Genomic DNA, 57,671 nt, shown 5'->3' with positions numbered 1-57,671 from the left:
GTTGAATATTGGAATCTCCAGGTTTTCCCGGTAGAAAGCTGGCATGGGTAGCCAAGTGAACAATTTGGTATGGATAGTTTCGACGAGCATTACGCAACCTTTCCAAGGTAAATTGACTGTTAAGGCTATCAGTAACAGTTCGATCATCTGGCCATATACGCTTAATCATCTCTAGCTCTAAAGGGACAGCATTCAGCGGAGGATAGAGGTTAGAATCCTGAAATTCTGAAGCGCCCATTGCTAGAATGTCTGCCCTTTCTAGGTGCGAAGGTCGTAAATCTAGAGAGCTAAAATTAGGGATAATACCAATCTTATATTTTTCCGCTAAGAACTGGCCGCTTTCAGCATCATATAGGGCTGCTACAGGCAGTAATCCCAGCCCGTTTTCCATGACGAAAAGTAGTGTATTAACTTCTATGCCCTGATCCTTCAAAACTTCTTCTACAGGACGAATCAGTAAGCTATACAACTCAGCAGAATATCGAAGATAACTTTCAGAACGAGGATTTTGAATTTCACTCCATAGATTTCTTACTTCAAGAGCCAATTCATCTCGTGTAACCCTATTTCCTTGGCGAAGTCCAAAAAATTCCAAAATTTCAGCCAAGGGATTACTAGTTCTATCCTCAGAGTCTGAACTACCTCCATCTAGCTCAATGGTTTGTCTCTGAAATTCCTCGTCATCAATATTCACTTCAAAGCGAGTAATTGTTTCTATTTCAACCGTGGGACTTTGAGAGGTTTCAATGCTGATAAAGACACGATCGCCCTCGGAAGCAATGTATACAACCGCTGCACGAATGCTAGGCTCCTGCATTTCCAGACTATGGAGACTATACCGAATTAAACTAGGATCCACTACAGGATCCCGTAGCGGATCCTGTAGTGGATCCACTACGGATCGACGTACATCACTGCCGAAGTATTCCCGAAAAGCATCTCTCCTCCGTTCCTCTAGAACCCGGTTAGTGGGCACAAAAGGAGCGTTATTTGATCTCGCCTCACTATCTTCGACTTCAGGTCGAAACTGCAAATCAATTTCCAGGATGCTGGCACCGGGTTCAGGCACGAATGTACGGTAGTTTTCTAATTGCCGTCGAAGTTCCTCCCACTGAAGCTCTGGTGCTACCGGAGCTTCAGTTCCATCTTCTGTTGGCTGATCAGTCACAAGTCGATCAAAAAAGCTCTCGCTAGGAATTTGTAGGCGGAAGAGAGCCTTTTCAGTCTGGAACCGTTCATCTGAAGCCAGTCGCCGCAATCGGCGATCCAGCTCCTTGATATTGATGGGACGTTGTTTGATAATGTCATCCAAGTAAGCCGAGACATACCTGGCATAGGGTGTACCCTCAAAAGGACGACAGCTATTGGCTGCTCCTAAGGCGCAAACAGTTTGGATAAACCCTTCAACCACTGACACAACTAAGGTGCCATCGGGCTGAATCGTGACACTCTCAGCCCATGAGGTGAGGAACCCCTGTTGCAAGTAAATCAGGGTGATTTCATCTCGAATTGCTGCAAGTTCTGGACGGCGTACAGAGCGCCCCTGATACGAGGCTAGAACCCTATGTACTGCTTCCTCAAAACCAATTTCCTCCCCATGAGTTGAGCCGTACAAACTAGAGCCTTGAATGCAGTAACTCAAAACCACTTGGGCACCTGTCTCTGACCCTGACTGTGGTTCAAGTGCTTCACAGTCAGACCTTACATACCCTGATTGCTCCAATGCTGTAGCGGGCACTAGTCTTACCGTAGTAGCCAGGGCTGACTTATCCAGTAGGCGTGTGCCGCTCACGAGCACCAAAGCAATTAAAATTGATTTGGCAGAGGAGGAGTGGCGTTGAAAGCTATGTTTTGAGCTGGCGCTCACGTGGCGAGAGTTGTAGTTGCGTCCTGAATGCTTCATGGAATCACTCCTGAGATTAACAAAAGTTCAATAAAAACCTGTCGGAGAATAACAAAAGATCCCCTAACACCTCTGGCAAAGCAAAGAAAATCTGAATCTTACAGAGGAATGACTCACAAGCATAGATACTCATTATTTAAGGATTATATCTATAAGGAGGATGCTACTTTCCTGCGATCCCTCATCCGATTATCATGAATTCGCGATCAAAATGGTGCCTTGGGATGCATTTTCCTGCTTGTTTGGGCAGCTTGATGATTCTAGGCATGATGTTCACGTGTTTCTTGGTGGCTTCAAAAAACTTCTTGCACGGATGTATTGGTTGGCCGCAGAATATTGATAGGCATGTTGCTGTTGCGAACGTAGCACTTTTTCTATCCTTAAGATTGACTTTCTAAACGCCAAGTTTAGTTAAGCCCTAAGTTTTACCTAGGGTGGATCACTTGAATATCCACCAAGGTTTATCTACTTGTGCATCATGTTTGGGCAATTGCATCTTATGCCAAAGGTAACAATTTCTGGATCAGGGTAATGCCACAGGTCGCTAAAGCATCTATTTTGTTTTTGGGGTTGCTGCCTTTGTTGTCAGCAGAGTTGGCAATGGCAACTTTAGGTCTGTCATTGCCTATAAGCCTTGATCCTCGTTTGGCTCAAGCTACTAGCTGCACAGGAGTGGCCACCCTTATCGATGGAGCCCCGCTCAACGTTTCTGTACGGCAGGTTTCAGCCTGTGACGTTACAGGAGAGTTGATAGCAGATTTGGTCATCATACTGGCGCGCCGAGGTACCGATTCCCGGATTACGACCTCTCATCTTGCTGTCCTCCACAGTCTAATTACGCTGTTAGCAAGGGATCACGAAGATCCCTTGCTAAGGGCTGAGATTCCTACATTGCTGAACGCAGTCTTACCTCTCTTGGGTTCAGATCAGGCTGCGGTACGTCATGCTGCTGTGATCGCAGTAAGGTCACTGGCCGTATATGACATCCGTAGCGATGAGTCATCTACTGAACCCGGCAGGACCGAAGGCATTCTTACGGTAATTGAAGCGTTGTTAAGTCTGGCAAGCAGCACAGCGGACAATTCCCACTTGTCTCTGACTAGTTCACTTGCTGGATGGGAGGCGCTTAGGGACATCGGTTATAAATTGCAGGCCATGCCTGCTTTCACATCTGCTATGGCGACCCTCAATGCCAGTACCAGTGAGGGGATTATTGAGTTGCTGATGGACTCCTTGGAACACTCTCTTCGCACTGAGGAGGAACCCCTTAGTCGCCAAGAGGAGGAACCCCTTAGCCGCCAAGAGGAAGCCCTACGGGTTGCCCAAGTAGAAACGCTATCAGCGTTTCTGTTCATTAGCACAGCAGTCCAACCCGACAAGTATGTGCAACTTCTTAACCGGGTAGCGGCAAATCCTCAGGAAACCACCTTAGTACAGGCCGCAGCGATCGCTAGTCTAGAACGCTTAGGCTTTCATGGGACTTTTGGTGGCTCTGTGCAGCAGCAACTCCGCGAAATAGCAGAAGACACCGCAGAGCCTCTGCCCCATCGAGTCAGTGCATTAGAAATTGCCAGTCGTATCGCTGACTACCGCACCCAGCAGCTACCTCCGATCACGACCCCCTTGTCTCCTTTGCAGCTAGCGGTGACTCCTGATCCAACGGTAACTAATTCTATTTTCTACCAAAGCACTCCACCACCAGGCACTAGCTTCTCAACGTCTATGAATCTGTTGAGTCTATTGCAGAGCGGACTATCGAGCCAGATAGACATCCAGCAACGGGCAGAGATTGCTTTCGATCAGGTCTATAGACGTAATTTTCAGCAGATCTATCAGGCAATTGCTTATTTGTCTGGTTCCGGTGATCCTACTCTCCGAAAGAGAACCATAGAAGCTTTAGGGGCCGTGAGTTATCGCCAACTGCCTGAACCAAATGCAGAAACGGAAGCCGAGCCGCCTGAAGCAGTGATCGTCCGCTTTTTAGGCCACAATCTTCTCTGCTCTAGAGATGCAGAGATTCGACGGAGTGCAGCCTATGCTCTAGGGCAGCTTGCCCCTTATTGGCCAAATTTATTGGTGCAAACTAGGTTAAAGCCTTACTGGTATAACTCGCCAGCAGATACCATTTTTGAAAGAGAAGATCCTGGTCTTGACCAACTTTGCACGGGTAGCCCAGATGATGAAGCGGGAAAACAGATTAATGTACTCAGTGTTTTAGCATTATCTCTCAATGATTCTAACGAGCGAGTCATTGCTCTATCTGCCTATGGCTTGAGTCGTTATGGTGCTGCCCTTGAAAGTCGATATCAGCGATCGAACTCGAATGCTGCTTTGACAAGCTCAGCTCCGGCTCAGGAACCCACTAATGCTCTAGTTACGGAATTAAGAGTCTGTATGTTAGCGCTGCTTTCCCCGACACGACTAACAATCTGGCCCAATGGAGTAGACCTAGCTCCTCGTTATCAATTTTTGATCGAAGACTTTGATGACTACAGCAGTCAGTGTGCTTATGAATTGCCTGACAGGGGTAGCGATCGCTCGGCGATTGCATCAGCCTATGTTTTAGGGCAGGTGGGTATCAGCCAGAGTTCAGGGGTTGAGATCAACGAGGATGATATCAAGACCGTTCGCTATCTCTTAAGGGTTTTACAAGGACGTGATTTGCTGGCTGAACGGGCTCTGCAACCGCGCTTTCGGAGGCCATCAGTGGCGGAGCAGATAGCGCTTGCTAATCGATATCGTGAAGATGATGTCCGCGACAGTATTGTGCGCTATGTTTTGGGACGTATTCATCCCAGGCAGCAACGTCTCATTGATGAACTCATTGCTGCGGTCGAGTTTCCTGAGCGAGGTTCGGCTTATCCTGAGCAGCGGGAGCGAGACTGCGCCTACGAAGCCAATGCTGATAATCGGGATCGTATCTGCTTGCAAAATTCCACCACTCGGGCGGCTGTACTGGGTGCAGTAGAATTGATTGGAATATCGCCTCAGGCGTTGGAAACTAGCAACAATTCAGGGAGTCGATTGCGTCGCTTGTTGGTGCAAGATGCCCTGCCTACTTTGGCGCAACTAGCGACTACTAGCGTCGCTGAAAGTAGCAATAATACTGAAAGCAGCAGCAGTAATGATCCTAAAAGCAGCAATGATAACGAATCTATTAACGAAATTACTGCTGATATACAGCATGTGTTGGCAGGCTCCTTTGATTCGATTAACTCCTGTATTGGTGCAGCCTATGCTTTAGCAAATACTGAAATAAGGGATATATATGTTATTAATCAACTGCTGAACTATCTCTACATTTATCCACAGCCGCTTGTTAGAGAAAATCGAAGTTCTGAAGAAAATAGAAGTTATTTCGGTAACTTGTGTATCCCTCAAGTTACCGCACCTGACGCAACACCCTCAGAGCCGATTGTACCTTTGTTAGAGCAGTTGACGCTGTTGAGAACGGGGGCGATCGCTGCGCTTGGCCAAATTAAACCCCTGGCATCTGCAAATGGGTTACCTCAACCCCATGCTGAGCTTCCTAGGGTAGTTCGTTGCCTGGTCGATATTGCAAATGGAGAGCGATTCTTGCCACTGCTGATCGATGATATAAATATCCAGCCGAATGAGTATGAGAGCTGTCCCATCTTGCGACAAGGGGATGTTAATCGATTACCTGAAACTGTTCACGGTCAATCAGATCAGGCGACCGAGACATTTCAGGCCGTTCGATGGGGGTTAGAACCAAGGGAATATCAGCAAATGAAGCGGGCTATGCAGAATCCTGCCATCGAAGCTATCGGGGAGTTGGCGATCGCAGAAGCTCCGGAGCAGTACGATGCCCTCTGTGCCCTAGCATTTGATTCTCTAGGAACTCTATCTCAAAAGTGTGGTGATTCTCCTAGAATTCGTGATGTCTGGGTGGGTAATATTGCTAATCCAGCGCAAAGGGCTGATTTCATACAGCGGCGATCTCTGAAATTGCAATACATTGAAGCAACGGCTCAGAAGCTTTATGCTGATCTGCAACAAGATATTAGTGACGCAAAACTCCAGCCCAGTGATCTGGAAAATGATCCACGACAGCAAAAGCTGAATATCATTATTCACGAGTTCTTGGCACCGATGCTGAACCCTCCTCTAGATCCTGAGGAGGCAAATAACTCAACCAACTACTCCGTCACTTCTTTGAGTCGCTTTGAATCTGCGAGGGAATTTCGCAACCAGGTCTTGACCGTACTAACTAACTTGGAGCCTCAAGCCTTTTCAACCCTTGAACTCAGCGCTCGTCGCAATATTATTCGCAACTTAGGTTTCACCTCCGGTTCTGGGGTTTATGGAGAGTGTCTGTCTCCTGAAGCCAATCTCTTGACCCAAGAGCGTCTCTGCTTTGGTGCAATTCACCTCCTGACTTCAACATGGTCTCCCAACTTCAACTCCCGCATTGGTGAGTTTGCTAATGTGTCTAGATTTCTGCGAGAGCTAATCCAGCTACCGACTAATGCTCCCACCGCACGCACCAGCCCACTGATCCAAGCCAGTGCCATTCAAGCGATGGGATTCTTAGGAATTTACGATCGCAATCAAGATACTGCTATTTTATTTGATCAACTCAATGGAACTGATTCAAGGGTTGTGGCAGCGACAGTTGATGCTTTTGCAAGCTATACTCCTAGCTTGGTAATGCCTAGCATCCGCCAGCAGCTTAATAGCAACAATGAGCAGGTCGCCTTGCAGGCAATTGAACTGATCTGGCAACTTGGTCAAATAAATGAATCCAGTTGGCCCGGTGCTTTACAACAGTCAGAAATTGTCAACGACTTAGTCAATATTGCTAGTCAAACCACTATTTCGGCATTACTGCGATCGCGCACCATCTATATATTAGGTGAACTGCGTATTACTGATCGTCGCGTAGTTACTCTACTGACAAGTATCCTAACCTCTGGTGTACAAGGTCAATTTGATGATGGACTTGAGATTCAGGAAGCTGCCGCTTATGCCCTAGGGAGACTTGGACAGAGTAATCCAGAAATTGGAAGAGAGGCACTGCCACTGCTTTACAACTTGATCGTTTCTGTGGATGAACGTACTGTATTGGCTAAAGCTCCAGTTTTTGTGGCTGCTAGCTACGCGATCGCGCAAATTGGCCTTGATGAGTCAGTCTTGAGTGACAGCATTAATCGCCATGCAGTGACTACGCAGCTGATTGAGCTATACAATCGTCTACTGTCAGCTAGTTCTAATACCAACAACAGTGAAAGTGCAAGTCATTTAAATGATTTAGCTGCTCTCGCACTATATGTAATTGGTCAACGGCAATCTCCTGAAATCAACGTTGCTAACCTCTATGGAGCTAGCTTACGAGAGAACTTGCCAGTGAATGTGCGAGCAGTTGCGGCCTCCTATGCTAGCAGTATTCCTGTTTGGAACTCTTTGTTGGTGACCCAACTGGCGAACGCAACCCAGGACAGCAATGTTGCCCTACGCCTTAGTGCTATTCTCAGCCTGAGTGGGATATCGGAACGTAATATTCAAAATATACAGACTCAGGATCTTGAAATAATCAAGAATGCTCTCTCATCTGTTTTTTGGCAGGAAAATGAATATGCGGAATTGCGCCTAGCGGCAGGCAATGGATTATGTCGTCTTCTTCAACCATCTGCTTGGTCAGTTGAAGGTGATGAGAAATGTTTAATTGAGCAACTTACTCCAGATTTATTCACTGATGCTTTTAGAAATAGCCTAGAGAATCTTCAAGCATTACAAGACGCAAGTGGAAATTCAAATGCTCCTTATGCTCTCACGGGGTTTGGCAGTGCTGAAGGACTCGTTTCATTGCGTAGCGCTCGTTTAATTGCTGACTTAGATCAAAACTTGAGCACTATCATTCTCCTTTCCACTCTGGATGATCGAGTTTCAAACTCAGCCTCAAACGCCGCAGTCAGAGATATCAACAGCAGAAGAGGTCAAAGTCGGGGATGTCGCTTCCGACTTATTAGACGAATTCTTCAGTGCTCTTAAGCTCTTAAAAATAGATAAAGTGAACACCCAAACATATGAGTAAGCCAAAAGAAAAAAAGATTTGGGATTTAGTTGCCGATGGCAAACTAACAGGCGTTGAAAGTCCTCACCTTAGTAAAGAGGCGCTCATATCAGATGAAAGAGTAAACTTTTATAGAGAGGATTGGAGAGGGTTTAGTTTTGATAGTTTAGAGATAAGAGACGTAGACTTTTCAGGTTCAAAGCTTCAGGGCGCTAGCTTCAAAGACACACAATTATTCAATGTAAATATGAATGATTGTGAGACAGGTATTACCAATATAACATCAATATGGCTAAGAATTCTGGCTTTTTTTCTTGCTGCTGTCTCAGGAATGATTGGAACCTATTGCACGGCTTATTTTATTTTTATCGCTATTGACTCATTGAATCATGAACTAGGTTCACCGGCTGCAATAGTAATCATTGTGTGCTTCATTTTACTGCTGATATTTTCAATTTTCTGGTCTTTTATTTGGGGTTTGGGAAAACACTTCTTGGGTTTCCTATTATTTGTGGTTTTCGCAAATTTCTGCATCCAGATATTTTTTCCTGATGATTTAGCAAACTTTGCTGCGATTTCACTCATCAGTCTGTCTTGCTTTGTTGGTATTTTTTCGTCTTTTTTAATGCAATCTCAGGCTATTTATATAAACAGAGAAATAGTTGCATTTAAGGTCAGTAGAAACAAAAATGCTTTTGGGTTGATCATAGAGTTCGTCATATATGGATTTGCAGGTTTGGGTATTGTTTTTGGCTTTATCTTGGCTGGCGAAAGCGAGTACGAATCTTCCCTGACTCACTTGTTGACTTTTGCCCTCAGTATCGCATGGATTATTTCAGGGAGTTTTCTTGGTCTTGAAGCAAGGAAAGAAAAACAGCAAACGGCAAATTTTGTTGGAAGCGATTTTCTTGAATATGCGGATGAAGGAAAATTTTCCCCTCTTTTCCGAGGTGATTTGCATACGAAAGATAGTGGTTTTCTTGTAGATAAATTTTCTCAGTTTATTCAACAATTTAAAACTGCCAGAAGAAAAAGGCTAAAGCAGGAAAAATATGGGGCTGTTAGAGCAGTATTTGATGCAGTTATAGGCAATTTTAAAACCAGTTTTTTGAATTCCAGCCTTACAAATGTTACCTTTAGTAGAACGAAATTAGACAAGACCTTATTTCAACCTAGTAAAATAGAGGTCTTAATAGTTAGTGACAAAAATCGAGAGGATTTTAATGAGGTAGAAGAATCGGCTGTAGAATCAATAAAGGCTGCTGGAAATGATGGTCGCAACAATATTATAGTCATTGGAGATAACGCTGTTGTTACTACTACAGGTTCTACAAAGGGGAATGTTATGATTGATAGTGGAGGCAAACAAGTGTTTCAAAGAAATATTAGTGTTGGGAATATTAGTAATAGTGTTGTCAATATCGATGCTATTGCAAGCAACGTAGCTAATTCAATCAACAAAATTCCGGATGATGCAAATACCAATAGCGGAGAAGTTAAAGAACTGCTTAGACAGTTGCAAGAGCTGTTAATGGACGAACAAGATTTGTTGCCTCAGGAAGATAAGGTGGAGGCATTAGAACAGGTTGAGGTGCTTGCAGAGGTGGCGCAACAGCCTGAAGATGATAATCGTAAGAGACTGGCAAAAAGAGCCGTTAAGTTGATTAGGGGCACGATTGCGTCGGTAGAGCCAGCGACTCAATTCGTAGCTAATGTTGGCAAACTAGTGACAGAAATCTCTACTCTTTTGGGTTTGGTTAGCCTATAGTCGATAGCAGGTTTGATCGGGCACATCACACTTTTGTCATCCTGAGCGGAACGGAGTGTAGCGAAGGATCTCAGTCCTCGCGCCAGATCGGGATTCTGCACTTTGCTATCGCTACGTTGCTGTTGCAGAGCCGCTAACGCGAACAGAATGACATTTGCAAAACTGGAATGCACCCGTCCCAAACCCTGTTGCCATTCCTGGTTTCTGGGTGGTGGTGATTGCTCTTCTCCAGTCGTTTGCGCAGCCCCTAGGTTGGGGGCGGTTGAACTTGGGCTGCGGGGATCGCTGTTGCGGATAGGGGGTGGATTTTCCAGGGTGGAGGTGGGGCCGGTGGCCTGGGCGTAGGGTAGGGTAGGGAATCCCCTTGGAGCAGGGCGATTAAGTTACTTTCCAGGATGGTGGCGGGTTGTTCGCCAATGGCCATGGCGGCTGTATCTCCTGTGGCGGTGAGGTAAACAACCTGAGTTCGGGTTAAGCAGGTTCAACACACGACTTGGAAGGTTATGTCTTGAGAAGACCCAAGCTATTCAAGAGCGATTAAATTTCCCAGGCTGCTTGGAAGAAATCCCGTTCGCACACCATCGCATAGGTATAGGTCTCCCGCACCAAGGGAGTATCGGCACTGTAGGTGTCGATGAATTGCTCCAACTGCTGGGCCAGGGGTTCAAACTCATCGCTGCTGTAGGTGCGGACCCAGTCGCCATAAAGATGATCGGGAATGCCGCCCTGGGCCAGGGATTGACCGATAAAGGCATAGAGCCGCATACAGGGGGCCATCGCCACCGCCGTCACCCCAATGGGCTGACTCCAGGCGGTGGCTAGCAAAAAGTCGGTATAGCGCCGGGTTGCGCCGCCGGGAGCCACCGCCGTCAACGTCACCCCCCATTGCTCGGCATAGCTTTCGTGCAGGTGCAACTCTTGCAGCACGCCCCCCGCTAGGTCATGGAAAGTCTGGAACCCTTGCCAGTCTGGAGCCTTAGCGGCGGCAATGCTGTAGGCGCGGGCAAAGGCTTCTAGAAAAAAGGCATCCTGCCCCACGTAGTAGGCAAAATTTTCCTCCGGCAAAGTGCCCCCATAGAGGCTCTGGACAAAGGGACTGTGGAGGGAGGCCGTGGCCAGGGCCAGATTGGCTTGCCAAAGGGTGGTGGAAAGACTCATAGGTGTTCAGCAAGTGTCAATTCAGATTTGAAAGCTGCGTTCCCCCGGCTGCCCTCGAGCTGCTGGGGTTGGGACCGATTTTGCAACCGGGCAAAGAACGCCCCGGACCCGACCAGAATCAGCGTTGTCACCACAACGATCTGAAGCATGATGCTATAGCGCATGATCCTAAGCCAAATTAAAGTGTTCCATATGAACGTGGGTAACCGGCACCTCTAGGTCAAAGAGGGCAGCTTCGACCCCATCCATCATCACCGGAGCGGCACAGATAAAGTAATGGCGGCTACCCCGGTGGAGCGGAATATAGCGGGCCAGGAGCTGCTTATTGACGTAGCCGGTTTCTCCAGTCCAACCCTCATGAGGGTGGCGCGGCACGTAGATGATTGTTAAATCAATGTTGTCCTTGAGGACTTCTAATTCCTCTCGGTAGGTAAAGTCCTCCCAGGATGAGGCTGAATAGATTAGCAAAAACGGACGATCATCCTGACGCTCGACCGCTGTTAGCAACATGCTGTACATGGGCGTAATGCCGATGCCGCCCGCGATCAGCACAAACCCGGCGCTGTCCCAATAGCGCTCGGTGGTGAACACGCCGTAGGGACCATCTAGGTAGGCTTTGGTGCCGGGTTTAACGTCTTTGATGCTGCGGGTAAAGTCCCCTAGGGCCTTAATGCCAAACTCAAGCCGCTCCGGGTGGTCGCCGCTCGAAGACATAGAAAACGGATGCTCCCTCATGCCGATCGGGTGAATGCCGAGGGTAAGCCATGCGAACTGCCCCGGTTGGAAGGTAAATCCTTCGTGGCCGTGGGGACGCAGGGCCAGGGTCCAGACATCGCCGCGCTGGGGTTCGACCGCCTCGACTAGGTAAGGACGCTTGGTCATCAGCATGGGCTTAACCAGCCGCACATAGAGCATTAGCCACAGGGCCACCAGCCCCATCGCCGACCACAGCACCCCTTTCCAAAACAGGCCCATGTAGTTGCTCACCCCCAGGGCATGGCCAAAGCCAAACCCCACCGCCACCACCGCCAAAAGACTATGGGCGGCTCGCCAGGGCTCATAGGGAATGTTCAGCGGCTTTCGCCAGATCGTTGTCACCACCATAGTCAAAAAGGCCAAGGTGGCCATGACTGCCATCCGCGCCCGCCAGGGAGCCTCGAAAAAATTCAGCAGCCCCAGGGTTTCGGGGTCAACCACGAATAAAATCACCGGATGCACCAGCACCATTAAAAATGCCGCCAAGGAGGTGTAGCGGTGAAACTGGAGCAAAATATCGATGCCATAGGACGCCTCGATCCGGTTGACGCGGGCGGTGAGGGCAAACTGTAGCACCATCATGGCTAGGCCCATGAAGCCCAGGGCAACAGAGAACTCCAGCCAAAACCCTCGGTCGAGAGGGGCCGGGTACAGCAGTATGACGGCTAGAGGAAAGAGAGAAACCCCAATGTAGGTCACAATCCATAGGGTCGCTACAGCGATGGGATTGTGCATGAACAGGCGTTGCATAGATGACCTCTCACGGGAACAAGGTAAAGGGTATCGGATTTCCCTAATTGGGTCATTGATAACTAGAGGCGCTAGGTAACCCCGCCAATCGCTGGAGTTACAGGGGCATACCCGTTTTGCCCTCCCTTTCCCTAAAACACGGAGGACAGGGACTGACGGTTAACCCAGGAGGGATTTTTGGAGTAAATCGCGGTGGAGATAGGCGCGATCGCACCGGGATTGAATCTGGTCCGGGCTGGGGGGATCGCCGTTGGCGAAATGCTCGATCCAGTCCTGGGCCATGGCCTCTGGTGTGGTGGGCCAAGGCCGCAGATCTAGGGGATCTAAAGGGATTGAGGTGGAAATCGGGGTGGAGGGCATAGCCGAAGGCGAGGCCGGATCCATGGCCCAACCCGGCATTCCCACATCCGCCATCAGGTGGGTCACCTTGGGATCATAGCTGAGGGCAAAGCAGCGGCAACCCTCGGCAGCGGCCATGATCAGGGCGTGGAGGCGCATGGCGATCACCATTTCCACCCCTCGAAATAGACCCTTGAGTTGGCGGGGATCCTGGGGGGCCAGGATCTGGCTGGGGCCGGGGAGATGGGCCTGGAGATGGGTTGCGATCGCACCATCCCGACTGGGTTGAAAGGGCACCAGCAGAATACAGGTGTGGGTGGCCCGCTGAAAATTCCCCAACGCCTGGGTGAAATCCGCCAGACGAGCTGCCGTCAGCCAGGGGTGCGATCTCAGGGCCACCGCCACCCGAGGCGCGGGCAACTCCCACAGTCCCGGTAGGGGCTGAGCCGCCATCGCCCACACGGGATCGGGGGCTAGCCATGCAGGCACCTGCCACTGGGCCGCTAACGCCGCCGAGGCATGATCCCGCACACTGACCCCGGTACAGCGACGCAGCAGATACCGGGTCAACCCACGATTCCAGGGCCGATGCAGCGGGCCAATACCCTGCGCCCAGGCCACGGTTTTGAGCCCCCGCGCCTGGGCCAGCGCCATCAGGCCACCGTAATAGAGGGGATTCAGGGCACTAGTGGCATCCTGCATCAGACTGCCACCGCCCCAAATCAGGGCATCCCCCTGCCCCAGGGCCGAGAACACCGCCTTTAAGGATTTGCGGGGACGGGCCTCAACGCCGTAGCGGCGGGCGGTTTCGACCGGATCCCCCGATAGCACTAGGGGCGTCACCTGCGGCGGCAACATTTGCAGCAGGGATGCCAGCAATGCCTCGTCGCCGCCGTTGCCCATTCCGTAGTAACCGCACAGCACTGCCCGCATGGTGCCCCGAAGTGTGAAGACCACCCTCTACAATACTGAAATACTGACGGGATGCCCTGAGGCGACAGGCTCTATGCCTTTAGAAAAGGCTTTAGAAAAGCCGTTAGATAAAGCCGTTAGAAAAGACGCCGCTATGCACGCCTTGTCTATTCCCACCTGGATGGTTCACATCACCAGTGTCGTCGAGTGGATCGCCGCCATCTGGTTTATCTGGCTCTATGCAGAGGTCAGTCAGCGACCAGCATGGCGCGCCCTTTCCTTTGGGATGCTGCCGTCGCTGGTCAGCGCCATGTGTGCTTGCACCTGGCACTTTTTCGATAATGCCCCCCATCTGGTGTGGCTGGTGACCCTGCAAGCGGGGATGACGGTGGTGGGCAACACCACCGCCTGTGCCGCTGCCTGGTGGATCTGGCATCAATCTCGCCAAACGGAGGCGTAATGGACGGTTCCCTTTTTGCAACCCTACTGGATAAGCAAAATCTCTTTGCGATTTCCCTGTTTCCCTACTTGGGATTTCTCTTCTTTGTGACGCGATCGCGCCAAACGCCTAAGCTGGCACTAATCGGGTTCTACGTGCTGCTGATTTTTGTGGCGGTGACGATCCCCGCTGGCCTCTATGCCCAACGGGTCTACGGCAAGGAACTGGCCAATGTGGATTGGCTCCACGGCAGCGCGGAGTCCTTTCTCACCCTGTCTAATATTTTGGTGGTGTTGGGCTTCCGGCAGGCGGTGATGAGCCTTCGGCGCTCTCGCCCCAATTCAGATTCCCCACCCCCTACTCCGTAACATGCAGGATTAGGCGGTTGCCGTCGGGGTCGTAGGCGTAGATTTCCCGGCCATGGCTGGCGGTGAGAATGGCACCGGGGGGAGGATAGCCCAGGCGGGTGAGATGTGCGATCGCGCTTTCTAGATCCGCCACCTCCAGACAGAGGCTCATGGAGCCGCTGGTGGAGGCATTGAATTCTGCAACTTGACTGTCCTGAGGGCGAAACAGGGCTAAACGCAACCCCGGCAGGTGAAATTCCCCATAGCGACCGGGCTGATAGGGCTGGGGCGACTGGCCCAGGAGTCCCTGGTAGAAGCCCACGGCCCAGTCTACATCGTGCACGGCCAAGGCCAGGAATGCCAGTTGAATCGATGGCATAAACAACTACCTATTTGATGGAGCAGGAGCCCTCGTGAAACGAGGAATTCCTTTTTGCCCTTCTCCTAAGGAACAAAATCTAATGTCCGCCAAATAAAGGAAATTGTCTCCTAATTGGCAACAATTTTGTTCCTTACATTTTGTGATCACCAATCCGCGTTGAACACCCTACTGGTACGACATAGCTAAAATAGTGCATTACTTAAGGTGGGCTTTGCCCACTAACAAGGAATTCGCTGGAATTTCTAAAGCACAGTTTTAGCTGTGTCAAACCACTAGTACTGTGCGGCGTAAATACTCTGACCGTTTTATCGCGGAACACCTCGGCCCCCCTCCCTAGCCCTCTCCCACGGGGAGAGGGGACCGGAAAATGTTGAGCTGTTGAGCTGGCGCAACAATAGTGAGCTGATTTACGCCCTACGGTACTAGTGCTCAGTCAATTAATGATTTACGGGTGACCGAAACCCTGGAGTTTAGTGGGGGTTAAATTTTGAGGGTCTTGGACCCGTCAAAATTTTCCTGAGGTAACACTAGTACTGTTCTATACCAAGTCCAGAAGTGGAGTTTCCCCGGTGGGAAAACTCCACTTCTGGACTTGGGCAAGGTTTATTTATGAAGTCAGGGGAGCCCATAGCCGCAAAGATTAAGGGGCATTACGCGCCCTGCTAATCCCCCAACACCCAAATACCAATGCCCATAGCTTCTGCCTGCGCTGCCTTCCTATCTTGACGCGCTTCGCCAACCCAGCGCTGCCCTTGCCCAAAACCTTGCCCAAAACCAAATTTGCGGCGAAGCTAGGGCTACACCAACAGATTTCTAATCCCCGCCATGGTCCTTCCCTTGGCTTTTCCCCCAACATCCCTTGCCGCCGGTATTGGCCAAACCTTTATCCTGGCCTACCAGGAAGAAACCACTGTCCTAGAGACGGCCCTGGGGGAAGCGGGTTTGCCCTGCGAAGTACTGCGTCAAGTCCACCAACCGGGCTACGACACCTATTCCCGCAGCTTTTTATGCCTACTCAACCACCGCACCGCCTGGGAGCGGGCCACCCAGAGCGACAAACCCACCCTGATCGTGGAGGCGGATTTTGTCCCGGTCCAGGGTATCGGCCACCTGCCCCCCGCCTTTGATCCCCAGGATGACGCCCTAGGCATAGCATGGCTCTACACCTGCGCACCTCAGGTGTACCGGGTGACACCATCGGGCTATGCCGTAGGCTATTCCACGGCGATGGTGGCCTATGTCGTCACCCCCCGCAGCGCCCAGTGTCTAATGGACTATGCCAACGAAATCGCCCAAGATCCCGGCCCCACGGCCTACTCTCCTTGGGATTCGGGCCTAGACTACTACCTCAGCGATCGCGGATTTACCAACTACGTCCCCTTCCGCAACTACGGCGAACATGGCGGCATTTCCAATCCGGAACACCGTAGCCATGTCCACCGCCAGCGCCGCCTCAGCGGAGCCCACCGGGCCGATGTCCTCTACGGTCCCCTCAGCTTCTTGCCCCCCTACGCCCAGACCAAGACGGGCAAAAGCAGTATCTGGGTCTACCTCCAGGGGCGCTGCTACGGTCGCATCAAGGGGCTCGGTCGCCTGCTCCTCGGCAAGTATCTGCGGATTCCCGTCCTCCGCACCGCTGAACGCTCTCTCCCCCTGGCGTGGTTTGCCCTGCGCCGCCAGTTCACCCTGCGACCCTAGTGCATCAAGTTTGAATTTGTAGGCTGGGTCTCACTTCGTTTTACCCAGCCTACAGCAGCTACGCTAGAGCGCTTCCCCTGAAATCCTGCTACCAATCTGGTGCAGAATGGACCAAACTTGCTCCAGTTCTGCCGCCGAAGTGAACAGGGCAAATCCTCGTGAGAGACCATAGCGGTTCACTTCCCCTGCTTGGAGCTTAACAAAGAGGATGTCATCACCGTTAGTGATTAGACCGTATCCCGGCTGGGCTGGCTGAGGATTTGCCATCAGGTAGGCTAGGGTTTGCGGCAATGCAGACCAGGCAGAGAGGGTATTTTTCTTGGCCTCTACCACCACCACCCAGAGTGTTTCCTGTAGAACCAGCACGTCGATGCGCCCCCGCAAAACGTCCTCTCCATCGTCTAGGGTGATCTGTACCGATGCCTCTGTACGGACCCGAAAAGGCGGATCGTATAACCCCGCGATCGCAAGTAGGGGGGACACCAAGAGCAAGGTCACCGTTCCCTCTAATAGGGATCCTAGAGAGCGGTGATAGAGATATCGCTGGCGCAACTGCGTCAGCGATCGCTGCACCTCTAGCCCCACCTTGGGCCGGGGGGATTGCCATTCGGCGAAGAAGTCTTCATCCTCAGTGCGGTGTAGATGAAAGCGTCGCTCCACCTCCGCCAATGTGGTGATTGCCTCGGTAATTGCGACCTGCACCATAGCAAGGATCCTTGGGGGAATGAATTGAAGGATGGCTGACAACAGGAATGGCTGAGAACAGGGAGACACTGCCAACGGGATTGCCATCCCATTTATCCTAACGTCCATATTTCAGCCTCTCTTCTTGGAGGGACCAAACACGATAAAAGCCCCCGCCAGCACTGGCGGGGGCTTTTGACCCATCCCGGAGGATGTTATGACCTCAGTCAGATCCTAGCCCACGAGTTCAGGGGCCTTGGTGGCCGCTAGATCGAGGGGGAAGTTGTGCGCATTACGCTCGTGCATCACTTCCATACCCAGGTTGGCACGGTTGATTACGTCCGCCCAGGTGCCAATCACACGACCCTGGCTATCCAACACCGACTGGTTGAAGTTGAAACCATTCAGGTTGAAGGCCATGGTGCTGACCCCCAAAGCGGTGAACCAGATGCCCACCACTGGCCATGCGCCGAGGAAGAAGTGCAGAGAACGGCTGTTGTTGAAGCTGGCATATTGGAAGATCAGACGACCGAAGTAGCCGTGGGCTGCAACGATATTGTAGGTTTCTTCCTCTTGGCCAAACTTGTAACCGTAGTTTTGGGACTCAGTCTCGGTGGTCTCCCGCACTAGGCTGGAGGTCACCAAGGAACCGTGCATCGCGGAGAACAGGGAACCGCCAAACACGCCCGCTACCCCTAGCATGTGGAAGGGGTGCATGAGGATATTGTGCTCCGCCTGGAACACAATCATGAAGTTGAAGGTACCGGAAATCCCCAGGGGCATCCCATCAGAGAAGGAGCCTTGGCCCAAGGGATAGATCAGGAACACGGCGGTCGCAGCGGACAGCGGTGCGCTGTAGGCCACACAGATCCAGGGACGCATGCCCAGACGGTAGGAAAGCTCCCACTGCCGCCCCATGTAGGCAAAGATGCCAATGAGGAAGTGGAAGACAATCAGTTGGTAGGGACCACCGTTGTACAACCACTCATCCAGGGAAGCGGCTTCCCAGATGGGGTAGAAGTGCAGACCAATGGCGTTAGAAGAAGGAACAACCGCGCCAGAGATGATGTTGTTGCCATACAGCAGGGAGCCAGCAACGGGCTCACGAATACCGTCAATATCGACGGGGGGTGCTGCAATGAAGGCAATGATGAAGCATACGGTAGCGGAGATCAGAGTGGGGATCATTAGCGTGCCAAACCAGCCCACATAGAGGCGGTTTTCAACGCTAGTAACCCACTGACAATACCGCTCCCATAAGCTCGCATTGCTGCGGGTACTCAGGGTAGAAGTCATAGTGATGATTGCCAGATATACGACAAAATGAATTTCACAGAAGGCTACATCCCATTAAAAAAATTTAGGTGTAGCAGTCCGCTTAGGGTCAGCTTAAGGAGTTCACTTTGGATTTTGAAGGGAGCTGATAAAAAACGTTGACTTTGGCAACATTCTGTAATTTAGCCGGGGGGCCACTGGAGCGATCGCCCACCCAAGAGATGTAAATGGAGGTGAAACACCGTCTGACCCCCATCGGTGCCGGTGTTAATCACGACCCGATACCCGTTTTCCGCCAAACCCAACTGTTCCGCTACGGTCTTGAGGGTCAACAGGAGATGGCCCAGGAGTTCCTTATCAGCGGATTCCGCCTCCGCCAGCTTGGGAATAGGCTTTTTGGGAATGACCAGCACATGGGTCGGTGCTTGGGGATGGACATCCCGAAAAGCAAGGCACAACTCATCTTCGTAGACGATATCGGCAGGAATCTCGCGACGAATAATCTTACCGAAGATAGTGTCTTCACTCATGGGTAGCAGGTGCCATCACAACTTGCCCCAATTTTACGGCCTTAGTGTATTCCTTCCAGGGGATGAACATACTGTCGTCCCTTACTGGAACGCCCCTTACTGGAAGAACAGTAGCCCTAGGGAGGATAGTACGATGCCCAAACAGATATAGGTCACGATGAAACTCGCGATCGCAACTAGAACCGCTCCATAGAGTGGGTAGGTTTGGGAGTCGGAAATGCGTCTGGCCCAAATACGCCGAACCCCTTCTTGCTCCCTAACAGTTCCCCAAACCACAATGGCATCCCCCGGCACTAGAACCCGTTCGATGACCTTCAGATTGCGGCGATTATGGCGGAGGCGGTAGGGATCAGCAACAAATGCTTCAGTCTTGAGTTCGCGGAAATGCCCCTGCCGCAACGGCACCAGGGAGAAATTATGATCCGTAAAACAGACATAATCTAGAAGTTTAGAAGTTCGACTTGAGCCTTGTCCAGTTCAACAGGGACTAGTACACCTAGCCTAAAATAGGCTTACCATCCTGTCGCACCAGTCCCATATTTTCTAGTCCCCTCTCCCCGTGGGAGAGGGCTAGGGTGAGGGGCCGAGGTGTACCACGATGAAACGGTCAGAGTATTTGCGCCGCAGAGTACTAGCCCCGCTGCATCCGCAAGGAGAATCGGCTGTTGGAAGCTGATCTCTAAGACCCAAGCATCCTGCGGTAAATCCAAGTAGGCCAAACACTAAAGGAATTACGTCCACATCCCAGTGGTGAACTGTTGATGCTGTTGATTAAGAAGATCGTCAAACCTTACGAGAAGACCGTTACGCCAAGGTTTCTGGGCAATAACCTAGGCCCATGACGAACTGGTTGCGAAAGGCTTCGATCTCTTCGCTTTCGGGTCTACCATGAGACACCACCGCTACTTGATAACGGCGCATCACATCTACGGGAGATTGTCCCGTTTCCAAGCCCCAGAGGGCCATGCGGAGGCGGATATTGGGCTCGTGGGGAATGCCCAATTCACTCAGGTAAGCTCGGAAGTCTTCTGCGATCGCAGTCTCTACGGTGTCGTAGAGCCGGACCTTGATCACCCAACCATCAATCTGGTGGATCACCGTCATAAAGGATAGGGGTAAAGCCTCCATATCAATCAGGTGTTCCACCACACGAAGGGTAAGGCTAGCGTTGGCGAGGTGATAGATGTAGTCCATCGTGACCCTCCGGTCTGGTGTTACATTTCTATTGTCTGCAATACCTTGCCCGCCGTCAGGGGGAGACCCCCCCGGCTTACCCTGGGAGTTCTACCCAATATTTACCTATGGGCGATCGCGATACAGAGGATCAGGCTCTCTCGGCCTATCAATATGACTTGCCCCCTGACCGCATTGCCCAAAATCCTCTTGAACCGCGCGATCACGCACGGCTCCTAGCAGTCACCTCTGCCACCAGCCATCAACACCACCACATTTACGACCTGCCCGAGATCCTGCGCCCCGGCGATCTACTGGTTTTGAACAATACCCGCGTCATTCCCGCCCGCCTCTATGGGTATAAGCCAGGGGGAGCTGCGGTAGAAATTTTGCTGTTAGAAGAACGCGGCCCTTTGCGCTGGCTGGCTCTCGTCAAACCGGGCAGACGACTGAAGCCCGGAACAGAGATTTACTTTGGCCCTAATGCCACCGCCCCCGATCTCATCGCCCAGGTTGTGGAAACCGACCCTGACACCCATGGTCGCCTCCTAGACTTTGCGGTCCCCAACGGCAAACCCCTCGCTACCGTGATCGATACCCTGGGGGAAATGCCCCTGCCCCCCTACATCACCGATTCCACGGCCCCCCCAGAACGCTACCAAACCATCTACGCCGAAGCCCTAGGGGCCGTCGCAGCGCCGACAGCAGGACTACACTTCACACCGGAGCTATTTCAACGCTTGGCACAGGCTGGCGTTGATCGTGCCCTCCTCACCCTCCATGTCGGCATCGGCACCTTTCGTCCCGTGGAAACGGAGGATATTACACAGCACACCATGCATTCCGAGTGGATAGAAATTTCGCCAGAGACCGTGGATCAGATCAACGCCACCAAAGCTAGGGGCGGGCGGGTGATTGCCGTCGGGACCACTGTGGCTCGGGCGTTGGAGGGATCCGCCCAGGGAGGCGAGTTGCAACCGCACCGGGGCAAAATCAATCTATTCATCTACCCCGGTTATCAATGGCGGGTCTTAGACGGGTTGCTCACCAACTTTCACCTACCGGGATCAAGTCTGTTAATGATGGTGAGCGCCCTGATCGGACGCCAGCGGCTTCTAGACCTCTACCAAGATGCGATCGCGGCTAACTATCGGTTTTATTCCTTTGGGGATGCCATGCTCATTTTGCCGGAAGCCCGCAGCAAGTCTTGACCCGAATTGGTCAGTTATGGGTAAGGGAAATCCCTCAGGCTATTGCGATGTAGCATCGGTTACACCAAAACTGACGCCATAGGGGTTCTATAGCGCAGCCCAGTTGCCTTACAATGGTTGTTTGTGTCAACACCTCAGCATCCTGGAGACAAGTATGGCCCGCCACTGTGATCTAACTGGCAAGAAGGCAAACAACGCCTTTGCCATTTCCCACTCTCACCGGCGCACCAAGCGTGTGCAAGAAGCCAACCTCCAAAGCAAGCGGGTCTGGTGGCCCCAGGGCAAGCGCTTCGTCAAGCTCCGCCTCTCCACGAAGGCCATCAAAACCCTAGAGAAGAAGGGACTAAGCGTGATGGCACGGGAAGCAGGCATCGATCTGTCCAAGTACTAGGGCCAAGTACTAGGGCCAAATACTAGGGCCAAATACTAGGGCCAAATACTAGGGACTGTGGACAATCAAAGGCAGACTCCTGGTTATGGGGCGGTTAAACCCCCTAGCTTGATTCAGTAGGGCAGGCGTGGTCATGCCTACCCCGCAAGGATTTCCCCGTTAATTGTCCACACGCCCTAACAGTTTTGGTGGTCCGAAAACCCCTGGATCCTGTAGATCCAAGGCTGTCGTTGTCCCTGTTTTTAGGGGACAACGACAGCCGCTATTCTGAATTGGACGCCTCAACCCTCTTCACAATCCGCCACATTGCATTCACTATAGCGATCCTGCATGAGCTTTGAGCAAGCGTTTTGTTCCGTGGGTTACGCTTCGCTTCACCCACGCTACAAAGACCTTCAAAAATCAAATGGGATTGCTATGCCTTGCATTCAACAGTGGCAAGGGGCGTAGATGTTGATTTTGGATGGCTGCACGAACGCCAGACTAGGCTCCGTCTTGGTTAGTTCGTTTTGATAGGTTTTACGTAGATTTTCTCTGTTATTCAGCCCGCCCTAGAAGACAGGCTGAAGGGTTACCCTCACTCCCGACTCTACTTTGTAACTATTCGCACAATCGGCCATTTTCTTTGTGAGGATAATGAGCTGAATCAAGTTCAACACTTGAAATACTCCAAACTGTAAGGTGTCACTGATATACAGCTTCAGAATGCGCCTGTGATCGAGTAATCATCCCCATAAATCTTGGGGTGATGGTCTTAATGGGCATTGGCAAGATGCCTCGACATCAGTGATGCCCTTTTTTTGGATTCGTGGGAATGGGGCAAATCCTTAGATGGAACTGTCTAAGCATGACGGTTTTGGATTTTGGTATATCCACCATCCTATGGAAGCCATCTATTAGGATAGACAACTGCCTCAGCACCATCGGGTAGTTCGAGTTTCGCGAAAAACTATGAGTAGGACATGAGGCATGAGTGGAAATGAAGGCCGGGTTAAAGCAATTCACCAGATTATTAATCGGGAGTTGATACCACCCAAACCCCCATCGCGGCTAGAAGATATCTGGGCGGAGAACGTCTTCAACCTCAGCAAAATGCAGGCGAGTCTCCCCAAGACCGTTTTTAAATCCATCAAAAAAACCATTGTTACTGGGGAAGCTTTGGATCCCTCTGTGGCCGATGCTGTGGCCACCGCCATGCGAGATTGGGCCATGGCCAAAGGGGCGCTTTACTACGCCCACGTGTTTTACCCCATGACCAACTTGACGGCGGAGAAGCATGACGGCTTTATCTCCGTTCAGGGAGACGGCAACGTTATTTCTGAGTTTTCGGGCAAGGTGCTAGTCCAGGGGGAACCGGACGGCTCCTCCTTCCCCAATGGGGGCATTCGCGACACCTTTGAAGCGCGAGGCTACACCGGCTGGGACGTGACCAGTCCTGCCTACATCATGGAAACGGACAATGGCTCTACGCTGTGCATCCCCACGGTGTTTGTGTCTTGGACCGGGGAGGCTCTAGACAAAAAGGTGCCGCTGCTGCGCTCCATAGCTGCCATGGATAAAGCGGCCCGCAAGGTGCTGACCCTCTTGGGCAATGATGATGTCGCCCATGTCAACTCCAGTTGCGGGGCAGAGCAAGAATATTTTCTGGTGGATGCCAACTTTGCCAGTCAGCGACCTGACCTGTTGTTAGCAGGGCGGACTTTGTTTGGCAAGGCCCCCGCCAAGGGGCAAGAATTTGATGACCACTACTTTGGGGCAATCCCCGAGCGGGTACAGGTCTATATGCAGGATGTGGAGACTACCCTCTACAAACTGGGTATTCCGGCCAAGACCCGCCATAACGAAGTGGCTCCCGGCCAGTTTGAAATTGCTCCCTTCTTTGAGGCGGCAAACGTCGCCAGTGACCACCAGCAACTGTTGATGACGGTGCTGCGGCACACGGCTAAAAAGCATGGGTTTGTGTGTCTGCTCCACGAGAAACCCTTTGCAGGTATCAACGGTTCTGGGAAGCACGTCAACTGGTCCGTGGGGAATTCGACCCAGGGGAATCTCCTGGATCCTGGCGACTCTCCCCATGAAAATGCCCAGTTCCTCGTGTTCTGTGGGGCAGTGATTCGGGGGGTCCATAAGTATGGGCCACTAATGCGGGCCGCGATCGCAACTGCCAGTAATGACCACCGCCTCGGGGCCAACGAAGCGCCCCCCGCCATTATGTCGGTGTACCTGGGCACCCAACTAGAGGAGGTGTTTGAACAGATCAAAACGGGCACCGTCAAAGAATCGACCCAAAAAGGAGTGATGGATCTAGGGGTAGCTGTCCTGCCCGAATTGACCAAGGATGCGGGCGATCGCAACCGCACCTCCCCCTTTGCCTTTACTGGCAACCGCTTTGAGTTTCGAGCCGTCGGCTCCAGCCAGTCTGTTTCCGGACCGCTGATCGTCCTCAATACGATGCTGGCGGATTCCCTCGAATGGATTGGTAACCGCCTAGAAAGCGAACTAGCCCAGGGAATGGACCTGGATGCTGCCATCATTACCGTGCTCAAGGAAGTGATGGAAGCGCACAGTGCCGTGGTCTTTGGTGGCAATGGCTACTCCGAGGAGTGGCACAAAATGGCCGTGGAGGAGCGCGGCTTGTCCAACCTGCCCACCACTGCTGACTCCCTACCTGTACTCAAGGAAGAGTACATCGAGGACTTATTCAAAAAGACGGGCGTACTCACCCCCGTGGAACTGGAAAGTCGCTTTGAGGTCTATGCCGAACAGTACATCCTCTCCATTGAGGTGGAGTGCAAATTAGTGATTAACATGGCTAAAACCATGATTTATCCCGCAGCGGTGGAATACCTCTCGAAACTATCCTCGACCATCACCAGTCTGGCGGATTTAGGCGTCACCTTCGATAAAACCAGTGCTCAAACCGTGGCGGATCTGACCAATTCTATGGTGGGGGCAATCGGCAACCTGAGCACCGCCCTAGAAAAGCACGACTTCGCCACCACAGAGGAGAAGATGACCTATTGTGCCACCACTCTGCGACCTTTGATGGATGCAGTGCGAGAGTACGCCGATGCCCTAGAGGGTGAGATTGCTGATAGCTTCTGGCCCCTGCCCACCTACCAAGAGATGCTGTTCATCAAGTAGGTTCTAGACCGTGTTCTAGGCTGTATAGCCGTCGCCAGTCCGACTAGAACCAGACTGCTATAGCAGTGTCCATCTAGGTTAAGACAAGGGGCTTAAGCCCCTTGTTCGTTCCAGGCTTTGAAAAGCCCTAACGATAGTGACTCCTGCTATGTGTGACAAAGAGGCAAGGAATTCTCCTTGCCTCTTTCTTTTGTCTGCCCCAACCTGGGACTTGTCGTCTATTTCGCCTCCATCCAATTCGGTCCCCCATGGGCTTCCACCACCAGGGGCACCTTGAGGGTTACCGCCGACTCCATCACCTGGGCAATTTTGCCCTGAAGCTCGGGCCATTCCTCCGGCGGCACCTCCAGCACCAATTCATCGTGGACCTGAAGCAGCAGCCGCGCCTGGTAGCCCTTGAGCAATTCATGCAGTCGGATCATGGCGACTTTAATAATGTCGGCGCTAGAGCCCTGGATGGGAGCATTGGCCGCCGCCCGCAGCAGTCCGGCATCGTAGCCGCCGATGCGTTTCAGCTCATCTAAGTTAATGGTGTCTGGATCGCTGCCCAGCAATCCCTTTAAGGTGCCGCTGGTGAAGTTGAAATAGCGCCGCCGCCCCAGCAGGGTGTGGACATAGCCCAGGGCGATCGCTTCTCGCTGCATCTGTTGCAGGTAGGCAAAGACCTGGGGATAGCGATCGCAGTAGCGATCGATAAATGCCTTGGCTTCGGTGCGGCCCACATTCGCTTCCCGCGCAAAGCGAGATGCTCCCATGCCGTAGATGACGCCAAAGTTGATCACCTTCCCCAGCCGGCGTTCTTCGGGAGTAATGTCGTCCTTTTCAAACAGCAAACGGGCGGTGAGGGCGTGGACATCCTCCCGGTTGTTATAGGCGGAGACCAGTACAGGCTCATCGCTGAGGTGAGCCAGGATCCGCAGTTCAATCTGGGAATAGTCCGCCGATACCAAAATCCATCCTGGTTCCGGTATAAAGGCGGCGCGGATTTGACGGCTGAAGGCGGTACGGATGGGGATATTTTGCAGGTTGGGGTTGGAGCTAGAGAGGCGACCCGTGGCGGTGATAGCCTGGTTGAAGTCTGTGTGGACCCGGTGGGTATCGCGGCGAACCAGCTCTGGTAGGGCATCCACATAGGTGGACTTGAGTTTCGATAGGGTGCGGTGCTCCAGAATCAGGTCTACGACGGGATGATCCCCCTGGAGTTTTTCCAGGGTGGCGGCATCGGTGGAGTAGCCGCCGGATTTATTTTTGCGGGACTTGCGCTTGTCCAGCCCCAGTTGGGTAAACAACAGTTCGCTCAACTGTTTCGGTGACCCTAAATTGAAGGTGTCCCCCGCTTCTTGGTAGGCACTATGCTCAATTCGGTCCAGATCCTCTGCCAACTGTTTTGAAAAGGTGGCCAGATAGTCGGAGTCGATGCGAATGCCCTGGTGTTCCATCTCCGCTAGGACGGGCTCTAGGGGCAGCTCCACTTGATCAAAGAGTTGTTCTAACTGGGGCAGTTCCCCTAGGGCCGATCGCAGTTTTGCCACTAGGCGATAGGTGGTGTGGACATCGGTGCCGCAGTAGTAGGCTACATCCGCGATCGCAACTTCGGCAATGGTTTTACCCTTGGGTACTAGATCGCCGTAGCTCTGGGCGCTGAGACTGAGGTGGCGTAGGGAGAGATCGGTGAGATTGTGGCTGGTGTCGGGGTTCAGCACATAGCTGGCCAGCATCGGGTCAAACACGACCCCCGCGAGGTCAATCCCCTGGGCACGCAACACCAAGCGATCGTACTTGGCGTTTTGCAGTGCCTTGGGAAAGTCAGCACTTGCCAAGACCGGACCCAGGGTAGCCAATACCAGATCCAGGGGCAATTGTTCCCCGCCGGTATGGCCCACTGGAATATAGGCCAGATCCGCTGGTCCCGCTCCCCAGCAACAGCCCAGGCCCACCAGAGCAGCGTCGCGGGGTTCCAGGCTAGTGGTCTCCGTGTCCCAGGCGACGGGGTGAGCGGGATCGGTCTGGGTAGAGAGCAGATCCACCAGTTCGTACAGTTGGACTTCGGTGGTGATGATTTGGGGGGAAATGGCGGCAGGACGTACCGTCTGGGCCTGGTCCGTCTCCGCTGCTGTGAAGAAGGCCAGATCGGGATCTTCCCAAGCGGATTGGGCTGATTTTTCCTGGCCTTCAGAGGTTGCGACGGGGATCGGCGCGGCGGGTTCTTCTTCGGCTGGGGCTGCCGTCACCGCTCCCCCCAGGGCCGCTTGAATCTTTGGCAGACGGTTGATGAACTGCTGCAATTCCAACCGCTTCAGCCCCGCCACCACGGGCTCTGGATCAAATCCGGTGAGGTGGCAATCCGTCAGGGGGACCCCTAAATCTACATCCGTGACAATGCGGGCCATGTACTGGGAGTGGTAGGCCGACTCCCGCCCCTCCGTCAGCTTCTTTTGGGTCGCCCCTTTGATGTTGGCCAGATCGGCGTAGATGGCATCCAGGCTGCCGTACTCATTCAGCAGCTTCGCCGCTGTCTTGGCCCCGATGCCCTTGACGCCGGGAATATTGTCGGAGGCGTCGCCGCAGAGGGCTTTATAGTCCACCACCTGATGGGGCAGGATATCCAGCTTTTCCTTCACCTGCTCTTGGGTAAACTCCCGCGAATTACCCCGGTTAGCTCCCTTGGCAAAGAGGCTGCTGAGGTATAGCAATGAGATCTGCCCTTCAGGGTCGATCAGTTGGAAAAGATCTTGGTCACCACTGAGAATTTTCACCCGGTAACCCTCCGCCTTCCCCTGAGTGGCGAGGGTGCCGATCACGTCGTCCGCCTCAAAGCCGGGGGCTGTCACGATCTGGAAGCCTAGGAGCGTCAGCAAGGCTTCCAGATTCCTCACGTCTTCGAGGAAGTCCTCTGGCACTTCCGGGCGACCAGCTTTATAGGTTTCGGTTTCCTGGTGACGAAAGGTGGGCTGATCGAGGTCAAAGGCCACCGCCGCGTACTGGGGCTGCTCGGTTTCGATCGTATCCAGCAGGGATTTCAAAAAGCCGTAGCAGACGCTGGTAGGGATGCCTGTGGAGGTGCGTAACCCCCCCTCGGCTCCCTTGGCGTGGGCGTAGTAGGAACGAAAGGCCAGGGAATGGCCATCTACTAGGACTAGCAGGGGAGAGGCTAGCAACGGAGAGGAATGATCTGCCACAGGGTTGAGCCGCGATCGCGCTAATGGGGCTGTCGCCATTGTAAAGAGGGCTGGGGCCAGACGGTAGGACGAAAAAAAAGTCGGCTCCAGGGGAACCGACCCAAAAGAATGTTGTTGCTCTCTCAGTGGAGGAAACCGCGCCAAAACCCTGAGTTTCGGACACAGTCGCAGCGGACTTGCCAGTTCCGTTCTGCTCCACGGGCCATTGTATCAAGCCTTACAGTTTTTCTGTCATATATCTTCAGGATTTTGTGGTGACCTGCTGACATGGGGTTTTGGACCCTGTATCCATAGCGGTTCCCTAATGTATGAGGGACACCTCAACTTAATAACACTTCGGCGAACAAGGGGCTTAAGCCCCTTGTCTGTATAGAGATTCATGGGGCAAGGCTCAGGACGCAAGGGTTATCCCGGTGCCAGGGCCGGATTAGCCGTTTCCAGAAGATCCCCATCCAGTTGCCCCAAAGCTTTCTGGGGTTGGCCCCATAAGACCCGCTCCTGCTTGTAGATCACCATGCCGGGGAGAGCTCCCTTGGGTTTGTAGACATGACGGGGCTCCGTGTAAACCACAGGCACTTGGTCCGCCTGCTGGGCGCGGCTAAAGTAAGCCGCCAGATTGGCAACGTATTGGAGATCGCGATCGCTGGGCACTGCACCGGGACTCAGGCGCAGTAGGACATGACTGCCGGGAATTTCCTGGGTGTGAAACCAGAGGTCATAATCACTGGCAAGGCGGGAGACCATCAGATCATTTTGGCGGTTGTTTCGGCCAATCCACACCTCCCAGCCACCGGGAGTAACGAACTTCCGCAGACAGGCATCATCTCCCGGCTTCTGGGCACGGGGGCGATAGCTGGAATCTTCCAAATAGCCCTGCTGAATTAGCTCGTCTCGAATATCCTCCAGTGCCTCCAGATCGGTGGGGATCTCATAGTCCTCCATCTGGTGTAGGGCCGCATCCACCTGCTCCAGGTAGGTCACCTTTTCCTGCACAGCGGCGAGTAGGGGTTCAATGGCTCGGCGCGAGCGCTTTAATTTCTGATGTTTTTTGTAAAATGCTTGGGCCGTCTGGATCGCTGTCTTATCCGGTTCTAGGGGAATCTCCACCGGCTCTCCCGTTTCAAACTCCTCTAGACAGAAACGTCGCATTCCCGGCTGCCACTGGTGACTGTAGGCCATCAGTAGATCTGCATGGCGGCGATATTGCTCCGCTTGGTTCGACAAATCTAAGCGATCGCGGAAGCCATCCGCCTTGTGGCGCAGTTTTTTGAGACGGGCCTTCAGGGTTTGGCTGAGCTGATTGTGCAGACGACCAAAGGTTTGACGATTGACCTCAGCGGTGTAGTAGTCCCGCAAGAGGGTTTGCACCGTTTGCCCCGGCGGCACCTGGGTCGAATCCCCCAACACCGCATAGCCCGTCTCGGTCCACACTGGGGTAAAGCTGTCGGATTCTAGGCAATGGAGCCACCCTTGCCACTGATGAAATAACCGTTCCCAATCCGCCGCTCCCAGGGTGTCGCTGCCCTGGCGGGGATCGAGTTCCGCCCGCTGAATCACCTGCTGGGCCAGAGAGGCACTGAGGCCACCGTAGGCACTGAGGAGGGCTTTTTGCAGGGGTGCAGGCACGAGGGCCACCCGTTCTTGCCAGCGATCTTGGGACTCTTCAATACTGGGCAATGGCCCCGAGAGGGATGGGGGGGGACTGTAGGGGGCTCCAGTGAGGATGGGCCGCAGGCTAGACTGCTGCTCGCTAACTTGGTGGGCAGCGGTTACCACTTGGTTGCGATCGTTGACCAAAATTACGTTGCTGTAACGGCCCATGATTTCGACATAGAGGTGCCACAGGACCGGATCTCCCGGTCGATTGGCAAATTGGAGATCTAGCACCCGTTCCCAGGGGGCGATGGGCGCGATCGCAACTAGGGCAAGCCCATTGAGTTGGTGTTTGAGCTGCTGGCTAAAGGTAAAGGTATCGGGGGTGCGGGGGGGAGCCTCCCCCAGATGGAGCCGCGCCGCCTGGGGATGCCAGGAAATCGTCAGCCAGCCCCGCCCCGAAAGGGTCCGCAGCGCCATGGCCACGGTGGTCAGATCCCGCTGTACCACCTGTTCACAGCGGGCAGGCAACCATTGGTAGCGCAGCTCCGCAGCGGTGGCTGCGAGGGTTGTGAAGTCTACGGGCTGCATGACACGTTTCCTGGTGTGGGTTCGGAGGGTGGGTATTTTGATCCGGGGATGGATTTTCCGGGAACTGGATCTTCCGGGAACTGGATCCTCTGGCAACGGAACCACCGCTAGGGCAGCCCGTGAACAATCTCTATGGTACAAACTACTCCACCCGTGACTATCCCTGGACAGGAAAATGCTCTGGAGCCCGTTTGGTCGGTTGTAGGTCTATTTTTTTGTGGCTACCATAGGTCTAAAGCTTCATTTCAGCGGTAATTAGCCCAAAATCGATATTTTACTGCTGGCCCCTAGCCCTTTTGCCCCAGGGTTGGGTTCTGTGTTCCCTGGCTGCTTCGCTTCAGATCCCCCCTGGTTCAAAGCCTTAGGATTTTATATGGATATTAAGCTCATCAATATTGGCTTTGGCAATATTGTCTCAGCCAATCGGGTTATCGCTATTGTCAGCCCGGAATCTGCCCCCATTAAGCGCATTATTGCCGATGCCCGCGATCGCGGGCAGCTCGTGGACGCCACCTATGGTCGCCGCACGCGGGCGGTGATGATTACGGACTCGGGGCACATTATCCTATCTGCGATTCAACCAGAGACCGTCGCCCATCGTTTCGTCACCAGCAAAGATGCCCCGGCATCCTAGACCCATCACGGCATCCCAACAGCGCCGTGCCCTGTCCATACTCTGGGGGGACATGCCTTCCCCTGGGTACGGCGCTGTTCTGATTCTGTTGGCCATGGGCATGACGACGATGGGCTGCTCGCGATCCCAGCATCTTGAAGGGGAATCTGCGATGGACAAAGGTCCGTCAAAGACCATCGCAGATCCTGTGGTGACCCCAGAGATCGCCGCTGAAGTGACCTACAACGTCTACGACCTGCCTAGCAGCCAAGTGCATGTCGTCACCATTCCCCCAGAATCGGGCTACCGTGTCCAGGTGGCCGTGGCGGAAGGGCTGAATCTCGTCCAGGATTTGGCCCCCCAGGTAGGTGCGATCGCGGCTGTCAATGCCGGATTTTTTGATCCGCAGAATGGATTGACCACCTCCTACATCACCATTGGCGGATCCCTCATCGCCGATCCCCGCCAAAATCTGCGCCTAATGGAAAACCCCGATCTCCAGTCCTATCTAGACGCTATATTGGACCGCTCAGAGTTCCGCATCTACGACTGTGGAGATCGCCAGCGCTATGGGATCATGCCCCATTCCGCCCCGATTCCAGAAGCATGTACCCTCGATGCCGCCGTGGGCGCAGGCCCCCAACTGTTGCCTGCCATAACGGCCTATGAGGAGGGATTTCTAGCGGATAACCCCGCAGGGGAGGTGGTGCGAGATGCCCTGGGTAGTCGCTACGCCAACGCGCGGTCCGCCATCGGTCTGAAACCTGATGGGACTGTGGTATTTGCCATCGCGGCTCAGCGGCTCGACCAAGACGCCCCCACGGGCCTAACCCTAGAAGGTATGGCGGAATTTCTGAAGACCCTGGGGGTAACAGCAGCCCTAAACCTGGATGGCGGCAGTTCCAGCAGCCTATTCTTCAAGGGCACAACCCACTACGGTCGCCTCAACGCTCAGAACCAATTCGTAGAGCGGCCCATCAAATCCATTCTTTTTGTTAAGTAGGTGGGTGTTATAGCAGGAGTCACTATCGTTAGGACGTTCAAAGCCTAGAGCAAACAAGGGGCTTACTTAAGCCCCTTGTCCTAACCTAGATGGCCAATGCTATAAGTCAGTGAGTGTTAAGCCGTGGATTGGGCTCCCAAGCTGGAACTGTCAGGAGTTTACGCCTCAGCCAACAATCCCCTAATCAATGCCCCCAACGCGGTTGGGAGGCCAGAAACGCACCACAGCACGGCCAATGATGTTGTCACGGGGGACAAATCCCCAAGCGTGGCTGTCATAGCTACTGTTACGGTTGTCCCCTAACACCAGATACTGATCCACAGGGACAGTTTCCGGCCCCCAAATATAGTCAGGCTCTGCCTTAATATAGTTTTCCTCCAAGGCGTCCCCATTCACGAAGACGGTTCCATCCCTGATCTCAACGGTGTCTCCCGGCAGACCAATGATCCGTTTGATAAAGGCATCGCGGCGTGCTCCCGCCGGAAACAAACTCTCTGGGGGCCAAAAGACGACAATATCGCCCCGCACAGGGGGATTAAATCGATAGCTGATTTTCTCAATGACAAGGCGATCGTTGATTTCCAGGGTGGGTTCCATGGAACCCGAAGGAATGTAGCGGGCTTCGGCCACAAGGGTCCGAATGCCTAAGGCCAGCACAATACTCAGGCCGATGGTTTGCAGTCCCTCAACCCAGGGATTAACCTGACGCTGCTTCTCTGGGGTGGGTTGCTGGGGGGGCGAAGACAAATCTGACATATTCGGTACAGGCGAGGGTAGCTAGGGCGTGTGGACAATTAACGCGGAGATCCTTGTCGGGTAGGCATAACCACCCCCACCCTAATGACTCAAGCTAGGGGCTGTAACTGCCCCATAAGCGGGAATCTAGCTTTGATTGTTCACAGCCCCTAGTACAGAGATGGGGACATCGGGAGTTTAGTTTCCCGATCATACTCCATAGAAATGGGGGTGGGGAGTCAGGGTGCCCCAGCAGAAGAAAACCCAACAATTCGGCGGCACCAGCAGGTAAAGCGGTAGGTGTTCGGTCGCGCTGGCGCTTGACCCAACCTACAAGACGCTCTCAAAAATGGGCATAGCTTGCTTCCCGCAGGGTGGGGCAAGCGCTTTCCGCAAGGGTTTCAGGACTTATGTAACAGGGTAGCCCCCTGAGAGAGGGCTAGTACCGCAGGGTGTAAATCAGCCCACTATTGTCGCGCCAGCCCAACCTTTTCCGGTCTCCTCTCCCCGTGGGCTACTGTGTATACATAACTCCTGAAACTCTTGCGGCCAGGGCTTTCCCTCATCCCCCAGCCCCTTCTCCCAGGAGGCTATTTTGCATACACAATCGATCTCTGGCTCGTTTTCTCAAAATCTTGATGCTCTAGAACCTTGATTTCTCGTTGCCAGTTCTCAATAGACTGGGTTTATTGAGAACTGACTGATGCCTGAAATAGGCACTAGGCAACGGTTTTAAGACTTGTGTGTACACAGTAGCCCCGTGGGAGAGGGCTAGGGTGAGGGCCGAGGTGTACCACGATGGAACGGCCAGGGTATTTCCGCCGCCCAGTACTAGTCCATTTTTAATGGTCATTAAAAATGGACTAAGTAGGTCGATACATAAAGTTCGAGATGTGTTAAGAACAGTAAACTCTCTTGAATCCTTGCGTATAGGCTGTTTCAAGCGATCAAGCCTATGTTCATAAGCCTCGGATTAATTAACCCGATCTACTTAGTGGGTCATTCGGAATGAATATAGCCATTCTTGAACGCTCCTAAAGCTTGGGGTAGCAGTGGCTTGGGTCAGCAAGTTAATGGCCACGTTCAAAGCAAATGACCCACTAGTACTAGCTGGCAGAAGTCCTGTGCCCATTTCCCCTAGGCGTGGCATTTCTGCGGTGCATTGCTTCGCGTGGGCGAAGCCGCGCCTTAGCGCTATGCACCCTACGAAACTTGGCGTTAATCATCGTTTCGGCCACTCAAACTAAGCCAGCGTAAGCCCCCAGGAAGCCGTAATCGTTGGGGAGCAAGGCTTTAGGGCTCAATAGTTCAGGTAAACTATCCATGAATGGCCGTAGGTGGCCGAAACGATGACAGTGGCCCGAAACTTCTTTTCTGGTTCCCAGGCTCTGCCTGGGAATCCTCACCGAGGCTCTGCCTCGTCGGGTATCAACTCAAAGCGGGACAAATCTCGTGGGGAGGAGTTAGGAGTTAGGAGCCAGAATCTAGGAGATTACTGGATTCTGACTCCTGAATTCCTCGGAGCCCATATTGTCTCGGCTTACGTTGATGCCCGCCTCGTCGTTAGAAAACGGCAAGAATTACGCAGCAGAGTACTAGAGGGCAAGAATTACGCAGCAGAGTACTAGAGGGCAAGAATATGGGAAACGTCTAGGGAGCCAAAGTTGAGGCTCAGGGCGATATTCAGATTTTCCAGCATATTTACCAACCAACCGACACTATCGCGAGTTGCCGTTTCATAGTGGCTAAACAGAATGGAAAAGCGCCGTTCTAGATAGGGTTTGACCTTACGGCACAGCAAAACCAACTTGAGTAAAACACCTGTCGTCAAGGTTGGACCTAGGTTATTAATCAAATCCAGGAAGATGAAATGGTGAGGATTTCGAGGAGAGTCAACCACTAAAAAGTTGAAAAGCTGACTACAGGTCCGCACCATCAAAAAATCATTCAAGGGCTGCTCTTCATTTTCAACAAATGTATTGTTTAGCTTATCCGAAAGCAGTTTGTTGAATTTTCGGCTGCCATAACCGGGAGCTACGGCATCGGTGATGTACTCATAGAGGCTAGCCTTGAAATCGCCGTAGGTAGTGGCTTGGTGTTGGCGTAGAAAACTCTGGGCAGAGTCCCGATAACTCCGGCCATCCGTACCTTTGCCAGAAAACTGGCGGAGAGAGGATACCAAGTCGCGATCGCTAAGGAGGGTGGGGTTTTCTAGGGGGCGAAGGCGGGCGATAGCGGCAGCCGTCTCCTGCCCTTGGCGCTGGAGACGGGCACGGCGCACCCGGTAGGTAACGTATTGAGACAGGTCAATCTCAAATTTCTGTTGTGCTTCCGCCTGAATACGGCGCACCACCTGTTGCTGCTCTTGGGTGCTTTCCTCATTGACCAGACAGTGCTCGTAGAGATAGGGATACCGCCGGATCAATGTACCGAGGGGGCGTTGGGGGGAATCCTCGACGGAGTCGTTTACATCTACCAACCGAGCCAAACGGCATAGAGTGAGATAGTGTTCCGTATCCGTAAACTGGGTGGCCATATCCCGCAGCTTGCGGGCCTGTCGCGATCGCGACAGTTCATTGACAGGCTGGGTAGGAGATTGTTCAAAACAGTCGATCAGTTCAGGAATCGCAGCCTGTAGCTGGGGTCGCCCCTGCCAGCGATTGACCATAATGTGGCAGCAACGATTCAAGATGTAGCGAAAGTACTGCTCCACATCCTTAGAGGCCAAGATTTCATCCAAAAGTCGGACAACTTCTCGGTCTGGGTAACCAACCCCTTCAATAAATAGGGCACGAAAGCGAGCAATCACCTCCTGCGGAGCTTCCTGCTCCATGCACCGCAGCCAGTGATCGTATAGTGCCTGTTCCTGTGGGCTGATCGAGCGGCTATGGTAAGCCGACCAGGTGTTCATGGTGCTCAGGCCCCTACTTGGGCTTCATGACCTATCATCTTTATTGAAATACCTGAGGATCGTAATCGGTTAGACCCAACCCATCGGAATCCTAAGATACATTCTCTAGGTTAAAGAGTCCTAGCCCCGAGATCGTCAGTTTTTATACCGCTTCTTTGCACCCATAATTTCTAGGGTAGTGCGTGGATGTTCGGGCTCAGCGCTTGTATCCACTCATTCATGTAAAAGTTCTATGAATTCTTCGTCAGGAGAACACCTCTGGCTGCCGTTGGAAACCTTCCACCTGATACCAGCTAACTCTGGGATTAGGCAGCACTGAAATCAGGGCTCCACTCGGACGTAGCCCCAGATACCGCCAACGGTGGCGGTGTCATAGACGGGCACCTGGCCTAGGCCAATGCCGCTGATGTATTCAATGGTGCGGGTATGGAAGGGGCGCAACCACAATCCTTCCGGAGGATGATTTAGGGTCACCGCTGAGGTGGCGGGGATATAGCCAGGGGGCGGTTGTACTGCGGTGCCAGTGCGGTCAATGAACTGGGGCTGTCCTTGCCGGGTGACCGCAGCAATACCTGCTTTGAAGTCACTGGCTTGGTCGTAGTCGGCGGGGATCGCCAGTGCTCCTTGGGTATTGATGTAGCCATAGCGGCCATTGACGGCGGCTACTGCGAGTCCTTCGGCAAAGGGACGACGGCCTCCGGCTTCGGGGGGAATGGCAAATTGATCGCCAGCGGCGATGTAGTCTAGGGGCACGGTGCGGGCAAGTCCCAGGGCTTGACACAGGAGGGCGGCAACTTCTGCGCGGGTGGTGGTGTGGTTGGGGCGCAGACGGCGTACTTGGGGTGGGTTGACCGCTAAGCGCCCTAGGGTGGCGGTGGCGATCGCGGGTCGGGCATAGGCGGGAATCTCGGCAGCGTCGTCAAAGTATCGAGTCAGTACCGCCTCTGGGTGCTCGGCCTCGCCATAGCGCATCTCTTGGGCTAGGACTGCGATCGCTTGTATCCGAGGAATTGCTTGCTGGGGGCGAAAGGTACCGTCGGGGTAGCCTACAAAAAAGCGTCGGCCACTGGCCCGCTGAATTGCTGCATACCCCCAGTAATGAGTGGGGACATCGACAAAACGGATGGGCTCTGGAGTTGGGTGATGAGGAGAATGCCGCGCTGTCCCTGGAAGGCGGGGATCCTCGTAGCCATAGGAAAAGTCCCGCTGTGGTCCCCCTAGGGGCGCGGTTGCAGCCTGGAGCCAATGATCTTCGCGGGGAAAGGCATTGAGTAGGAAAACGGCATACTCCGTCCGCGTCACTGGGACCTGGGGCCGAAAGGTGTTGTCAGGATAGCCGCTGATTTGACCCGCTGCCCGGAGCTGGTCAATGCAGGGGCGCGCCCAGTGGTTGCTGGTATCTTGAAATGCGATCGCGCTCCCCATGGCCATGGCCCACAGGGCGATCGTTCCCCCCACTACTTTTTGAATCATTGCTATTGCTATTTTTAGGCTGGTGATGGGTTAAGACATTTTTGGTTCCGAAAGGGACATCCCACAGGCTGGTCAGCCAAGGTCTAAAGCAGACCTGATGATGCGATCGCGTTCCTGGAGATAGCGCTCGCCGCGATCGCGGCCCTCCACCAAAATTTGTTCATATTGCACCTGCCCCTGGAGCCGGATCATCGTTTCCAGATCTGGCGGTGTCTCTGTCGTAAGAACCCATACCGATCCGGTATCATCGGTGAGCTGATAGAGCCCGCCCACCGAGAAGGGGGCTACATGGGTCACTTGACCCTGAATCGTCACCAGACTGCCGATGCTCTGTTGAGCTAGGGCCTCCACCGCCAACGGGGGCTCCTGAAGCTGGGCTATCGGCAGTGGCAAATTCAGCGGAGGCAGTGCTTCTGTAGACAGCCCCCAGCCCCCACAGGCCAACAAGGTTGGTATGAGCAGCAGACTACCCAGCCTTAGGGGGTGGCGAAGAAAAACAGCCATAGCCATAAGTTAGCAATCCCTAAATTCCCGAAATTTGAGACACTACTAGGGCAACCCACACCCTAGAGTCGAGAGCCGCTGAGCAACCCATTGGGCTCCATACTAGATCGTTCACCCGTGGATGTGCCCCTTTCCTGCGATGACTCAGATTTTGGATGGTAAAGCCCTTGCTGATCGCCTTCAGGCAGACCTGAAACAGCGGGTCACGGCCTTGATCCCCCAGGTGGGGCGGCCCCCAGGTCTAGCAGTCATTATGGTGGGGAACAACCCCGCCAGTGCCGCCTATGTCAGGAATAAGGAGCGGGCCTGCGATCGCATTGGCATTGCCTCCCTTGGAAAACACTTGCCGGAGGATACGTCCCAATCCGATCTCATGGCCCTGATTCAGGAGTTGAACCAGTGCGATCGCGTCGATGGTATCCTGCTGCAACTGCCCGTGCCGGAACATTTGGACACCATCGCCCTGCTCAATGCCATTGATCCCGACAAAGACGCCGATGGTCTTCACCCCGTCAACCTTGGGCGACTGGTACGCGGGGAAACGGGCCTGCGGAGTTGCACGCCAGCGGGGGTAATGGCCCTCTTGGCGGACAGCGACATTGAACTAACGGGCAAACGTGCGGTGGTCCTAGGGCGCAGCATTCTGGTGGGCAAGCCCATGGCCCTGATGTTGACCGAAGCCAACGCCACGGTCACCCTGGCCCATTCCCGCACCCCCGACCTACCTGCCCTGGCCAGAACGGCGGATATTTTGGTGGCGGCGGTGGGGCGACCGGGAATGGTCACCGCCGACTATGTCCAACCCGGTGCAGTAGTGATTGATGTGGGCATCAATCGAGTTCCCACCCCATTGGGGAAAGGCAAGCTGGTGGGGGATGTCAATTCTGCCGCAGTGCAGGGGATCGCCGCCGCCCTAACTCCAGTTCCAGGGGGAGTCGGACCGATGACGGTTGCCATGCTCATGCACAATACGGTATGGAGCTATTGTAGGCGTGTTCTGGGAGCCGTCTCCCCCGACGCCCTGCCCTAGAATATGGACCCATACGGCATTAGAACGGCAACTCGGACCCAGAATATGGTGACACCCCCTTCTACGGATACCCTTCCCCAGTCCTTTGATCTCAAGACCTACTTGAGCGATCGCCAAAAACGAGTGGAAGCCGCCCTCGATGCTTCCCTGCCCCTGGCCTACCCCGAGACCATCTACGAGGCCATGCGCTATTCCCTCTTGGCGGGGGGCAAGCGACTACGACCGATTCTCTGTCTAGCGGCCTGTGAGCTGATGGGGGGCACCACTGCCCAAGCTATGCCCACCGCCTGTGCTTTGGAAATGGTCCACACCATGTCGCTGATCCACGATGATCTACCCGCCATGGACAACGACGACTATCGTCGAGGCCAACTCACGAATCACAAGGTCTATGGCGAAGATGTGGCAATTTTAGCGGGGGATGCTCTGCTGACCTATGCCTTTGAACATATCGCCCGCTACACCACTGATGTGCCCGCCGATCGAGTGCTGCGGGTGATTGCGGATCTGGGTCGCGCCGTGGGAGCAGAAGGTCTAGTGGGGGGACAAATTGTAGACCTCGCTTCAGAAGGCGATCTCGAGGTCACCGTAGACACCCTGAACTATATTCATGTCCATAAAACCGGCGCGTTGCTGGAACTCTCGGTTACCTCTGGAGCCATTCTAGCGGGGGCGGGGGAAACCGCGATCGCAACCCTCTCCGGCTATGCCCAACGTATTGGCCTCGCCTTTCAAATCGTGGATGATGTTCTTGACATTACCGCCACCTCGGAGGAACTGGGTAAATCAGCCGGCAAGGATCTCCAGGCCCAAAAAGCCACCTACCCCAGCTTCTGGGGCATTGATGAATCCCGACGTCAGGCCCAGCAATTGATTGATGAGGCCAAAGCAGCGGTCCTACCCCTAGGGGCAGACTCTGCCCCCCTGCTGGCGCTAGCGGACTACATCGTTGCTCGTACCCACTAGTACGGAAAGGCAGAAGTAAGTAGGGCTGTGCCCGTGCGTAGCAGGCAGAAGGATGAAAAGGAATTCCTCGTCTCGCGAGGGCTCCCGGTCCATCAAATATGTGAGTTATTTATGCTGTCGAGTCCTAGCACGATCAACCAGAACCCATGGAAGACCTTAACAACATCCTCCAAAACCGCGTCCTTATCGTGGCCTTGGCCGCTTGCCTCTTGGCCCAAGTTCTAAAGGTGGTTGTAGAACTGGTTCAGCACCGTAAGGTGAACCTGAGGGTACTAGTGGGAACTGGGGGGATGCCCAGTTCCCATTCCGCCCTAGTTACTTCCCTCGCCTGTGGCATCGGTCAAACCTTGGGTTGGAATAGTCCCTTCTTTGCCGCCACCACGGTCTTCGCCGTCATTGTCATGTACGACGCAGCGGGGGTCCGACAAGCAGCGGGCAAGCAAGCCAAAATCCTGAACCAAATCATTGACGAGCTCTTCAGCGAGAAACCCGAGTTTAACGAAGCCCGTCTCAAGGAACTCCTGGGTCATACCCCAGTTCAGGTGATCGCCGGATCAGTTCTGGGGTTAGTGATCTCCTTCCTTGCCGCCCCCGCCTACTAAAAAGCGGGCAGGTTCAGGGCGCTTTGGCCGCGATCTCTAGGGCGATTTTCTGGGGATCACAGACTTTCCTAATGAAGAGTCATTATTTTTACTAAACAAGCATCGAATCAGCCGCTATTCTAGTTCTATGGCACTTTTATGAATTTCCCTGGTAAGGCTTACAAGCCATGGAAATGCTGGCTAAGGCAATGTAATTCAACAGTAAACCAGAGGCGCAACCCGTCCAAAAGCTACTGTCACCTCCGAAATTCACGAATTTTCCTAGGGATTTGCTCTGTCAGCGAAAATGCCAACCTTACCGGCCCCTACTTCAAGCTATTTCCTAGGAAATCCGATTGTCCTTGGCAATCGGAGCTCCAAGGGCGTATGGACAATCAACGGCGACACCCTCACCGGGCAGGCATGACCATGCCCGCTTTATTGAATCAAGCTAGGGGCTATAACCGCCCCATAACCAGGAATCTGGATTTGATTGTCCACAGCCCCTAGTTCAGGAATTCACCGCAGGTCACGGTCGGTTATCCCCATAATCGCTAGGAAAACAGTCTCCAAAGCACTCGGATCCAGATAGGTTAGCCCTGTAAAGGAAGGTGTGAGGCGCAATTCCGCTCTTAGCCTCCTGGGGCTTAGAACCTATCCGAATACCCTGTTTCGGCTGCTGCATATCAAGGGATTGGGAAAGTTTCTAGATAGGGTCTTAGCCCTAGTTAGCGCTGCGGACAGCCACTTTCAACAGTTCAGGCTCGCGATCGCGAGTATCTAGACCGTTGGTATAGGGCTTCACGCCTGGGATCGACTCCATCCTTACCCAATACCATCCGATTCCCGATCCCAGATCCAGAGCTGAGATAGGGGGTTGGATACCGAGCCTGCCCCGGTATGACCAGGAAACGTGCCCACACAATTATCTCAATTGGTCGCAGATAAAGAGCAGCCCCCATGGCAATACAGACATATCAGCAATGGTTAGCAGCAGTGAGCCTAGTGGCGGTAGGCTTGGGCCTAGGGGGATGTCCCCAGAGCAACTGGGGAGCCCTGCCCGATACCAAGGCCGCCGCCTCCGTGGTACAAACCGCCGCAACCAATAAACCCGCAACACCCCCCGAGAAAGCTGTTGTAGCCTACGAAGTATGTAGCGAAGTCCCCGACTGGGTACGTCCCGCCCTAGAGGACCAGCAGCAAGAAATGGGACAAAACCTAAGATACGGTGACGATCTCAACCAAGATCCCCTCCGCAGTCTGGCGGAAAAATTCTGGAACCAGCCCATCATTTCCTTCACGACCTACGGCCTCAGCGCCCGGACCGAGCCCATTAACCTCAGCGGCCTTTGGACTATCGCCGATGAAATGTGGAGCTGCTACGAAGGCGATCGCCCCGAAGCCATCAACCAGGGAGAGATGGCAGAGATCTGGATCATTGGCCATCGCATCGTTAGCTTAGAATGGTCCGAAAATCAGTATCTCCTTAAAGTTGTCCCCACAGGCCAAGGGGTTCAAGTTGTCCAATTCGAGCGCTACGAGGCTAACGAAGCGCTGCCCCTTGTCATCGTCACCGCCGAGGGAGATGCCCTCTCAGCCGTCTCCGGAGACTGGTGAAGGGCTAGTACAGAAAGGCAGAAATAAGAAGGCAGAAGTGTGTCAACCCATACCAAGCGATCATTGCGTAGGCTGGGTCAACCGAAGGGCGACCCAGCAAAGGGGTGATAATCAAGGCTGGGTCAGCGTACCTTGACCCAGCCTACGGGGCTAGCTGGCTGGAAAAAGAGGGGCCGGAAAGTCTTGTTCAGCCTCCCCCTCTCAGCGACTAGTACGGGGCCGCTTAAATAGCCTTACCGTTTTCTAACGACGAGGCAGAGCCTCGGTGAGGCTTCCCAGGCAGAGCCTGGGAACCAGTAAAGAAGTTTCGTAGGGTGAATAACGCTAAGGCGTGGCTTCGCCCACGCGAAGCAATGCACCGCAGAAAGGCAACGCCTAGGGGAAATGATCACAGGATTTCCGCCCCAGAGTACTAGTACTGGGTGGCTGAAATGACCTTACCATTGAGAGGTAGGGTAAAGAGGACTTTTCTACAATGGCTAGACTGACTGCCGCCAGGCTCACTTTGAGCGAAACGGAGCGGAGCGACTTAGAGCAATTGATTCGACGTCAGCGGACGTCACAGCAGCTCGCTTTGCGCGCCAAGATTATCCTCACAGCTGATGAGGGCAAAGGCCATGGCGAAATCGCCCGAGACTTGGGGGTCAGCAAAGAGATGAGTCGCCGCTGGCGGGGGCGTTGGCTGGAGTTGAGTCAACAACAGGTCGCTGTGGAAGAGCGCCTACAGGATGTCCCTCGTCCCGGGGCTCCGGCTACCTTTAGCCTCGAACAAATCACGCAACTCTATGCCCTAGCTTGTGCACCGCCCGAGCAGTATGGCCGCCCCATCAGTCATTGGACCCCTGGAGAACTGGCCGATGAACTGAGCAAGCAGGGAATTGTCGAGAGTATCAGTCCCCGTCATGTGGGCCGACTGTTGGCCGAGGCTGACCTCAAACCCCACCAGAGCCGTTACTGGCTCTCCCCCCCCCCGACCCTAACTTCGAGGACAAAGTCAAAGACATTTGCCAGGTCTACGAACAGGCTGCCACTCGTGCCGAACACGGCGAGCTGACCTTCAGCCTGGATGAGATGACGGGAATCCAGGCTCTGGAACGGACGATGCCTGACATCGCCATGAAGCCGGGACGCTGTACCCGCATTGAGTTTGAGTATATTCGCCATGGCACTCAAACCCTGATTGCCTCATTCAATGTCGCTACCGGACAGGTGGATCAGGCCACCGTGGGAGACACCCGCACCGAGCAAGACCTCGAGAGTCACCTCAGAGCCTTACTGGCCCAAGTTCCAGATGCCTCCAAGATTCATCTGGTCATGGATTGCCTCAACACTCATCAATCGGAATCTCTCGTCCGACTGGTGGCGGAACGCGAGGAAAAACCGATTCATCTGGGCCAGAAAGGGAAGACGGGCATTCTCCTGTCTATGGCGACCCGAGCGGCGTTCTTGAGCGACCCCAGCCATCGACTGGTCGTTCACTTCACCCCCAAGCATTGCTCCTGGCTCAATCAAATTGAGCCTTGGTTCTCCATCCTGGTACGTAAGCTACTCCGACGTTCGAGTTTTACCAGTCAAGCCCAACTCAAGGCGAAGATTTTAGCGTTTGTCGATTACTTCAATCGCACCATGGCTAAGCCCTTCAAGTGGAACTACACGGGTAAGCCCTTGGTCGCATAAATGCCTTGGCCACTTCCGCCAAGCAGTACTAGGGCGCTGGTTCATCTATCCTGCCGGGACATTCAACCAGCCTGCACTGAGAATGACCGTAAGCCCCATAAACAGGACTGTCAGCGTCCAAGTTGCGCGGTTGAGGGTGATTTCAGCACTTTTGGTGCTGGTGAACAACTGAGCCTGCCCCCCCAAAGCCCCCAAACCGTCCCCCTTGGGGCTGTGGAGCAAGACCAAGATAGTCAGCCCAACGGCGGAGACCGCCCAAATAATCTTCACAAGGCTCACAATCGTCATAGCAGGATCCATTTAATGTTCGGCTACTACTCGGCCCAGGCCCAGACTTTTTTCCATGCTGGGATTGGTGCCTCTTAGAATCTTAATCCTATCGCGGGACGAGCGATCCCATGGGGACCAACTTGGGACCGCCCCACTACTGCTACATTACCCATAGGCATTCGTCAGTCCCCACCCATGGATTCAGCGGCTATCCTCACCCCCGGCAACCTGTGGACTGCGGCTCAGCAGACAACGGACCGGGCCATCGCCTCCGGGGCGCTCCAGTCCATCGCCACAGATTTCACCCTACTAGAAGAAGGTGGTATTCCCTTCTTGGTGAGGATTTTAACCAATCTGATCCGCAAGGATATAGCCCAGATCAAAGCCCGGAAAGATGGGGCTACCCAGCCGTCTAATCCCTTTCTGCCCTATGAGCTAGACCTGTGGGTGGGTCACTTTTCCGAGAGCCACACCTGTCTCCTTAACAAGTTCAATGTGGTAGATCATCATCTCTTGATAGTGACCCGTCATTACGAGGCCCAAGATACCTGGCTCACAGAGACAGATTTCGCTGCCTTGGCCATAGGCTTGGCGGGCATTGACGGATTGGCTTTTTACAATGGCGGCCAAGCGGCTGGAGCCAGCCAGCATCACAAGCATTTGCAATTGGTACCACTCCCCATTGCCCCGGCTGGACCAACGTTGCCCATAGAGAGTTTGGTCACTGCCACCCAGGTAGACCATCCCGTAGGGAAGGTATTTCCCCTCAATGTTCCCTTTCAGGCTTGGGCCGTGGGACTAGGGGTGAACTGGGATGCTGGAGAAGCCGTTATAGCTTTGAAGGGCAACACCAGTTCTTCAGAAGAATCTATGGCCAGGACTATCGCGCCTATCCTACTTCGCCACTACCAACAACTGATGGCAGCCATTGGCCTCACCCTAGAGGCAGCGATCCCCGACCGTCCTTACAATCTCCTCGTCACCCGTCGCTGGATGTTGGCGGTACCTCGGACCCAGGACCGCTACGACACGATTTCCGTTAACGCCCTGGGGTATGCTGGGTCGCTTTTGGTGCGAAATGCCGAGGAGCTGAAACGCCTAAAGGCCATAGGGCCTTTAGGGTTGCTCACAGCAGTAGGGCATCCGGTGCGAGGGCGTGTGGACAATTGACGGGGAAATCCTTGCGGAGTAGGCATAACCACGCCCGCCCTACTGAATCAATCCAGGGGCTGTAATCGCCCCATAACCAGGAATCTGACTTGGATTGTTCACAGCCCCTAGATCAAGGCTGAAATGTCTTCACCGCACTCGTCAGCCAGATAACAGAGGGCTCTAAACCGCAGGCCCATCAGCTCATCGTAGAGGGGATTCAGCTTACACAGGGGGGGGACGTGGGCAACCCGGTATCCCCACACCATGATGTCCTGTTCAAAGGGGCACTGGGCGGGAATGAGATGGGCAAGGCGGCGAGCATGGTGAGGATGCTGAATGGAGTAGGTGTTAATCCAATTACGAAGAGGCTGAAGCAGGTCTGGAATCGGGTACTGGGGGGCACCCTTGGAGCTGGAAGCAGAACTAATCATGAAGAGTCAGCTCAAAATCTGCAAGAACCAATATTTCAAGATTTATCAAGTGGCTCTTTTAAAAGAATAGGAAACCCATTCTGGATTTAAGTAAAGCTCGGACAAAGAATGGTTGGGGCTCGCTAAAGCTCCAATGAAAATTTTGCCTACGGATAAATGCTAGCGCTGTTTTTTGCGATTGTCGGGTTTATAAGTCACAGTTTTATCCAAAAGTGCTGTGGAATAGAGAAAAGTAGGACAGGTTTGCGATTGGCCCATCCTCTATTGAGTCAAGAAAATATCAGGCCCTCCTAAAATAGAGTTTTCTCTTGCCCAAACTTGTCCAAAAGGTTTTAGCAAGCTTCATCCGCCTGGTTTTGTATCCTAGTTAACAAATGATTTGAGAATTTTTGGCACGTTTTGGAATCATCTTGCTCCAGAGTCTCGGGCATCAACGTAAGCCGAGACAATATTGGTTCCGAGGAATTCAGGAGTCAGGAGATTTGTCCCGCTTTGAGTTGATACCCAGAGTCTCGCCACCATCACTGCTGCGGGGCAGGGAGAATTTCCAGACCAGCATGAGGGATTAGGGGCTGGTGGTAAAGCTGTCAGAGCGGAAGGGGTTAGGGTCCAAGGAGTCTTTGTCAGTTTTGGAAAACTGGGGTATGCGCAGTCTCAGAGGGCCATACAGACCACTTTCGGGAGCAAAGGGTAAGGGGACTTTTGGGGCAATGAAGGGGTCAGGGTTGAAGCTGGGTGAGGTTTCTAGGGCTGCCTCTCGGTCGGGGCTGGGGCTGGAATTTACGCGGGAACTGACGCGGGAATCTGAACTAGCATCTTCAGCGACTGCTGGATTCCCCTCTGGACTGGGCTCAGGGTGCTCCTTGAGGACTGCATTGGAGAGCGTAGCTGCGTTGTTCCTATCAGGTGGAGAAACCTCGGACGATACGAGAGGGGCAGTAGGTTCTTGAAGATGCCCTCGCCAAGTGGTTGCTGTTGCGATCGATTGGGGATGAAGATCGCTCTCAGGGCTAATCTGTTGGGCAACTAAGAGGGCTGGGTATAGACCTACGGCTCGGGCAGTGGTGGATTGTCCCTCTTCTCGCAGACTGGCTAGGGCCAACTGCCGTGCCTGACAGAGCCAGATCAAATCTTGGGCGGCTTCAACACGGCCTGGATACTGGCGCACTTGCTCGGCTAACTGTAGGGCTCGGTTGAGTTCTCCGGCATACCAGTACTCTAGTGCCCGGTCTAGCAATTCATCACTCCAGGCATCTAGTTGGACCTGGGCTGATTGCCAGAGATAGGCATCTGGGGGCACGGTGCTGCCTAGGGCGATCGCAGATCCTAAGTTGTCATCTCCGCCTAAAAAAGCAAGATGGCTGGCCTCGGTCCAAGTTTTACTCGCCCGCCGTTCTAGTTCGATTTGGTGGGTCAGACGCGGCACTAGGCCCGTTTGCCAGACCTGCCCCTCTAGAGACTCCATGGCCTGTCGCGCCTGAAATGCTCCAGCCCAGTCCTGTTGTTGGAGGGCAGTTTGGGCTTGGGCATAGGGGATATGCACTTGGGCATAGCGGAGCTGCTGCCAGATCTCAATCTGGTGTTGAGCGGTGCCATAGTCTGGACTGATGGGGGGAATTTGAAACCCTAGGGCCAGGGCTCCATCCAGGTCTGCTTGAGCGGCCCTAGTTTGAGCGGCCCGCAGAAGGGGACTAGACCACTGGCTCAGGAGGGGGCGCATCTCCCCAAAGAGGGGGTGGCTGGGAGACCAGTCAGCGATGATTTCTAGGGCTGCTGCTAAATCCGGGAGCTGGCCACCGCTAGCTACTTCTTGGGCGCAGGAAAACCGAGTGCGATCGGAAATCCATCGTCCCATCAGACGATCGCAGGGTAGTTCTGGGGCAATGTGAATTAAGCTGCTGTAAGCTACCAGTGCTGCGGTGCTGGTGGTACAGACGGCGACAAAGGATAGGGTCATCCAGTTGCAAAACCCGCGCCATATTCCCTGGGAAAGGGGAGGGTATATTAATGGGCTCGGAATTGCCTCGGTCAGGGGTATAACCCCCAGCAGGGTCCGCCAGTGCTGATCGGTTGTTTCCGGCGCTGGCCAGGGTTGAGCATAGGGCAATCGATTTACGGGGGAAAAAGAAGCCAACATCGTTTTAATCGGGGGACTGGCCTTTCATTTCTTCCCTTCACGGGTCTAGTCCGGATGAGACACAATCCGAAATCCTGCGATCGCACCTCGTATTCCACCCCGTAGTCTGTAATCTCCTGGGTCGTTTTTCCCTGGGGACGCTGCACGGCTCCACCGCCCTCCAAAACCGCCCAATCAAGACCGTTCTCCGGCAAATCTATTGATCATTGACTGATCTATTGACCTATGAAAAAGCCCTCCCTACGTCTCTTACTCCTGAGTTTGCTCATGGCGACGGCCTGCAATACGGCGGCCCCCGAAATCCAGGAATTCACCTCTGAAACCGGAGGCTTTGCCATTTCTACCCCCGTCACCTTGAGTGAGGCGAGCCAGTCAGTCGAAACTCAGGTGGGTAACATTGATATCTACACCTTCACCGCAGAGGAGCCTGAGGCAGCCTATGTGGTGGCCTACTCAGACTACCCCAGCGAGATTGTGGCCCAGAGTGATCCCACCGCCATGTTGGATGGCAGTCGTGATGGAGCGGTTAATAATGTGGGCGGAACTCTAATTAGCGAAAACCCAGTGGAATTGGCGGGCAATCCGGGCCGAGCCCTGGTTATCGATACCCAGACAGAGACAGGGGCAGCAGCAACGGTCAATGCCCGTCTTTATCTTGTGGATAATCGGCTGTATCAAGTACTGGTGGTTGTCCCTAAGGATCAAGAAGGCAAGGTAGATGTCCAGGGCTTTCTGGACTCTTTTACCCTCTCTGAATAGGACATCGGATAGGGCATCGGGGTATCAACGTAAGCCGAGACAAGATGGGCTCCGAGGAATTCAGGAGTCAGTACTCTCCTAGATTCTGGCTCCTAACTCCTCCCCACGAGATTTGTCCCGCTTTGAGTTGATACCCCAAGGATGTAGAGACTTTTGTCAGTCAGTCAATGAGGGTATCGGCACTAGCTTAGGATGGCCTGCAATTGCGCTTCTGTGGCTCGGAAGCCGACTAGTACCGCTGTGCCATCCTGGACAAATAGGGGACGCTTAAGCAGCATGGCATCTTGGGCAAAGGCGGCAACCCAGTCCGCATCAGACCAGGTTTGCTTTTCCTCCCCGAGGGCACGGTAAGACTGCCCGGAGGTATTACGCATCGGTTTAGCCCCTAGGGTGGCAACCCAGTCTTGGATCAGTGCTAGGGCGGGTGGAGCTTCCTTCGTGTTGATGAATTCGTAGGCGATACCCTGGCGATCGAGCCATGCGATCGCTTTTTTGCAGGTGCTACAGGTGGGAATGCCGTAAACCTGAAGAGTCATAGCATTGGGATGGAATCTGGAGACGCACGGATGCTGCCCGTTGGCAGAACTAGGGCGTGTGGACAATTAATGGAGAAACCCTTGCGGGGTAGGTCTTGCGGGGTAGGTAGGTATGACCACGCCCGCCCTACTGAAGCAAGCTAGGGACTGTAACCGCTCTATAGCAAGAAATCTAGCTTTGATTGCCCACAGCCCCTAGTATGCACGTCTCCACATCTGGCATTGCCAAGGGCTTTAGTCTTCGTAAATCCGACACTCCGCCGCTTCGGGATTGTCATCACAGAACTTCTCAAGGGAGGTCTGAGGTTTCTGCTGGTTCCGCTGGTGGGCTGCTTCCGCCTGTAGCTCCTCGACCGCATCCCACGCTGCTGCGCATTCTTGGGAATTGCTACCAGAGACATCACAAGCGTCACGGGCGCTCTTCAGTTCCTGCTGGATTTTTTCTTGAATATCGCTCATAGGACCTCTTTGAACTCGTTCCACAGCCTTTCTGGCTAGCCAGGAAGCCGTAGTATGACAGCATTAAGACAACGGGACGATTGTCCCTGAATCAGTGTAAACCCCAGCCAAACTGGATGTCGGTCTAGATTCTAGTCTGGATCATAGGGGAGCTTGTCCAGGCAGCACCCTATATTCATGAATCCTTTAGCTCAGCCATACAGGCAAATAGGATTTAACTAGACCATACCGTGCCTTTTGCTTTGGCCTATGTGAGGACATCCGCCCCGACGACTGCGGTGAACCGCCCCATCAAGGAAGTCATCGGTCCTTCGGAAGGGGGGTCAACGTAAGCTGAGACAATATTGGCTTCGAGGGAGACAGGAGGCAGGAGGCAGGAGATTTGTCCCGCTTTGAGTTGATATCCCTCAGCAGGAGTCCAGAGGCTTCCAGGGTCCAGGAAGATTCCAGAGATGATACCCCCACGGCAAAATGGAAGAAAATGGAATTTGCTAGAAGGGCCATTGCTGACGCATTTCTAGGGTTGGGGGCGGCTATCTATGACCTGGGTTTCAGATCAGATCTGAAACAGGAGTTTAACTAGAGCCCACTAACCTGCCTACAATCGTCAGTGCGAGGTTTATACGGAGGTCGCGATCATGCCCACACCTGCCGAGCCCATGCAGTGGGTGAGTGCGATCTCAACCCAAGTCTCCCTAGAGGCTGCTGTGGAGGAGGTGGTTGCCCGCACTCAGAGACAACTGACGGCAGCCCCAGATTTGGGGTTAGTCTTTATTTCCTCGGCCTTTGCGAGTGAATTTTCGCGGGTGCTACCGCTGCTGCAAACTGCTCTGGAGATTCCCACGCTGATTGGCTGTAGCGGTGGTGGCGTGGTGGGGATGGATTCGGAAGAGGATGCTCTGGAGGTGGAGGATGCCCCGGCCCTCAGCTTGTGTTTGGCCACTCTGCCGGGGGTGACGGTACAGAGCTTTTATCTCAAGGAAACGGACTTGCCGGATTTGGATAGCCCTCCCGATGCCTGGGTAGAGGCTGTGGGGGTGGATCCGAGGGTGGATCCTCAGTTTATTGTGCTGGCGGATCCCTTCTTTTCGGGGGTCAATGACCTGTTGCAGGGGTTGGATTTTGCCTACCCCAAGGCGGTGAAAGTGGGGGGGCTAGCCAGTGGCAGCAGTTGGCAGCGCCATGGTGGGCTCTTTTGCGATCGCACTTACTACACCGAAGGGGTTGTGGGTCTGGCTCTATCGGGTCATGTGGTTCTGGAGGCGATTGTGGCCCAGGGCTGTCGTCCTATTGGCCAGCACTACCGGGTGGCCGCCGCCGAGCGCAATATTTTGCTGGAGCTGGAGCCGCCAGACATCCTCGATCGTGATCCCCAGCCCGCCCTTGCCAGCCTCAAGGCCATGCTGAATGATCTCAGCGATCGAGATCGGCAACTGGCCCAGCATTCCCTGTTCATCGGCATTGCCCAGGATGGCTTCAAAATTACCCTTGGCCCTGGAGACTTTTTGATCCGCAACTTGCTGGGGGTAGACCCTCGGGTAGGCGCGATCGCAATTGGCGATCGCGTCCGTCCAGGACAGCGTATTCAATTCCACCTACGGGACGCAGAAACCTCAGCAGAGGATCTAGAAGTACTTCTCCAGCAATACGCCCACCAGTCCACCGCCAGCGCCCCAGTGGGAGCCCTCATGTTTTCCTGTGTAGGGCGGGGCCATGGGCTCTACCAAGAGGCCAACTTTGACTCCCGACTCTTTCACCATCACCTTGGCCCAGTGCCCCTCAGTGGATTCTTCTGCAATGGAGAAATTGGTCCCATCGGCGGCACCACATTCCTCCACGGCTATACCTCTGTGTTTGGCCTCTGCCGTCAGCCCAGTTCTCAGGATGACTTTTGAAGAAATGTTGCACATTCGCGAAAAAATAATTAACATGTCTTTACAAGGGTGGTAAACGCCCTTCATCTCATCCCTTGAAGTACAAGAGGTCTCCACCATGACTGAAGAGCAAGCCAAATTTGGATTTACTCAATTCGCAGAAAACTGGAATGGCCGTCTGGCCATGCTGGGCTTCACCATTGGCCTAGCCACTGAGCTGCTAACCGGCCAAGGCATCCTGTCTCAACTGGGCCTGATGTAATTGATATAGCTTTGGCCAATTTGCTTTAGACACCGAGAACCTTTCGGATACTTGGTGAGCAAGCAAATTGGCTCCTAATGTTGTCCCAATCGGACTGCGAGTGCTATGTCGTTCTTTTTTTGGGAATAGCCTGGGTTTTGATCTTGCCAGAGCTGTTCCCCCCAGCCTGCTATTAGCCAATAGCTTGGCAATCTTAGGAAACTACAGTCAGAGAAGTTGGGGGTAGGCAATGCCTACCCCTTTTTTGTGTCTAGTTTTTGTGTCTAGTACTGGGCGGTGCAAATACTCTGACCGTTTGATCGTGTTACACCTCGGCCCCTCGCCCTCTCCCAGGGGGCGAGGGGACCGGAAAATGTTGGGGTGATGCGGCAATGGTGTGCTGATTTACGCCCTGCGGTACTAGTTTTTGTGTCTAGTTTTTGTGACGGGTATCAATAGTCCAAAGACACGAAAGTCCAAAGACACGAAATCCCCCAGAGTTGGGGGATTTCAGGGATAAACAGGGGGGCGTGATCCCTTAGGCGGCACCCACTGGGGGGGCCACAGAATCAGAGGCATCAACGGGCAAATCCTCCACCTCAGGAGCATCTACGTCCTGCTTCACGGTGAGATAGCGCAGAACCACTTCACTGAGACGCATCGCCCGCTCCAGAACCGCCACGACCTTACCAGGGCCGACATAATCCATCTGAATATAAATACCTTCCCGGTGCTTCTGGATGTCGTAGGCAAGGCGGCGCTTGCCCCGGTGCTGGGTCTCTAGGATTTCAGCATCCTGCTCTTGAACAATCGCCTGGAATTTACCAATGGCCTCATCTACGGCTTCTTCCCCGATGTCGGGCCGCAGAATATACATGGTCTCGTACAAAAACTTCTTCGACATGATGATGAATTGGATCCTTATGGGCTAATGGCCTTGATTCCAGGGTGGTATTTTGACTAGAGCTACCGCGATCGCAAGCCGAAAGCCATGACAAAACCAACGTTTCTGGGTAAAGGCAAGGATTTACAATCATACCAGGATTTAGAAGGGGTTATATGGCGCAGCGGTACGTTCGAGTGCAGTCCCAGTCGGGTCAACTACATTACGGTCTTTTACAACCCGATCGCAGCATTCAGGTTTTGGATGCACCCCCCTGGCTCCAGGGGCAGGTCACCGAGACCACACTGCCTGCCGATAGCTATCAACTACTGGCCCCCTGCGCCCCTTCTAAAGTGATCGCAGTCGGCAAAAACTATGCCAAACACGCCGCAGAGATGGGGGGCGATCTGCCCACGGAACCGCTGCTTTTTATCAAGCCCTCTACCGCCGTCACCGCTGATCGGGCCTCTATTTTTTATCCACCCCAGTCCCAGCGGGTGGACTATGAAGGGGAATTAGCCCTGGTAATTGGGGAATTGTGTGTGGACTGTACGGAGGCCGAAGCTCGCGAGAAGATTTGGGGCTACACCATCGCCAATGATGTCACTGCACGGGATCTCCAGCGGCGAGATGCCCAGTGGACCCGTGCCAAGGGATTTGACTCCTTTTGCCCCCTGGGGCCGTGGATTGTGCGGGAACTCAATCCAGAAGCTCAGATTCAGAGCTTTTTGAATGATCTACCGGAACCGGTACAATCGGCACCCATCAGTGACATGGTGTTCAAGCCAGAGGTACTGGTGGCCTACATTAGTCAGGTCATGACTCTGTTGCCAGGGGATGTGGTGCTGACGGGGACACCGGCAGGGGTAGGTCCCCTACAAGTTGGCGATCGCATTCGCATTGAAGTCGAGGGTATCGGCTCCCTGGAGAATACCGTCGCGGTTCGTATCCTGCCGCCTATTGCCACCCCTCTACCGGAATAACCTGAGACAGACGTGGACGTTATGGGGGTATCAACGTAAGCCGAGACCATATTGGTTCCGAGGAATTCAGGAGTCAGGAGTCAGAAGCCAGTACTCTCCTAGATTCTGGCTCCTAACTCCTCCCCACGAGATTTGTCTCGCTTTGAGTTGATACCCCGTTATGGTAATGGCTATCCAGGTTAGGACAAGGGGCTTAAGCCCCTTGTTCGTTAGAGGCTTTGAGCGGTTTCCCCATCACAATTCCTGCTGAATATTGCCCCGCAGCGCCTTAATCTGCCCCCGCCTAGTTTTGCGGTCAAGGCGCTTTTTCTGGGCAGTCCGAGAAAGCTTCGTCGGTTTGCGCGCCTTGGGCGTGACCGTAACGCTTTGGATTAAGTCCTGGAGACGACGGAGAGCATCCTCTCTATTTTGCTCCTGGGTGCGGTGCTGCTGGGCTTTGATGATGATGACACCATCTTTGGTTATGCGCCGATCCCCTAGATTGAGTAGGCGCTCTTTGTACAGGGGAGATAGGGAGGAGGCGTGAATGTCAAACCGGAGGTGGATGGCGGTGGCGACTTTGTTCACGTTTTGGCCCCCTGCTCCCTGCGATCGCACGGCACTGAGTTCAATCTCTCCCAGGGGAATGGCGGTATGGTCGGTAATCTTTAGCATGATTCTAGGAGTGAACTGGGGATGAAAACCGAGGTCAGGGGTGTACCGGGAGAGGCAAATCGCTGCGAGTCACGTTATTCAACGAATTCCATCAACGTGACGTGATGTTAGAAAGCATTATTTGGATTTTACTGATGGGCTTCTTCGTCGGGCAAATCGCTCGACGGCTCAGGGTGCCGGCCCTCGTGGGAATGGTGCTGGCAGGTATTTTATTGGGGCCGCAGGTAGGGAATGTCATCAGCCCAGAGGTCTTGGGCGCTGCGAACGCCCTCCGCACCATTGCGGTCATGGTGATTTTGATGAAGGCGGGGCTGGGGCTAGATCGCGAGAAGCTAGCTCAGCAGGGAACGGTGGCACTACGGCTGGGGTTTCTGCCTGCGACCTGTGAAGCGATCGCAGTGGCCATAGCCGCCATGGCACTGCTCCAATTTGATTTCCTGACCGGACTGCTACTGGGTTGCATTATCGGGGCAGAATCTCCGGCGGTGATTGTACCTGCCATGTTGCGACTCAAGAGCCTGGGCTGGGGCGTAAAAAAGGGAATTACCGATGCCATTCTAACGGGTAGTGCCCTTTCTGATGTGCTGCTGCTACTCGTGTTTAGCCTATTGCTGGCATTTCTTGCCCAGGGGACGGCGGTGGGCATGACCCTACCGGGTGGCATCACCCTCAGCCCAGTGCAGATACTCCCCATCCAGATCATGCTCCAAATTACCCTGGGGGTGCTTCTGGGCTGGCTAACGGCACGGCTATTAGTATCGCTATTAGCGCACCAGAACTGGACCCAAAATGCTGTTCAGGATGCTCTAGTGGGGGCGGGGTTTGCCCTGTTGTTGGTGGTGTTGGCGGAGGGTTTGCCGATTTTCTCCGGCTATTTAGCGGTGATGGCCACGGGATTCTTTTTGATTGAGATGGATGCCCCCCTTGCGCGACGGCTGCGGGGTGGGTTTGATGGTTTATGGACGATTGCAGAAATCATTCTCTTTGTGCTGGTCGGGGCCAGCATTCAATTGCATGTCTTGGGCGACACTGTGCTGGTGGGGCTGCTGGTGTTGGCCATTGGAACTCTGCTGGGGCGTTCTCTGGGCTGGTATCTATCCACCCTGGGCAGTAATTGGACCCTGAAGGAGCGGCTGTTTCTACTGCCGGGGAATTCCGCTAAGGCCACGGTTCAGGCGGCGATCGGGGCGGTTCCCCTGGCTCAGGGCATTGCCGGTGGAGAGACCATATTAGCGATCGCGGCTCTCTCTATTTTGGTCACCGCACCCCTCGGAGCTTGGGCGATCCCCACTTTTGCCCCCAAGCTGCTGGAACTGGGTGAGGTGGACCCGACCAAAGTTGCGATGGCCCCTTCGGGCCGGTCTCTGACCACGGCACAGCCCATTATTCTATTAGCCGCCGTCGATACCTCTCCTCTCTCTACCCAGGTATTGACCAAAGCTGCTGAGCTAGCCCGACGCAGTGATAGCGAAGTGGTGGTGCTCCATGTAATCCAGATGGATGATCCCCAAGGGCTAGCGCAACTACAGCGCGAAGTAAGGCAACGGTTAGCGGATATTCGCCATCGCTTTATTACCACCACTGGCCCCGTACCCGAAGAGATTGTTCGCACTGCCCAAGACTATGGTGTTGCCGAAATTATCATGGGCAAGCACGGACATGGACAAATGAAAGGGGTGTTAGTCGGCTCAGTATCTCAAGCAGTTTTGGAAACGAGTTCTTTGCCAGTTCTCGTGGTTGAAGATCGTGTGAGCTGAGACCTCGGAGGTTTTGGAAACCTCCGAGGTTCTTCACAGTTACATTATGGAATAAAAAGACGACCAACACCCATCCAAATTTCGATATTTAATAAGATTTCGAGAATGCGGTCAACACAATGGTTTCGATAAGTTCGATCAGCTAGAAATCGATCCGCATCCCCAATTGTAATGACAGGCAAGGAATCCAAAGTATTTTCTTCTCGAAGAACTTGTTCTAGTGAGTCTTCACCTTTCATGCTTCGGTTGGCAGTCAGCAAAATCATCTGATTTACTTAAGCAAGTTGCCAAACAATTCGATCACTACTATTAATTGATAGATTCATTTCCTTGAAGGTGACAAAACGAATCGGTAGCAGTTCTAACCAACCTTGACTCGCAATATTGCCCAATAAGATTTCCGCATGTCCCCCCAAGTTATGATCAATCAAGAAGTTCATACTTCTAGCTCATGTCTAGCTTTCTGAGCTTGGAGCTTTTCCCAAAGTGCTTCTCGTCCTGGTCTGGGTAGCATGGCTGAAGCACGAGCAAAATGCTCACGACTACGCTCCTCCCAGTACTGCCGATTTTCTTCGGATTGCTTTAGAACAAGCTGATATTCTGCTTCGACTTTAGGACGATTTGTTTCAATGTAGGATAAGGCAGCGTTAATTTGATCCTCTGTCAAATCAAACAAGGATCGGATAAATTTCGGAGGATAGTGTGCTGTTACATAGTCCATCACATCGTAGAGAGTGATGCGCGTACCAGAAATTGTCAGCCCTCGTTCTGTACGGATGATAGCTGGTTGGTTGTGGGATGCTGAAGTCATATCTATAGCCTCCGAAGTCGCGTAGGAACTAGTACAGAAAGGCGGAAGGCAGAAGGCAGAAAAGCAATTTCTCGTCTCACAAGGGCTCTTGCTTCATCAAATAGGCAAGTTATTTATGCCATCGAGTACTAGTACTAGCCGACGCTCACGGTCGGCACCATATTGCTGCTCATAAAATTGTAGCCACGATCATAGCCAGGGGCGCTGGAGCGCCAAGGGCAGCGTTCCCCCGCAGCGCCTGGGAACGAGGGCAATAAGCCTCAGGGGACGGGTTCCTAAGCGGGATTTTTGAGGGTGACGGAGGACGCTGCTAGGAACCCGTCCCCTCACCCCCTCACCCCACCCTACAGTCGCATCCTGCATTGGGCGCGGAAACCGCGCCTCTACCCCATCACCCTGCATTGGGCGCGGAAACCGCGCCCCTACGTGCAATTCAAAACTCTCTGTCACCTGTCACCCCAATACCCCAACACCCCATCACCCCATCACTCCCCCACCCCCCCACTCCCCTTCGACTCCGCTCAGGGCAAGCCCTACTTCCCCACTCCCCACACCTCCCGCTCACACACCCGCCGCGCCCTCCACGCCACCGCCGGCTCAAAGCTGCTATCTGGGTCGCGCAACACCGAATGCTCCCGCAACTGCTCACACGCCCCCCGCAACCACCCCTGCGGACTTCCCTCCCACAACCGCACCGTGCTGTCCTCGCCCCCACTGACGATGGTTTGGCCATCCCCACTCAACGCCACCGACCAGACCCATCCCTGATGGCCCGTGAAGGGGGTGCCCAGGGCCTCGCCGCTGCGGCTCCACAACCGCACCGTGCCGTCATTTCCCCCACTGACGATGGTTTGACCATTCCCGCTCAACGCCACCGAAAAGACCACTCTCTGATGGCCGATGAAGGGGTTAGCGATGGGCTGGCCGCTGCGGCTCCACAACCGCACCGTGCCGTCATCTCCCCCACTGACGATGGTTTGACCATTCCCGCTCAACGCCACCGAATTGACCGCTCCCTGATGGCCGGTGAAGGGGGTGCCCAGGGCCTCGCCGCTGCGGCTCCACAACCACACCGTGCCGTCAATTCCCCCACTGACGATGGTTTGGCCATCCCCGCTCAACGCCACCGACCAGACCCCTCCCTGATGGCCCGTGAAGGGGGTGCCCAGGGCCTCGCCGCTGCGGCTCCACAACCGCACCGTGCCGTCATTTCCCCCACTGACGATGGTTTGACCATTCCCGCTCAACGCCACCGAAAAGACCACTCCCTGATGGCCGATGAAGGGGTTAGCAATGGGCTGGCCGCTGCGGCTCCACAACCGCACCGTGCCGTCATCTCCCCCACTGACGATGGTTT

Annotated in this window: 49 protein-coding genes (1 of these 49 only partly in view); 22 read left to right on the top strand and 27 right to left on the bottom strand. The window is 53.8% G+C overall.

What is annotated here, in order from left to right:
* Positions 1-1,903: the 5' portion of a CHAT domain-containing protein gene (locus LEP6406_RS29890; RefSeq protein WP_008317548.1), read on the bottom strand. Its footprint begins 503 nt before the window's first position; only the first 1,903 of its 2,406 coding nucleotides appear in the window; the start codon lies at positions 1,901-1,903; its stop codon lies off the left edge, out of view.
* Between the two features lie 891 nt (positions 1,904-2,794).
* On the opposite strand from LEP6406_RS29890, the gene LEP6406_RS0200840 reads away from it, so the two are divergent.
* Together LEP6406_RS0200840 and LEP6406_RS0200835 are read left to right on the top strand one after the other, a co-directional pair.
* Positions 2,795-7,915, top strand: a complete 5,121-nt coding sequence (locus tag LEP6406_RS0200840; RefSeq protein ID WP_155834602.1) for a hypothetical protein — start codon at positions 2,795-2,797, stop codon at positions 7,913-7,915.
* 35 nt (positions 7,916-7,950) lie between these two features.
* Complete coding sequence (locus LEP6406_RS0200835) at positions 7,951-9,705, top strand: pentapeptide repeat-containing protein (RefSeq protein WP_008317545.1); 1,755 nt, start codon at positions 7,951-7,953, stop codon at positions 9,703-9,705.
* Between the two features lie 537 nt (positions 9,706-10,242).
* On the opposite strand, the gene LEP6406_RS0200825 is transcribed toward LEP6406_RS0200835, so the two are convergent.
* From LEP6406_RS0200825 to csaB, 3 genes are all read right to left on the bottom strand, one after another.
* Entirely contained in the window at positions 10,243-10,863 is a 621-nt protein-coding gene (locus LEP6406_RS0200825; protein WP_008317541.1) for a TenA family protein, read from the bottom strand.
* A 168-nt stretch (positions 10,864-11,031) separates the two neighbouring features.
* A complete protein-coding gene (locus LEP6406_RS0200815) occupies positions 11,032-12,369 on the bottom strand; it encodes a ferredoxin reductase family protein (RefSeq protein ID WP_008317536.1) in 1,338 nt (445 codons plus the stop codon).
* A 159-nt stretch (positions 12,370-12,528) separates the two neighbouring features.
* Complete coding sequence (csaB, locus tag LEP6406_RS0200810) at positions 12,529-13,665, bottom strand: polysaccharide pyruvyl transferase CsaB (RefSeq protein ID WP_317133808.1); 1,137 nt, start codon at positions 13,663-13,665, stop codon at positions 12,529-12,531.
* A 49-nt stretch (positions 13,666-13,714) separates the two neighbouring features.
* Between csaB and LEP6406_RS0200805 the strand changes: the two genes are divergently transcribed.
* Together LEP6406_RS0200805 and LEP6406_RS0200800 are read left to right on the top strand one after the other, a co-directional pair.
* Positions 13,715-14,080: a DUF2499 domain-containing protein gene (locus tag LEP6406_RS0200805; RefSeq protein WP_008317529.1), complete on the top strand. Its 366-nt coding sequence runs from the start codon at positions 13,715-13,717 to the stop codon at positions 14,078-14,080.
* Positions 14,080-14,427, top strand: a complete 348-nt coding sequence (locus LEP6406_RS0200800) for a DUF3593 domain-containing protein (RefSeq protein ID WP_008317526.1) — start codon at positions 14,080-14,082, stop codon at positions 14,425-14,427. The genes LEP6406_RS0200805 and LEP6406_RS0200800 overlap by 1 nt, the downstream gene beginning before the upstream one ends.
* On the opposite strand, the gene LEP6406_RS0200795 is transcribed toward LEP6406_RS0200800, so the two are convergent.
* Entirely contained in the window at positions 14,417-14,785 is a 369-nt protein-coding gene (locus tag LEP6406_RS0200795) for a VOC family protein (protein ID WP_008317523.1), read from the bottom strand. The genes LEP6406_RS0200800 and LEP6406_RS0200795 overlap by 11 nt on opposite strands.
* Before the next feature lie 828 nt (positions 14,786-15,613).
* On the opposite strand from LEP6406_RS0200795, the gene LEP6406_RS0200790 reads away from it, so the two are divergent.
* The gene (locus LEP6406_RS0200790) at positions 15,614-16,486 is read left to right on the top strand and encodes a hypothetical protein (protein ID WP_008317521.1); all 873 of its coding nucleotides are present in this window, start codon (positions 15,614-15,616) and stop codon (positions 16,484-16,486) included.
* A 63-nt stretch (positions 16,487-16,549) separates the two neighbouring features.
* On the opposite strand, the gene LEP6406_RS0200785 is transcribed toward LEP6406_RS0200790, so the two are convergent.
* The 5 genes from LEP6406_RS0200785 to LEP6406_RS0200765 form a co-directional block, all read right to left on the bottom strand.
* Entirely contained in the window at positions 16,550-17,191 is a 642-nt protein-coding gene (locus LEP6406_RS0200785) for a type I restriction enzyme HsdR N-terminal domain-containing protein (protein ID WP_008317519.1), read from the bottom strand.
* A gap of 213 nt (positions 17,192-17,404) precedes the next feature.
* Entirely contained in the window at positions 17,405-18,466 is a 1,062-nt protein-coding gene (psbA, locus tag LEP6406_RS0200780) for a photosystem II q(b) protein (RefSeq protein WP_008317518.1), read from the bottom strand.
* Between the two features lie 161 nt (positions 18,467-18,627).
* On the bottom strand, positions 18,628-18,975 hold the full coding sequence (locus tag LEP6406_RS0200775; protein WP_008317515.1) for a histidine triad nucleotide-binding protein: 348 nt from the start codon (positions 18,973-18,975) through the stop codon (positions 18,628-18,630).
* 96 nt (positions 18,976-19,071) lie between these two features.
* Positions 19,072-19,380 carry a hypothetical protein gene (locus LEP6406_RS0200770; RefSeq protein ID WP_008317513.1) on the bottom strand — a complete coding sequence of 103 codons (309 nt, stop codon included), beginning with the start codon at positions 19,378-19,380 and terminating at the stop codon, positions 19,072-19,074.
* A 399-nt stretch (positions 19,381-19,779) separates the two neighbouring features.
* Positions 19,780-20,169, bottom strand: coding sequence for a hypothetical protein (locus tag LEP6406_RS0200765; RefSeq protein ID WP_008317511.1), 390 nt, complete (start codon positions 20,167-20,169; stop codon positions 19,780-19,782).
* A 17-nt stretch (positions 20,170-20,186) separates the two neighbouring features.
* On the opposite strand from LEP6406_RS0200765, the gene queA reads away from it, so the two are divergent.
* The 3 genes from queA (at position 20,187) to LEP6406_RS0200750 (ending at position 24,894) form a co-directional block, all read left to right on the top strand.
* On the top strand, positions 20,187-21,359 hold the full coding sequence (gene queA, locus LEP6406_RS0200760; RefSeq protein WP_317133807.1) for a tRNA preQ1(34) S-adenosylmethionine ribosyltransferase-isomerase QueA: 1,173 nt from the start codon (positions 20,187-20,189) through the stop codon (positions 21,357-21,359).
* 154 nt (positions 21,360-21,513) lie between these two features.
* Positions 21,514-21,750, top strand: coding sequence for a 50S ribosomal protein L28 (gene rpmB, locus LEP6406_RS0200755; RefSeq protein WP_008317508.1), 237 nt, complete (start codon positions 21,514-21,516; stop codon positions 21,748-21,750).
* A 969-nt stretch (positions 21,751-22,719) separates the two neighbouring features.
* Complete coding sequence (locus tag LEP6406_RS0200750; protein ID WP_008317506.1) at positions 22,720-24,894, top strand: glutamine synthetase III family protein; 2,175 nt, start codon at positions 22,720-22,722, stop codon at positions 24,892-24,894.
* A 218-nt stretch (positions 24,895-25,112) separates the two neighbouring features.
* Here LEP6406_RS0200750 and polA read toward each other — a convergent pair whose 3' ends face one another.
* Positions 25,113-28,112, bottom strand: a complete 3,000-nt coding sequence (gene polA / locus LEP6406_RS0200745; protein WP_008317505.1) for a DNA polymerase I — start codon at positions 28,110-28,112, stop codon at positions 25,113-25,115.
* A 366-nt stretch (positions 28,113-28,478) separates the two neighbouring features.
* On the bottom strand, positions 28,479-30,257 hold the full coding sequence (locus LEP6406_RS0200740; RefSeq protein WP_008317503.1) for an Rqc2 family fibronectin-binding protein: 1,779 nt from the start codon (positions 30,255-30,257) through the stop codon (positions 28,479-28,481).
* A 373-nt stretch (positions 30,258-30,630) separates the two neighbouring features.
* Between LEP6406_RS0200740 and remA the strand changes: the two genes are divergently transcribed.
* Positions 30,631-30,891 carry an extracellular matrix/biofilm regulator RemA gene (gene remA, locus LEP6406_RS0200735; protein ID WP_008317501.1) on the top strand — a complete coding sequence of 87 codons (261 nt, stop codon included), beginning with the start codon at positions 30,631-30,633 and terminating at the stop codon, positions 30,889-30,891.
* A gap of 52 nt (positions 30,892-30,943) precedes the next feature.
* A complete protein-coding gene (locus LEP6406_RS0200730) occupies positions 30,944-31,873 on the top strand; it encodes a phosphodiester glycosidase family protein (protein ID WP_051463589.1) in 930 nt (309 codons plus the stop codon).
* 180 nt (positions 31,874-32,053) lie between these two features.
* On the opposite strand, the gene lepB is transcribed toward LEP6406_RS0200730, so the two are convergent.
* From lepB to LEP6406_RS29880, 4 genes are all read right to left on the bottom strand, one after another.
* A complete protein-coding gene (gene lepB / locus LEP6406_RS0200725) occupies positions 32,054-32,629 on the bottom strand; it encodes a signal peptidase I (RefSeq protein ID WP_008317497.1) in 576 nt (191 codons plus the stop codon).
* 1,603 nt (positions 32,630-34,232) lie between these two features.
* Positions 34,233-35,519, bottom strand: coding sequence for a hypothetical protein (locus LEP6406_RS0200720; protein ID WP_008308041.1), 1,287 nt, complete (start codon positions 35,517-35,519; stop codon positions 34,233-34,235).
* Positions 35,520-35,840: 321 nt separating this feature from the next.
* Complete coding sequence (locus tag LEP6406_RS29885; RefSeq protein WP_008308043.1) at positions 35,841-36,992, bottom strand: S-layer homology domain-containing protein; 1,152 nt, start codon at positions 36,990-36,992, stop codon at positions 35,841-35,843.
* Between the two features lie 72 nt (positions 36,993-37,064).
* Positions 37,065-37,496 (bottom strand): hypothetical protein, encoded by a 432-nt coding sequence (locus LEP6406_RS29880; protein ID WP_155834600.1) that lies wholly within the window; start codon positions 37,494-37,496, stop codon positions 37,065-37,067.
* Positions 37,497-37,635: 139 nt separating this feature from the next.
* Here LEP6406_RS29880 and folD point away from each other — a divergent pair, with 139 nt between their 5' ends.
* The 6 genes from folD to LEP6406_RS0200680 all read left to right on the top strand — a co-directional run bounded on the left by folD (position 37,636) and on the right by LEP6406_RS0200680 (position 43,367).
* Positions 37,636-38,526 carry a bifunctional methylenetetrahydrofolate dehydrogenase/methenyltetrahydrofolate cyclohydrolase FolD gene (gene folD / locus LEP6406_RS0200705; RefSeq protein ID WP_008308047.1) on the top strand — a complete coding sequence of 297 codons (891 nt, stop codon included), beginning with the start codon at positions 37,636-37,638 and terminating at the stop codon, positions 38,524-38,526.
* Positions 38,527-38,571: 45 nt separating this feature from the next.
* Entirely contained in the window at positions 38,572-39,492 is a 921-nt protein-coding gene (crtE, locus tag LEP6406_RS0200700; RefSeq protein WP_008308048.1) for a geranylgeranyl diphosphate synthase CrtE, read from the top strand.
* 146 nt (positions 39,493-39,638) lie between these two features.
* Positions 39,639-40,094: a divergent PAP2 family protein gene (locus tag LEP6406_RS0200695; RefSeq protein WP_008308051.1), complete on the top strand. Its 456-nt coding sequence runs from the start codon at positions 39,639-39,641 to the stop codon at positions 40,092-40,094.
* Between the two features lie 939 nt (positions 40,095-41,033).
* Positions 41,034-41,690 (top strand): hypothetical protein, encoded by a 657-nt coding sequence (locus LEP6406_RS26080; protein WP_008308053.1) that lies wholly within the window; start codon positions 41,034-41,036, stop codon positions 41,688-41,690.
* A gap of 475 nt (positions 41,691-42,165) precedes the next feature.
* A complete protein-coding gene (locus LEP6406_RS0200685) occupies positions 42,166-42,744 on the top strand; it encodes a helix-turn-helix domain-containing protein (protein ID WP_027268720.1) in 579 nt (192 codons plus the stop codon).
* A gap of 17 nt (positions 42,745-42,761) precedes the next feature.
* Positions 42,762-43,367 (top strand): transposase, encoded by a 606-nt coding sequence (locus LEP6406_RS0200680; protein ID WP_027268719.1) that lies wholly within the window; start codon positions 42,762-42,764, stop codon positions 43,365-43,367.
* A 45-nt stretch (positions 43,368-43,412) separates the two neighbouring features.
* On the opposite strand, the gene secG is transcribed toward LEP6406_RS0200680, so the two are convergent.
* The gene (gene secG, locus LEP6406_RS0200675; RefSeq protein ID WP_008309513.1) at positions 43,413-43,655 is read right to left on the bottom strand and encodes a preprotein translocase subunit SecG; all 243 of its coding nucleotides are present in this window, start codon (positions 43,653-43,655) and stop codon (positions 43,413-43,415) included.
* 177 nt (positions 43,656-43,832) lie between these two features.
* On the opposite strand from secG, the gene LEP6406_RS0200670 reads away from it, so the two are divergent.
* Positions 43,833-44,807, top strand: a complete 975-nt coding sequence (locus LEP6406_RS0200670; protein WP_008309511.1) for an ATP adenylyltransferase family protein — start codon at positions 43,833-43,835, stop codon at positions 44,805-44,807.
* 107 nt (positions 44,808-44,914) lie between these two features.
* On the opposite strand, the gene LEP6406_RS0200665 is transcribed toward LEP6406_RS0200670, so the two are convergent.
* The gene (locus LEP6406_RS0200665) at positions 44,915-45,220 is read right to left on the bottom strand and encodes a Mo-dependent nitrogenase C-terminal domain-containing protein (protein ID WP_008309510.1); all 306 of its coding nucleotides are present in this window, start codon (positions 45,218-45,220) and stop codon (positions 44,915-44,917) included.
* 565 nt (positions 45,221-45,785) lie between these two features.
* Complete coding sequence (locus tag LEP6406_RS0200660) at positions 45,786-47,177, bottom strand: hypothetical protein (protein WP_027268718.1); 1,392 nt, start codon at positions 47,175-47,177, stop codon at positions 45,786-45,788.
* 405 nt (positions 47,178-47,582) lie between these two features.
* Between LEP6406_RS0200660 and LEP6406_RS0200655 the strand changes: the two genes are divergently transcribed.
* The gene (locus LEP6406_RS0200655) at positions 47,583-48,116 is read left to right on the top strand and encodes a hypothetical protein (protein WP_008309506.1); all 534 of its coding nucleotides are present in this window, start codon (positions 47,583-47,585) and stop codon (positions 48,114-48,116) included.
* A 182-nt stretch (positions 48,117-48,298) separates the two neighbouring features.
* On the opposite strand, the gene LEP6406_RS0200650 is transcribed toward LEP6406_RS0200655, so the two are convergent.
* On the bottom strand, positions 48,299-48,652 hold the full coding sequence (locus tag LEP6406_RS0200650; protein WP_008309504.1) for a Spx/MgsR family RNA polymerase-binding regulatory protein: 354 nt from the start codon (positions 48,650-48,652) through the stop codon (positions 48,299-48,301).
* A gap of 234 nt (positions 48,653-48,886) precedes the next feature.
* On the bottom strand, positions 48,887-49,111 hold the full coding sequence (locus LEP6406_RS0200645) for a Calvin cycle protein CP12 (protein ID WP_008309502.1): 225 nt from the start codon (positions 49,109-49,111) through the stop codon (positions 48,887-48,889).
* A gap of 638 nt (positions 49,112-49,749) precedes the next feature.
* Between LEP6406_RS0200645 and LEP6406_RS0200635 the strand changes: the two genes are divergently transcribed.
* Together LEP6406_RS0200635 and LEP6406_RS0200630 are read left to right on the top strand one after the other, a co-directional pair.
* Positions 49,750-51,006, top strand: coding sequence for an FIST signal transduction protein (locus LEP6406_RS0200635; protein ID WP_008309499.1), 1,257 nt, complete (start codon positions 49,750-49,752; stop codon positions 51,004-51,006).
* A 97-nt stretch (positions 51,007-51,103) separates the two neighbouring features.
* On the top strand, positions 51,104-51,247 hold the full coding sequence (locus LEP6406_RS0200630; RefSeq protein ID WP_008309497.1) for a chlorophyll a/b-binding protein: 144 nt from the start codon (positions 51,104-51,106) through the stop codon (positions 51,245-51,247).
* 517 nt (positions 51,248-51,764) lie between these two features.
* Here the strand turns inward: LEP6406_RS0200630 and rpsF are convergent.
* On the bottom strand, positions 51,765-52,130 hold the full coding sequence (rpsF, locus tag LEP6406_RS0200625) for a 30S ribosomal protein S6 (protein ID WP_008309496.1): 366 nt from the start codon (positions 52,128-52,130) through the stop codon (positions 51,765-51,767).
* Between the two features lie 155 nt (positions 52,131-52,285).
* Between rpsF and LEP6406_RS0200620 the strand changes: the two genes are divergently transcribed.
* Entirely contained in the window at positions 52,286-53,092 is an 807-nt protein-coding gene (locus LEP6406_RS0200620) for a fumarylacetoacetate hydrolase family protein (RefSeq protein WP_008309494.1), read from the top strand.
* Between the two features lie 234 nt (positions 53,093-53,326).
* On the opposite strand, the gene arfB is transcribed toward LEP6406_RS0200620, so the two are convergent.
* Positions 53,327-53,746, bottom strand: coding sequence for an alternative ribosome rescue aminoacyl-tRNA hydrolase ArfB (gene arfB, locus LEP6406_RS0200615; RefSeq protein ID WP_008309492.1), 420 nt, complete (start codon positions 53,744-53,746; stop codon positions 53,327-53,329).
* Between the two features lie 104 nt (positions 53,747-53,850).
* Between arfB and LEP6406_RS0200610 the strand changes: the two genes are divergently transcribed.
* The gene (locus LEP6406_RS0200610; RefSeq protein WP_008309490.1) at positions 53,851-55,503 is read left to right on the top strand and encodes a cation:proton antiporter; all 1,653 of its coding nucleotides are present in this window, start codon (positions 53,851-53,853) and stop codon (positions 55,501-55,503) included.
* A 44-nt stretch (positions 55,504-55,547) separates the two neighbouring features.
* On the opposite strand, the gene LEP6406_RS35435 is transcribed toward LEP6406_RS0200610, so the two are convergent.
* From LEP6406_RS35435 to LEP6406_RS33275, 4 genes are all read right to left on the bottom strand, one after another.
* Positions 55,548-55,769, bottom strand: coding sequence for a hypothetical protein (locus LEP6406_RS35435; RefSeq protein ID WP_008309488.1), 222 nt, complete (start codon positions 55,767-55,769; stop codon positions 55,548-55,550).
* Positions 55,770-55,778: 9 nt separating this feature from the next.
* Positions 55,779-55,943, bottom strand: a complete 165-nt coding sequence (locus tag LEP6406_RS35430) for a hypothetical protein (RefSeq protein WP_008309485.1) — start codon at positions 55,941-55,943, stop codon at positions 55,779-55,781.
* Positions 55,940-56,314: a DUF433 domain-containing protein gene (locus LEP6406_RS0200600; RefSeq protein WP_008309483.1), complete on the bottom strand. Its 375-nt coding sequence runs from the start codon at positions 56,312-56,314 to the stop codon at positions 55,940-55,942. Before LEP6406_RS0200600 ends, LEP6406_RS35430 begins: the two co-directional genes overlap by 4 nt.
* Positions 56,315-56,847: 533 nt before the next feature.
* Positions 56,848-57,671 (bottom strand): WD40 repeat domain-containing protein (locus tag LEP6406_RS33275; protein WP_162160833.1); only part of this gene is annotated, 824 nt, incomplete at its 5' end.

This window comes from Leptolyngbya sp. PCC 6406, from assembly GCF_000332095.2.
Taxonomy (GTDB): domain Bacteria; phylum Cyanobacteriota; class Cyanobacteriia; order Phormidesmidales; family Phormidesmidaceae; genus PCC-6406.
This window is presented reverse-complemented; position numbering and strand designations above follow the sequence as displayed.

Excerpts from the sequence above, each read along its gene's own strand:
- LEP6406_RS0200835 (WP_008317545.1), top strand. The coding sequence starts at position 7,951 with ATGAGTAAGCCAAAAGAAAAAAAGATTTGGGATTTAGTTGCCGATGGC.
- LEP6406_RS0200825 (WP_008317541.1), bottom strand. The coding sequence starts at position 10,863 with ATGAGTCTTTCCACCACCCTTTGGCAAGCCAATCTGGCCCTGGCCACG.
- LEP6406_RS0200815 (WP_008317536.1), bottom strand. The coding sequence starts at position 12,369 with ATGCAACGCCTGTTCATGCACAATCCCATCGCTGTAGCGACCCTATGG.
- LEP6406_RS0200805 (WP_008317529.1), top strand. The coding sequence starts at position 13,715 with ATGCCTTTAGAAAAGGCTTTAGAAAAGCCGTTAGATAAAGCCGTTAGA.
- LEP6406_RS0200800 (WP_008317526.1), top strand. The coding sequence starts at position 14,080 with ATGGACGGTTCCCTTTTTGCAACCCTACTGGATAAGCAAAATCTCTTT.
- LEP6406_RS0200795 (WP_008317523.1), bottom strand. The coding sequence starts at position 14,785 with ATGCCATCGATTCAACTGGCATTCCTGGCCTTGGCCGTGCACGATGTA.
- LEP6406_RS0200790 (WP_008317521.1), top strand. The coding sequence starts at position 15,614 with ATGGTCCTTCCCTTGGCTTTTCCCCCAACATCCCTTGCCGCCGGTATT.
- LEP6406_RS0200785 (WP_008317519.1), bottom strand. The coding sequence starts at position 17,191 with ATGGTGCAGGTCGCAATTACCGAGGCAATCACCACATTGGCGGAGGTG.
- psbA (WP_008317518.1), bottom strand. The coding sequence starts at position 18,466 with ATGACTTCTACCCTGAGTACCCGCAGCAATGCGAGCTTATGGGAGCGG.
- LEP6406_RS0200775 (WP_008317515.1), bottom strand. The coding sequence starts at position 18,975 with ATGAGTGAAGACACTATCTTCGGTAAGATTATTCGTCGCGAGATTCCT.
- LEP6406_RS0200765 (WP_008317511.1), bottom strand. The coding sequence starts at position 20,169 with ATGGACTACATCTATCACCTCGCCAACGCTAGCCTTACCCTTCGTGTG.
- rpmB (WP_008317508.1), top strand. The coding sequence starts at position 21,514 with ATGGCCCGCCACTGTGATCTAACTGGCAAGAAGGCAAACAACGCCTTT.
- LEP6406_RS0200750 (WP_008317506.1), top strand. The coding sequence starts at position 22,720 with ATGAGTGGAAATGAAGGCCGGGTTAAAGCAATTCACCAGATTATTAAT.
- polA (WP_008317505.1), bottom strand. The coding sequence starts at position 28,112 with ATGGCGACAGCCCCATTAGCGCGATCGCGGCTCAACCCTGTGGCAGAT.
- LEP6406_RS0200740 (WP_008317503.1), bottom strand. The coding sequence starts at position 30,257 with ATGCAGCCCGTAGACTTCACAACCCTCGCAGCCACCGCTGCGGAGCTG.
- remA (WP_008317501.1), top strand. The coding sequence starts at position 30,631 with ATGGATATTAAGCTCATCAATATTGGCTTTGGCAATATTGTCTCAGCC.
- LEP6406_RS0200730 (WP_051463589.1), top strand. The coding sequence starts at position 30,944 with ATGCCTTCCCCTGGGTACGGCGCTGTTCTGATTCTGTTGGCCATGGGC.
- lepB (WP_008317497.1), bottom strand. The coding sequence starts at position 32,629 with ATGTCAGATTTGTCTTCGCCCCCCCAGCAACCCACCCCAGAGAAGCAG.
- LEP6406_RS0200720 (WP_008308041.1), bottom strand. The coding sequence starts at position 35,519 with ATGAACACCTGGTCGGCTTACCATAGCCGCTCGATCAGCCCACAGGAA.
- LEP6406_RS29885 (WP_008308043.1), bottom strand. The coding sequence starts at position 36,992 with ATGATTCAAAAAGTAGTGGGGGGAACGATCGCCCTGTGGGCCATGGCC.
- LEP6406_RS29880 (WP_155834600.1), bottom strand. The coding sequence starts at position 37,496 with ATGGCTGTTTTTCTTCGCCACCCCCTAAGGCTGGGTAGTCTGCTGCTC.
- folD (WP_008308047.1), top strand. The coding sequence starts at position 37,636 with ATGACTCAGATTTTGGATGGTAAAGCCCTTGCTGATCGCCTTCAGGCA.
- crtE (WP_008308048.1), top strand. The coding sequence starts at position 38,572 with ATGGTGACACCCCCTTCTACGGATACCCTTCCCCAGTCCTTTGATCTC.
- LEP6406_RS0200695 (WP_008308051.1), top strand. The coding sequence starts at position 39,639 with ATGGAAGACCTTAACAACATCCTCCAAAACCGCGTCCTTATCGTGGCC.
- LEP6406_RS26080 (WP_008308053.1), top strand. The coding sequence starts at position 41,034 with ATGGCAATACAGACATATCAGCAATGGTTAGCAGCAGTGAGCCTAGTG.
- LEP6406_RS0200685 (WP_027268720.1), top strand. The coding sequence starts at position 42,166 with ATGGCTAGACTGACTGCCGCCAGGCTCACTTTGAGCGAAACGGAGCGG.
- LEP6406_RS0200680 (WP_027268719.1), top strand. The coding sequence starts at position 42,762 with ATGACGGGAATCCAGGCTCTGGAACGGACGATGCCTGACATCGCCATG.
- secG (WP_008309513.1), bottom strand. The coding sequence starts at position 43,655 with ATGACGATTGTGAGCCTTGTGAAGATTATTTGGGCGGTCTCCGCCGTT.
- LEP6406_RS0200670 (WP_008309511.1), top strand. The coding sequence starts at position 43,833 with ATGGATTCAGCGGCTATCCTCACCCCCGGCAACCTGTGGACTGCGGCT.
- LEP6406_RS0200665 (WP_008309510.1), bottom strand. The coding sequence starts at position 45,220 with ATGATTAGTTCTGCTTCCAGCTCCAAGGGTGCCCCCCAGTACCCGATT.
- LEP6406_RS0200660 (WP_027268718.1), bottom strand. The coding sequence starts at position 47,177 with ATGACCCTATCCTTTGTCGCCGTCTGTACCACCAGCACCGCAGCACTG.
- LEP6406_RS0200655 (WP_008309506.1), top strand. The coding sequence starts at position 47,583 with ATGAAAAAGCCCTCCCTACGTCTCTTACTCCTGAGTTTGCTCATGGCG.
- LEP6406_RS0200650 (WP_008309504.1), bottom strand. The coding sequence starts at position 48,652 with ATGACTCTTCAGGTTTACGGCATTCCCACCTGTAGCACCTGCAAAAAA.
- LEP6406_RS0200645 (WP_008309502.1), bottom strand. The coding sequence starts at position 49,111 with ATGAGCGATATTCAAGAAAAAATCCAGCAGGAACTGAAGAGCGCCCGT.
- LEP6406_RS0200635 (WP_008309499.1), top strand. The coding sequence starts at position 49,750 with ATGCCCACACCTGCCGAGCCCATGCAGTGGGTGAGTGCGATCTCAACC.
- LEP6406_RS0200630 (WP_008309497.1), top strand. The coding sequence starts at position 51,104 with ATGACTGAAGAGCAAGCCAAATTTGGATTTACTCAATTCGCAGAAAAC.
- rpsF (WP_008309496.1), bottom strand. The coding sequence starts at position 52,130 with ATGTCGAAGAAGTTTTTGTACGAGACCATGTATATTCTGCGGCCCGAC.
- LEP6406_RS0200620 (WP_008309494.1), top strand. The coding sequence starts at position 52,286 with ATGGCGCAGCGGTACGTTCGAGTGCAGTCCCAGTCGGGTCAACTACAT.
- arfB (WP_008309492.1), bottom strand. The coding sequence starts at position 53,746 with ATGCTAAAGATTACCGACCATACCGCCATTCCCCTGGGAGAGATTGAA.
- LEP6406_RS0200610 (WP_008309490.1), top strand. The coding sequence starts at position 53,851 with ATGTTAGAAAGCATTATTTGGATTTTACTGATGGGCTTCTTCGTCGGG.
- LEP6406_RS35435 (WP_008309488.1), bottom strand. The coding sequence starts at position 55,769 with ATGATTTTGCTGACTGCCAACCGAAGCATGAAAGGTGAAGACTCACTA.
- LEP6406_RS35430 (WP_008309485.1), bottom strand. The coding sequence starts at position 55,943 with ATGAACTTCTTGATTGATCATAACTTGGGGGGACATGCGGAAATCTTA.
- LEP6406_RS0200600 (WP_008309483.1), bottom strand. The coding sequence starts at position 56,314 with ATGACTTCAGCATCCCACAACCAACCAGCTATCATCCGTACAGAACGA.